The organism is Cloacibacterium rupense, from assembly GCF_014645495.1.
Lineage (GTDB): Bacteria > Bacteroidota > Bacteroidia > Flavobacteriales > Weeksellaceae > Cloacibacterium > Cloacibacterium rupense.
In genome coordinates this window covers 182,578-240,248 of the sequence record NZ_BMLV01000005.1, presented here as the reverse complement: position 1 = coordinate 240,248, position 57,671 = coordinate 182,578, and the positions used below count along the sequence as shown (strand labels likewise).

Annotated in this window: 52 protein-coding genes, 1 other RNA gene and 1 riboswitch; of the genes, 24 read left to right on the top strand and 29 right to left on the bottom strand. The window is 33.1% G+C overall.

Annotated elements, in window-relative coordinates:
- Positions 1-26 precede the first annotated feature (26 nt).
- Positions 27-1,184, bottom strand: a complete 1,158-nt coding sequence (locus IEW40_RS11730) for a GlmU family protein (RefSeq protein WP_188618291.1) — start codon at positions 1,182-1,184, stop codon at positions 27-29.
- A 156-nt stretch (positions 1,185-1,340) separates the two neighbouring features.
- Positions 1,341-1,592 carry a type B 50S ribosomal protein L31 gene (locus IEW40_RS11725; RefSeq protein WP_188618290.1) on the bottom strand — a complete coding sequence of 84 codons (252 nt, stop codon included), beginning with the start codon at positions 1,590-1,592 and terminating at the stop codon, positions 1,341-1,343.
- Positions 1,593-1,802: 210 nt separating this feature from the next.
- On the opposite strand from IEW40_RS11725, the gene IEW40_RS11720 reads away from it, so the two are divergent.
- The 5 genes from IEW40_RS11720 (at position 1,803) to IEW40_RS11700 (ending at position 4,645) form a co-directional block, all read left to right on the top strand.
- The gene (locus tag IEW40_RS11720; RefSeq protein ID WP_188618289.1) at positions 1,803-3,203 is read left to right on the top strand and encodes a hypothetical protein; all 1,401 of its coding nucleotides are present in this window, start codon (positions 1,803-1,805) and stop codon (positions 3,201-3,203) included.
- Positions 3,204-3,269: 66 nt separating this feature from the next.
- Complete coding sequence (locus IEW40_RS11715) at positions 3,270-3,482, top strand: hypothetical protein (protein ID WP_229663441.1); 213 nt, start codon at positions 3,270-3,272, stop codon at positions 3,480-3,482.
- A 10-nt stretch (positions 3,483-3,492) separates the two neighbouring features.
- Positions 3,493-3,819, top strand: coding sequence for a nucleotide pyrophosphohydrolase (locus IEW40_RS11710; RefSeq protein ID WP_188618287.1), 327 nt, complete (start codon positions 3,493-3,495; stop codon positions 3,817-3,819).
- Positions 3,819-4,055, top strand: a complete 237-nt coding sequence (locus tag IEW40_RS11705; protein ID WP_188618286.1) for a PspC family transcriptional regulator — start codon at positions 3,819-3,821, stop codon at positions 4,053-4,055. The genes IEW40_RS11710 and IEW40_RS11705 overlap by 1 nt, the downstream gene beginning before the upstream one ends.
- Positions 4,056-4,120: 65 nt before the next feature.
- Positions 4,121-4,645, top strand: coding sequence for a GNAT family N-acetyltransferase (locus tag IEW40_RS11700; protein WP_188618285.1), 525 nt, complete (start codon positions 4,121-4,123; stop codon positions 4,643-4,645).
- Positions 4,646-4,662: 17 nt separating this feature from the next.
- On the opposite strand, the gene IEW40_RS11695 is transcribed toward IEW40_RS11700, so the two are convergent.
- The 4 genes from IEW40_RS11695 to IEW40_RS11680 form a co-directional block, all read right to left on the bottom strand.
- Entirely contained in the window at positions 4,663-5,394 is a 732-nt protein-coding gene (locus IEW40_RS11695; protein ID WP_188618284.1) for an SIMPL domain-containing protein, read from the bottom strand.
- Positions 5,395-5,502: 108 nt separating this feature from the next.
- Positions 5,503-6,234, bottom strand: coding sequence for a carboxypeptidase-like regulatory domain-containing protein (locus IEW40_RS11690; protein WP_188618283.1), 732 nt, complete (start codon positions 6,232-6,234; stop codon positions 5,503-5,505).
- 38 nt (positions 6,235-6,272) lie between these two features.
- The gene (locus IEW40_RS11685; RefSeq protein WP_188618282.1) at positions 6,273-7,058 is read right to left on the bottom strand and encodes a peptidase associated/transthyretin-like domain-containing protein; all 786 of its coding nucleotides are present in this window, start codon (positions 7,056-7,058) and stop codon (positions 6,273-6,275) included.
- 12 nt (positions 7,059-7,070) lie between these two features.
- Entirely contained in the window at positions 7,071-7,847 is a 777-nt protein-coding gene (locus tag IEW40_RS11680; protein ID WP_188618281.1) for a carboxypeptidase regulatory-like domain-containing protein, read from the bottom strand.
- Between the two features lie 342 nt (positions 7,848-8,189).
- On the opposite strand from IEW40_RS11680, the gene IEW40_RS11675 reads away from it, so the two are divergent.
- The 3 genes from IEW40_RS11675 (at position 8,190) to IEW40_RS11665 (ending at position 10,254) form a co-directional block, all read left to right on the top strand.
- Positions 8,190-8,909, top strand: coding sequence for a hypothetical protein (locus tag IEW40_RS11675; protein WP_229663440.1), 720 nt, complete (start codon positions 8,190-8,192; stop codon positions 8,907-8,909).
- A 121-nt stretch (positions 8,910-9,030) separates the two neighbouring features.
- Positions 9,031-9,708 (top strand): tRNA (guanosine(46)-N7)-methyltransferase TrmB, encoded by a 678-nt coding sequence (trmB, locus tag IEW40_RS11670; protein ID WP_188618279.1) that lies wholly within the window; start codon positions 9,031-9,033, stop codon positions 9,706-9,708.
- 18 nt (positions 9,709-9,726) lie between these two features.
- The gene (locus IEW40_RS11665) at positions 9,727-10,254 is read left to right on the top strand and encodes a DUF6759 domain-containing protein (RefSeq protein ID WP_188618278.1); all 528 of its coding nucleotides are present in this window, start codon (positions 9,727-9,729) and stop codon (positions 10,252-10,254) included.
- An 86-nt stretch (positions 10,255-10,340) separates the two neighbouring features.
- Here the strand turns inward: IEW40_RS11665 and rpsB are convergent, their stop codons facing one another.
- From rpsB to IEW40_RS11645, 4 genes are all read right to left on the bottom strand, one after another.
- Positions 10,341-11,102, bottom strand: coding sequence for a 30S ribosomal protein S2 (rpsB, locus tag IEW40_RS11660; RefSeq protein WP_188618277.1), 762 nt, complete (start codon positions 11,100-11,102; stop codon positions 10,341-10,343).
- A 132-nt stretch (positions 11,103-11,234) separates the two neighbouring features.
- The gene (gene rpsI / locus IEW40_RS11655; RefSeq protein WP_188618276.1) at positions 11,235-11,621 is read right to left on the bottom strand and encodes a 30S ribosomal protein S9; all 387 of its coding nucleotides are present in this window, start codon (positions 11,619-11,621) and stop codon (positions 11,235-11,237) included.
- 2 nt (positions 11,622-11,623) lie between these two features.
- A complete protein-coding gene (gene rplM, locus IEW40_RS11650; RefSeq protein ID WP_188618275.1) occupies positions 11,624-12,079 on the bottom strand; it encodes a 50S ribosomal protein L13 in 456 nt (151 codons plus the stop codon).
- A gap of 126 nt (positions 12,080-12,205) precedes the next feature.
- Positions 12,206-12,535, bottom strand: a complete 330-nt coding sequence (locus IEW40_RS11645; protein ID WP_188618274.1) for a hypothetical protein — start codon at positions 12,533-12,535, stop codon at positions 12,206-12,208.
- 78 nt (positions 12,536-12,613) lie between these two features.
- Between IEW40_RS11645 and IEW40_RS11640 the strand changes: the two genes are divergently transcribed.
- The 7 genes from IEW40_RS11640 (at position 12,614) to IEW40_RS11610 (ending at position 21,813) form a co-directional block, all read left to right on the top strand.
- Positions 12,614-15,976, top strand: a complete 3,363-nt coding sequence (locus tag IEW40_RS11640) for a methylmalonyl-CoA mutase family protein (protein WP_188618273.1) — start codon at positions 12,614-12,616, stop codon at positions 15,974-15,976.
- 243 nt (positions 15,977-16,219) lie between these two features.
- Entirely contained in the window at positions 16,220-17,275 is a 1,056-nt protein-coding gene (locus IEW40_RS11635; protein WP_188618272.1) for a fatty acid desaturase, read from the top strand.
- An 84-nt stretch (positions 17,276-17,359) separates the two neighbouring features.
- Positions 17,360-18,409, top strand: a complete 1,050-nt coding sequence (locus IEW40_RS11630) for a hypothetical protein (protein WP_188618271.1) — start codon at positions 17,360-17,362, stop codon at positions 18,407-18,409.
- 46 nt (positions 18,410-18,455) lie between these two features.
- Positions 18,456-19,010, top strand: coding sequence for a crossover junction endodeoxyribonuclease RuvC (ruvC, locus tag IEW40_RS11625; RefSeq protein ID WP_188618270.1), 555 nt, complete (start codon positions 18,456-18,458; stop codon positions 19,008-19,010).
- A gap of 61 nt (positions 19,011-19,071) precedes the next feature.
- Positions 19,072-19,471: a transfer-messenger RNA gene (gene ssrA, locus IEW40_RS11620) on the top strand.
- Between the two features lie 72 nt (positions 19,472-19,543).
- Positions 19,544-20,434 (top strand): carbohydrate kinase family protein, encoded by an 891-nt coding sequence (locus IEW40_RS11615; protein WP_188618269.1) that lies wholly within the window; start codon positions 19,544-19,546, stop codon positions 20,432-20,434.
- Between the two features lie 8 nt (positions 20,435-20,442).
- A complete protein-coding gene (locus tag IEW40_RS11610) occupies positions 20,443-21,813 on the top strand; it encodes an alpha-amylase family glycosyl hydrolase (protein WP_188618268.1) in 1,371 nt (456 codons plus the stop codon).
- Positions 21,814-21,847: 34 nt separating this feature from the next.
- Here IEW40_RS11610 and metF read toward each other — a convergent pair whose 3' ends face one another.
- The 4 genes from metF to IEW40_RS11590 all read right to left on the bottom strand — a co-directional run bounded on the left by metF (position 21,848) and on the right by IEW40_RS11590 (position 26,933).
- Positions 21,848-22,804, bottom strand: a complete 957-nt coding sequence (gene metF, locus IEW40_RS11605; protein ID WP_188618267.1) for a methylenetetrahydrofolate reductase [NAD(P)H] — start codon at positions 22,802-22,804, stop codon at positions 21,848-21,850.
- A 110-nt stretch (positions 22,805-22,914) separates the two neighbouring features.
- A complete protein-coding gene (locus IEW40_RS11600; protein ID WP_188618266.1) occupies positions 22,915-23,085 on the bottom strand; it encodes a hypothetical protein in 171 nt (56 codons plus the stop codon).
- A gap of 107 nt (positions 23,086-23,192) precedes the next feature.
- A complete protein-coding gene (gene metH, locus IEW40_RS11595; RefSeq protein ID WP_188618265.1) occupies positions 23,193-25,847 on the bottom strand; it encodes a methionine synthase in 2,655 nt (884 codons plus the stop codon).
- A 72-nt stretch (positions 25,848-25,919) separates the two neighbouring features.
- Complete coding sequence (locus tag IEW40_RS11590; RefSeq protein WP_188618264.1) at positions 25,920-26,933, bottom strand: homocysteine S-methyltransferase family protein; 1,014 nt, start codon at positions 26,931-26,933, stop codon at positions 25,920-25,922.
- 68 nt (positions 26,934-27,001) lie between these two features.
- Positions 27,002-27,108, bottom strand: a riboswitch (SAM riboswitch).
- A gap of 149 nt (positions 27,109-27,257) precedes the next feature.
- Between IEW40_RS11590 and IEW40_RS11585 the strand changes: the two genes are divergently transcribed.
- Positions 27,258-29,867 (top strand): MGH1-like glycoside hydrolase domain-containing protein, encoded by a 2,610-nt coding sequence (locus IEW40_RS11585; RefSeq protein WP_188618263.1) that lies wholly within the window; start codon positions 27,258-27,260, stop codon positions 29,865-29,867.
- 33 nt (positions 29,868-29,900) lie between these two features.
- Here IEW40_RS11585 and IEW40_RS11580 read toward each other — a convergent pair whose 3' ends face one another.
- The 4 genes from IEW40_RS11580 to IEW40_RS11565 all read right to left on the bottom strand — a co-directional run bounded on the left by IEW40_RS11580 (position 29,901) and on the right by IEW40_RS11565 (position 35,552).
- Entirely contained in the window at positions 29,901-31,235 is a 1,335-nt protein-coding gene (locus IEW40_RS11580) for a DUF58 domain-containing protein (RefSeq protein WP_373283803.1), read from the bottom strand.
- 5 nt (positions 31,236-31,240) lie between these two features.
- Entirely contained in the window at positions 31,241-32,500 is a 1,260-nt protein-coding gene (locus IEW40_RS11575) for a DUF2851 family protein (protein WP_188618262.1), read from the bottom strand.
- 71 nt (positions 32,501-32,571) lie between these two features.
- Positions 32,572-33,711: an N-acetyl-alpha-D-glucosaminyl L-malate synthase BshA gene (gene bshA, locus IEW40_RS11570; RefSeq protein ID WP_188618261.1), complete on the bottom strand. Its 1,140-nt coding sequence runs from the start codon at positions 33,709-33,711 to the stop codon at positions 32,572-32,574.
- A 155-nt stretch (positions 33,712-33,866) separates the two neighbouring features.
- Positions 33,867-35,552: a glycoside hydrolase family 3 protein gene (locus IEW40_RS11565; RefSeq protein ID WP_188618260.1), complete on the bottom strand. Its 1,686-nt coding sequence runs from the start codon at positions 35,550-35,552 to the stop codon at positions 33,867-33,869.
- A gap of 175 nt (positions 35,553-35,727) precedes the next feature.
- On the opposite strand from IEW40_RS11565, the gene IEW40_RS11560 reads away from it, so the two are divergent.
- Positions 35,728-36,237, top strand: coding sequence for a hypothetical protein (locus tag IEW40_RS11560; protein ID WP_188618259.1), 510 nt, complete (start codon positions 35,728-35,730; stop codon positions 36,235-36,237).
- 131 nt (positions 36,238-36,368) lie between these two features.
- Positions 36,369-37,076, top strand: a complete 708-nt coding sequence (gene deoD / locus IEW40_RS11555; protein ID WP_188618258.1) for a purine-nucleoside phosphorylase — start codon at positions 36,369-36,371, stop codon at positions 37,074-37,076.
- Positions 37,077-37,130: 54 nt separating this feature from the next.
- On the opposite strand, the gene ribA is transcribed toward deoD, so the two are convergent.
- The 9 genes from ribA to IEW40_RS11510 form a co-directional block, all read right to left on the bottom strand.
- Positions 37,131-37,736 carry a GTP cyclohydrolase II gene (ribA, locus tag IEW40_RS11550; RefSeq protein WP_188618257.1) on the bottom strand — a complete coding sequence of 202 codons (606 nt, stop codon included), beginning with the start codon at positions 37,734-37,736 and terminating at the stop codon, positions 37,131-37,133.
- A 12-nt stretch (positions 37,737-37,748) separates the two neighbouring features.
- Positions 37,749-38,195 carry a hypothetical protein gene (locus IEW40_RS11545; RefSeq protein WP_188618256.1) on the bottom strand — a complete coding sequence of 149 codons (447 nt, stop codon included), beginning with the start codon at positions 38,193-38,195 and terminating at the stop codon, positions 37,749-37,751.
- Positions 38,195-38,806, bottom strand: a complete 612-nt coding sequence (locus IEW40_RS11540) for a DUF4254 domain-containing protein (protein ID WP_188618255.1) — start codon at positions 38,804-38,806, stop codon at positions 38,195-38,197. The genes IEW40_RS11545 and IEW40_RS11540 overlap by 1 nt, the downstream gene beginning before the upstream one ends.
- A 2-nt stretch (positions 38,807-38,808) precedes the next feature.
- Positions 38,809-39,006 (bottom strand): Sec-independent protein translocase subunit TatA/TatB, encoded by a 198-nt coding sequence (locus tag IEW40_RS11535; protein WP_188618254.1) that lies wholly within the window; start codon positions 39,004-39,006, stop codon positions 38,809-38,811.
- A 30-nt stretch (positions 39,007-39,036) separates the two neighbouring features.
- Entirely contained in the window at positions 39,037-40,584 is a 1,548-nt protein-coding gene (locus IEW40_RS11530; protein ID WP_229663439.1) for a peptidoglycan DD-metalloendopeptidase family protein, read from the bottom strand.
- Entirely contained in the window at positions 40,581-41,378 is a 798-nt protein-coding gene (gene lolB1, locus IEW40_RS11525; protein WP_188618253.1) for a lipoprotein insertase outer membrane protein LolB1, read from the bottom strand. Before lolB1 ends, IEW40_RS11530 begins: the two co-directional genes overlap by 4 nt.
- A 98-nt stretch (positions 41,379-41,476) precedes the next feature.
- The gene (locus IEW40_RS11520; protein ID WP_188618252.1) at positions 41,477-42,499 is read right to left on the bottom strand and encodes a sugar phosphate nucleotidyltransferase; all 1,023 of its coding nucleotides are present in this window, start codon (positions 42,497-42,499) and stop codon (positions 41,477-41,479) included.
- A 46-nt stretch (positions 42,500-42,545) separates the two neighbouring features.
- Complete coding sequence (dut, locus tag IEW40_RS11515) at positions 42,546-42,986, bottom strand: dUTP diphosphatase (RefSeq protein ID WP_188618251.1); 441 nt, start codon at positions 42,984-42,986, stop codon at positions 42,546-42,548.
- On the bottom strand, positions 42,983-44,434 hold the full coding sequence (locus IEW40_RS11510; protein WP_188618250.1) for a lipopolysaccharide biosynthesis protein: 1,452 nt from the start codon (positions 44,432-44,434) through the stop codon (positions 42,983-42,985). Before IEW40_RS11510 ends, dut begins: the two co-directional genes overlap by 4 nt.
- A gap of 169 nt (positions 44,435-44,603) precedes the next feature.
- Between IEW40_RS11510 and IEW40_RS11505 the strand changes: the two genes are divergently transcribed.
- Both IEW40_RS11505 and IEW40_RS11500 read left to right on the top strand, forming a co-directional pair.
- Positions 44,604-45,938 (top strand): dihydroorotase, encoded by a 1,335-nt coding sequence (locus IEW40_RS11505; protein WP_188618249.1) that lies wholly within the window; start codon positions 44,604-44,606, stop codon positions 45,936-45,938.
- 81 nt (positions 45,939-46,019) lie between these two features.
- Entirely contained in the window at positions 46,020-48,947 is a 2,928-nt protein-coding gene (locus tag IEW40_RS11500) for a M16 family metallopeptidase (RefSeq protein ID WP_188618248.1), read from the top strand.
- A gap of 48 nt (positions 48,948-48,995) precedes the next feature.
- Here the strand turns inward: IEW40_RS11500 and IEW40_RS11495 are convergent, their stop codons facing one another.
- Positions 48,996-49,598: a nitroreductase family protein gene (locus IEW40_RS11495; protein ID WP_188618247.1), complete on the bottom strand. Its 603-nt coding sequence runs from the start codon at positions 49,596-49,598 to the stop codon at positions 48,996-48,998.
- A gap of 80 nt (positions 49,599-49,678) precedes the next feature.
- Between IEW40_RS11495 and IEW40_RS11490 the strand changes: the two genes are divergently transcribed.
- The 4 genes from IEW40_RS11490 (at position 49,679) to IEW40_RS11475 (ending at position 56,542) form a co-directional block, all read left to right on the top strand.
- Positions 49,679-50,323 (top strand): lysoplasmalogenase family protein, encoded by a 645-nt coding sequence (locus tag IEW40_RS11490; RefSeq protein WP_188618246.1) that lies wholly within the window; start codon positions 49,679-49,681, stop codon positions 50,321-50,323.
- 69 nt (positions 50,324-50,392) lie between these two features.
- The gene (locus tag IEW40_RS11485) at positions 50,393-51,274 is read left to right on the top strand and encodes an SDR family oxidoreductase (protein ID WP_188618245.1); all 882 of its coding nucleotides are present in this window, start codon (positions 50,393-50,395) and stop codon (positions 51,272-51,274) included.
- A gap of 73 nt (positions 51,275-51,347) precedes the next feature.
- On the top strand, positions 51,348-54,182 hold the full coding sequence (locus IEW40_RS11480; RefSeq protein WP_188618244.1) for a T9SS type B sorting domain-containing protein: 2,835 nt from the start codon (positions 51,348-51,350) through the stop codon (positions 54,180-54,182).
- Positions 54,183-54,337: 155 nt separating this feature from the next.
- Complete coding sequence (locus IEW40_RS11475) at positions 54,338-56,542, top strand: M1 family metallopeptidase (protein ID WP_188618243.1); 2,205 nt, start codon at positions 54,338-54,340, stop codon at positions 56,540-56,542.
- Positions 56,543-56,593: 51 nt separating this feature from the next.
- Here IEW40_RS11475 and IEW40_RS11470 read toward each other — a convergent pair whose 3' ends face one another.
- The gene (locus IEW40_RS11470) at positions 56,594-57,577 is read right to left on the bottom strand and encodes a zinc metalloprotease (protein WP_188618242.1); all 984 of its coding nucleotides are present in this window, start codon (positions 57,575-57,577) and stop codon (positions 56,594-56,596) included.
- Between the last annotated feature and the right edge of the window lie 94 nt (positions 57,578-57,671).

Below are 57,671 nucleotides of genomic sequence, written 5' to 3'. Positions count from 1 at the left end.
TATTGTTATTGAGGATTTTTGATGTTTTACAAATTATAAATCCATTCTAAAATCTCTTTATCTTCTTCAGAAAGAAGTATATTTCTTCTTGCCATTGCTTTTTCAGCAACCTCATAGACTTTTTGCAGATTAAATTTTTCGTCTCCTTTATGCCCGCCCCAAGAAAAATGTTCTATGACATTTGGGGCAAAACCAGTTTTAAAAATATTAGCGCCAACTCCCACTACCGTTCCTGTGTTAAATTGGGTGTTAATGGCTGCTTTAGAGTGGTCTCCCATAATCATTCCGCAGAACTGAAGTCCAGTTTTTTCAAATTTATGAGTATTGTAATTCCAAAGTTTTACTTCAGCATAATTGTTTTTAAGGTTAGAAGAATTGGTGTCAGCACCCAGATTACACCATTCGCCCATTACCGAATTTCCTATAAATCCTTCGTGGGCTTTACTAGAGTAGCCGAAAAGTACACAGTTATTTACCTCGCCACCTATTTTACATTGAGGGCCAATGGTGGTAGGGCCATATACTTTAGAACCCATATTTATTTTAGCACTTTCGCAGAGGGCAAGCGGTCCGCGTACATTGCTACCTTCCATTATTTCTGCATTTTTACCGATGTAGATTTTTCCGGTTTTGGTGTTGAGTGTAGAAAATTCTATACTGGCACCTTCTTCTATAAAAAGGTCTTCTTTTTTTCCCAGAAATCCATTGGTTTCAGACAGAGGAGCTGAAGTTTTTCCTTTGCTTAATAACGCAAAATCAAAATTTATAGCTTGTTCATTTTTAGAAAATAGATCCGTATGTTTTTTGAAGAAAACTAATTCTTCGGTGATGTCTGTCATTTTCTCAATTTTCGAAAGAGAAAAATCGTTCATATCTAATCTTGCGGCTAAAACTTCGTTTTCATAGATGAGGGCTTCGCCTAATTGTAGATTTTTTATTTGTTCTAAAACTCCATCAGACGGTAAAAAGTTAGGAGTAATGAGCAAGCTTTCTGTCTTTTCGTAAGATTTATATTTCTTTTGAAGATAATTTTCTGTGATGTAAGATACTTCATTAGAATTTAGGAGTTTTTGCCATCTTTCTGAGAAAGTAAGTACGCCTGCTCTTAGTTCTGCTACAGGTCTGGTGTAAGTCAACGGAAGAAATTCTCCCCAATATTGAGCATCAGAGAATATAAGTTGCATAGAGTTTTTCGTGTTTAGAGTTTTCAATAATAACTTTATTTTTTTTGATAAAAGTTTTATTGATATTATGTTTTTCTTATATGTGTTTTACAAAAATACAAAAAAAGTCCTTCAAAATTTTGAAGGACTTTTATTTATTATGAAAAATCTACTAAATTACTTAGCGAATTTTTTATATTTATTCATAAATTTATCTACTCTACCTGCAGTATCTACTAATTTTACTTTACCTGTATAGAACGGGTGAGAAGTAGAAGAGATTTCCATTTTGATTAATGGATATTCTGTACCTTCGAATTCGATGGTGTCTTTAGTCTCAGCAGTAGATTTGCAAAGGAATACTTCGTCATTACTCATATCCTTGAATACAACTAATCTATAATTTTCTGGGTGGATTCCTGATTTCATATCTTTGTTTTCTTTTTAATTGTTAATGATAATACTAGCGTGTAATGGCACTGCTTTTATTATTCTTAAATTTTAGACTGCAAAAATAGGAATATTTTTTGAATTGACAAATAGCATTTTAAACATTTTTACGAAAGAAATTGGCTTGTTTTTCGTTTTTAAAGAGAGTTCAGGTTTTTTCATTAACTTTACGCTTATTTTTATTCATCAATGAAGACTAAATACCTACTTTTTTTTAGCTTTTGGCTAGCTCTATTTGTAATTTCTTGTAATAGAGATGATATTAATTTTGATGCACCTTCTCAAAAATTGAGATTTTCCCAAGATACTTTGGTTCTTGATACCGTTTATAACCAAGTAAGAAGCGAAACTTATGCTGTAAAAATATACAATACCGAAAATAAAGACATCAGCATACCTAGAATTTATTTAGAAGGAGGTGCTGCATCTCCTTACAGAATTAATGTAGATGGAAAACCTGGGACTGAATTTACCAATGTTCCGCTTCGTAAGAAAGACAGTTTGTATGTTTTTGTAGAAATAGCTCCTCAAGCTAATGCTACAGAAGCTATTGCAGAAGACAGAGTGCAAATAGAAACTCCTGCCGCAAATCAACATTTTACTTTGCTTTCTGTGGTTCAAGATGCAGAATTTTATGTTTCTACTTCTACTAATCCTCAGATTATCAATCAAAATACCGTTTGGAATAGCAATAAAGCCAAAATTATTTATGGCGATTTAAAAGTAGCAGACGGTAAAACTCTCACACTTTCAGAAGGTACTAAAGTGTATTTTCATAGAGATGCCAATCTGAAAATTGGGAAAAATGCTCAACTGGTAGCCAATGGAAATTTAGGAAAAGAAATCATCTTCCGAGGTGACAGAAATGATGCAAGATATGATACATTACCTAAAAACTGGGGTGGAATTCAACTAGAACAAGGAGCGACAGCTCAACTTAATTATACTAAAATTTTCGGAGGAACTAATGCGCTTTACCTTAATCAAGCTTCTGCTACTCTCAAAAATACGATAATTCATACCAATCAAGAATTCGGGATTATGGGAGTTCAAGCCACTGTAAATGCTGAAAATTTAGTAATGAACAATTGCGGACAAGCTTGTATTGGGATTTTCAAAGGTGGAAATTATAACATTTTACATTCTACGATTGCTAACTATTGGAACTTAAACGGAGCGTTGCCTGGTTTCGGAATTTATGCAACTAATGAATTTATAAATGGTGCAAGTACAGAATTAGGAGCTTTAAATTTTAATCTAAAAAATTCTATCGTTTATTCTGATAAAAGTACAGCCATGCAGTTGAAGCCTATTTCTGGACAAACTTTTACTTACCTAATAGAAAATTCTCTATTGAAATATTCTTCTCAAAATGCAGGGTTTAATTTTGATGGAAATCCATCTGTGGTGAATTCTCTTCAGAATCAAGAACCAAAATTTGAAAATTATTTCACACAAAAACTGAATTTAAGAGTAAAAGCAGATTCGCCAGCCAAAGGAAAAGGAAAGGTTTCTACAGCAGCTTTGGTTCCGCTAGATATTGTAAAAGTAAATAGAACTACCAGCCCTACTATTGGAGCGTATCAATAATTATGGTTGACTGGTAATATGTGATGTAATCATTATTATAAAAAATAAAATTTATATTTGACTACTATGGAAGGGACTTTAGAAAGAATTGAAGGTTTTCTAGGCATAATAATTATAATTGCAATTTATTTTGGAATAAGATTCTTTTTTAAAAGAATTGCAAATTATACAGAAGTGGCAGGAAAAAACTCTAATAGTTTAGAAGAATTGAAAGAAGAAATTAAAAAACTTAACACAAAAATAGAAAGTTTAGAAAATAGAATTAATAAAGATTCGTAACTCAAATATAATGGAAATCACAAATCTTCAAAAACAAGTAGATGAATGGATCAAAACCATTGGTGTTCGTTATTTTAATGAATTAACGAATATGGCGATGCTGACTGAAGAAGTAGGAGAAGTAGCAAGAATTATTGCCAGAAGATATGGTGAACAAAGCGAAAAAGAGTCTGATAAATCCAAGGATTTAGGAGAAGAGTTGGCAGATGTTTTATTTGTAACTTTGTGCTTGGCAAACCAAACTGGCGTAGATTTACAAGCCGCTTTTGATAAAAAGATGAAAGTAAAAACCGAAAGAGATTTTGATAGACATCAAAATAATGAAAAACTGAAATAATGAGAGAACCCAAATTTATCACAGATTTAAGACATAGAGTAGAGCACGAATGGTTTGGAACGCTTACTAGATTTGGGAGCAGACTAGGAATTCCTGTTTCTAAGTTACGTGTTTTTTTCATTTATTCTACGTTTGCAACCGCAGGTGTTTTTTTCTTAATTTATTTGGGGATGGCATTTACACTTTGGGTAAAAGATATTTTTATCACCAGAAGACCCAATGTTTTTGACTTGTAGGTGTTTTTTTCAAGAAATTAAAAATCAAAAAATCGTAAATAAAAAATTGTAAATCGTAAATAAAAATGCTTTGGTTTGAAGAATTGCAAACGCGCAAAAAAGTTTCTAAAATTTTTAGCCGATATGAAAAAACTTTTCCCGAAAACGAAAGGAGAAGCAAAGAGCAATTTTTAGATTTAGCAGAAAATCCTGATGCTTATGTTTTCTTGATTAATAATGAAGACGAAACTATTGGTTATTGTGTAATTTGGGAACTTGATGGGTTTTATTTTTTAGAGCATTTTGAGGTTTTAGAAGAATTTAGAAATCAGAAATTTGGAGAGCAGATTCTAGAGGCTCTTAAAGAAAAATTTGAAAAACTCATTCTAGAAACTGAACCAGATTTTTTGTCTGAAATTGCGGCTAGAAGAGTCGGTTTTTATCAAAGAAATGGCTTTGAAATCATTGATAAAGATTATACTCAGCCTTCTTATGGTGAGGGAAAATCTTCACTTCATTTATTTTTAATGAGCAATTTTTTGCCAGAGACTTTGGGACAAAATATAGAAAGCATTTACGGAGTAGTGTATCAAAAAAATGGCGAACAATAGTCCGCCAAATCAGGTTATTAATCTACCTCATATTCTAGTTTTATGGTTATGCTTGCTTCTTTTTCTTTAGATTCTGTATTGTAAGTTCCTCCGTAAGAAAAATCTTCATTCGAGTTTGGTGCGGTAATTTGAATAACGCCCATTGTAGCTTTCTTTAGGTTACCAAGAGATGAGCCTGCGTTTTCTGCAATTTTTTCGGCTCGTTCCTTGGCATCTTTGGTAGCATTGGCTATCATTTCTTGTTTTACTTCGGCTAGTTTAGTATAAAAATAATTAGGCTTAGAAGACGTAAAAACAATTCCTAGATTGATGATTTCTGTGATGTTTCTAGATAAATTTTCAATTTTTGCGACATCTTTGCTTTCCAAAGAAATAGATTGTGTGAGCTGATAACCAGCAAAAGTTTGATGGCTGCTGCCGTTAGAATCTGAAACATAATTAAATTGTTTCTGAATATCTACTGCAGAAAAAACCAATTCGTTTTTAGGAATTCCTTTAGAGATCAAATAATTTTCAATGACTTTTCTATCATTTAGAAGTTCATCATAAGCGGTTTTAAGTTCAAAATCGTTTCTTGAAAAACTTCCGTTCCAAGTGATGAGGTCTGAGGTAAATTTTTTAGTTCCCAAACCAGTTACTGAAATGGTGTTTTCAGATTTGTTTCGGTTTTTGATGGCATTGCCCAATATTCCAAGTCCGATTACGAAACCTAGTGATGCTATGGCAATGGCAATAATGTTTTTGTTCATTTTGTGAGAGGTGTTTTTTGGTTGAATTTTAAAAGATGATTAAATTTATGTAAAATAAATATTTCAAAACTCGTGCCAGATTTTAAGATTTTGTTAACATTTTTAAGATTATTTTAACTTTTTAAATGTTTTGATTTTTTCTTCTGCCAATACCTGAAACTTTGCAATATCTTCACTGTAGAAAAACCCTTTCTTTTTGATGTTTTTTAATTTCAAACTTTGCATTACGTAGCCTATGAAAGGTGCTACTTCGTCTTTTTTGAGTCCTAATTCCTCAACAAAATAACTTTCTCCTAAAATATACAAATAACCTTCGTTAATATCTACAACATCCCATCTGTCTTTTATAGCGCCTATAGAGAAGCCTTCGCCTTTTGGTTGTTTAAATTCTCCTGCATTAGGCAAAAGGATTCTAATATCTGTATTTTCTAAATTCATTTTACTTATTTCCAGATTTAGCTTAGATTTTTTCTTGTTTTCAACTTTATTATTGTCAACTTTAAGGTTTCCCGTCAATTTGTTTTTTAGTTCAACTTCTTCTATTTCAATAGCAGATTTTTGCATATAGATGGTGAGAGATTTTTGGAAATCTTCTGGTTTTATGGTATAAGAAACTCTATCAAATTTTTGCTTCACAAATCTCAAAAGGTCGTTGCTTTTGGCTGCAATCATAAAATTGCCTTCATTGTTAGTGTATGTTTTTTCATCTGTATTTATATTGATGATTAAAACGCCTGCTATTTGAGCATTTTGTTCAGAAATAACCTTCCCAAAAATATATTCCTGAGAATAGGAATTGGTGAAAATTAAAAAGAAAGTAAGAAGCAATAATTTTCTCATTGGTATTTGTTTTTTTAACCTTTAGGCTGAGCTAACTTTTATGAAACTAGATTCTTTTTATATTCATCTAAAACGCTTTCTAATTGAAGCTGAATCTTCGCCAAATTAAAGTTGTTGTAATAATTTTTAGTGAGTTGAAATCTATTATCGGCATATTTCAGAAAACCATCTATTTCTTCGATTTTTAATCCCATTTCTATAAAATATTGGTCTGTAAGATTATATCGAACTCTCATTGAAAATCCTTTAATAGTGTTTTGATTAGGATTAAATTCTGGTTTTTTATTTCCTTTAATTAGTTTTGTAATAAATCCTATAGCTTTTATAATGTCTACTTGCGCCGCATTAACATTAGGTTTTTCGAAAGCTGACGGAGTTCTAAGCGTAGGAAATGGTTTCTCTGGTTTCATTCTCATGTAAGAATCCATTTCTTGGTTTAGAGTTAGCGTTTTTGCACTTTTATTAAGAGCTTTCGAGTCTTTTGCAAGGTTTCCTGTCAATTTTGTTTTTATTTCTACTTCTTCTATTTCAATAGTAGATTTTTGCATGCTGATAGTAATTGCTTTCTGAAAATCTTCAGGTTTTATAGTGTAAGAAACTCTATCGAATTTTTGTTTTACAAATCTCAAAAGGTCATTGCTTTTGGCAGCAATCATAAAATTCCCGTCTTTATTGGTGTATGTTTCTTCGTCTGTTTTTATGTTAATGACCAAAACGCCTGCCATTTCGGTGTTTTGTTCAGAAGTCACCTTCCCGAAAATGTATTCTTGAGAATATAAATTGGTGAAAGTGGAAAGGAAAAAGAAAATTAAAAGTTGTTTCATATCGTAGGGTTATTATTTTTTTTGTTGAAGAATTTTTACAAAGCTAATGGCGGGTTCTTCTATTTGTAAGAGAAATCCTGAAACGTTTTCTGCCTTTGCATAGCGCAATGCAAATGGATTTTTAGCAAATGAATATTCAATAAAACTGTTGATATCTTCTTTAGGAATGCCCAGGTTAATAAAATATTCGTCCTCTATTTTTTGTCTTACCCAAACTATATTTTCTTGTAAATCTTGGTATTTGTATAATCTTTTTTGTCTTTTTGCTTTACCAGAAGCTACGTCATAGATAGCTTGTATGTTTAGGTTACCTGTGATGATAGGAAGTAAAATGTCTCTGGCGACTTCAGCTGGTTTTTCTCTTGGTTTTTCTGGCGGTGGAGGAAGCCCGATTGCATTTTGCAGCTCTTGGTTTCTATTTCTTTTATTTAATGATTTAGAATCTTTGTTTAAGTTGCCAGTAAGTCTGGGTTTTATCTGTACTTCTTTTATTTCTATTGGGGTTTTGGTTAATATAATTTTTAATTTTTTTTGAAAATCTACATAAAAAACAGAAATAGATGCTCGGTCATATTTTTCTTTTAAAAAACGGATTTCGTCTCCTTTTTTTGCAAGGATTTTAAAATTTCCTTCTGAGTTGGTATAGGTTTTATCATCTGTTGTAATGTTTACAACCAAAACGCTACTTAATTCTGTAGATTGTTCTGTTACTACTTTGCCAGAGAGGGTTTCTTGACCAAAAAATTTAAAAGATAGAATAAAAAATACAAGAGATAGAAGTTTGTTCATTGGCTAGTGATTTTTAGCAAATTTATTTTTAAAATTCACAGTATTTATAAATTTAACTAGACTTAACTTTTTTATGAGTTTTTATGATAGAATCACTTTAAAATTGGTTAAAAAATGACGGATAATTTTTATAAGTTGTTTATTAGACGGCGGTTTCTAACTTTTCTTAACATTTTAATCTGAAAGTTTAATAGAAGTTTAACTACAATTTTAGTTCTTGTGTCGCTTTTGCATTGAAAATCTGAGTATTTTTGCTGCATCATTATGAAGAGAATCATTTCAATTTTTTGCTTACTTTTTATAGTAAACATCAGCGCGCAGTCATTTTCAGGAACGGTTTTTATGAGGGACAAATCCTCATTTTATCTTAACCAAATCTATGTGACTAATCTTAATGAACAAAAAACCTATCTTACCAATTATAATGGTGAATTTAGAATACCTGCAAAAATAGGAGATATAATAAGATTTACTTCTATTGTTTCTGAGAGGAAAGATGTGAAAATGACCCAAGAAATTATTGATAATACTAGAAATCTTATAGAACTAGAAGTGGCTTACAAGGAAATTCAGGAAGTGGTTCTCAATAGATTTAAGCCAACAGGTAATCTAAAAAAGGATGTAAGGTCTTTAGATTCAAAAAAATCGAGTATAGAAGTAGCTAAAATTATTGGTTTGCCAGCCCCAAAAGGAGATGGTACACCTCCTATAGCTCCAGTTGCTGACTTGGCGAATGGCGGATTCAGTATAAGTCTAGAGAGTTTGTATGATGTGGTTTCTGGCGATCGAAAGAAAAAGCAGCGCCTATATCAGTATGAAAAAATGCAGTATGCTATTAATAATACAAAAGCTTATTTAGGAGAAGATTATTTTGTGAGGCTTAAAATTCCAGTAGATTTGATTGACAATTTTTTACAATTTGTTTACACTTCTGATAATCTATTGACTTATATAGAAAGTTCTAATTATGAAGCAGTGAAGGTTTCTATCGAAAAATATATCCCAATTTATCAAAAAAGACTTCGTTCGTCTCATTTACAAGATGTATTACCTAAAAAATAATTTTAATGCTTTTTTCTAAGTATAATTCATTATAAATATGAGATTTGTCTTATTTTAACATTTTTTTATGATTTGTTTTAAATTTTATTCTATATTTGTTTCCCAATTTTAAACGAAGTAAGTGGGAAAAAATAAGATAGCAAGGTTTGCAGAGAACAAATTACTACCAAATGTTATACAACCTACAAGAGAAGAAGCATTAAATAATTTTGAACTAAAAGGGAAATGGAGAGAAAAAATCTTCAAGAATGATCATCCAATAGTTCTAGAGTTAGGTTGTGGCAAAGGTGAATACACAGTAGGAATGGCAAAGGCTTTTCCTGATAAAAATTTTATAGGGGTAGATATCAAAGGAGCAAGATTTTGGTTTGGGGCCAAAGATGCCATCAATAATAATCTAGGCAATGTAGCTTTCCTGAGAACTCAGATAGAATTAATAGACTGTTTTTTCGCCGAAAATGAAGTGGATGAAATTTGGATTACTTTTCCAGATCCACAGATTAAGTACAGAAGAGGTAAACATAGGCTTACCCATCCTGATTTTCTTAATCGTTACAAAAATATTTTAAAATCATCTGCAATTGTACATCTTAAAACTGATTCAGAATTTTTGCATGGTTATACCTTAGGGTTACTACAAGGTCTTGGCTATGAAATTCTTACTGCTCATCATGATATATATGGAGCGCCAGAGTATGAACCAGACACCCTTTACTTAAGAGAAATAAAGACTTATTACGAAGAATTGTTTTCGTCAAAAGGTAAAACAATTACTTACATAAAGTTTAAATTGAAATAAAGTAAAAGAAAAGTAAATATGAAGAAAATAACTATTCTATTACTGGGATTAATCACTCTACCTGTTTTTGGACAACTAAAGGCAGATGTCGGAGATTTACCCTCGAAAGAAAATAAGGTAACCGCAGCACAAGCGGTAAGTTACATTGCCAATAATGAACAATCTACTATAGAAACTGTAGATATTAAGAAATTTAAAGTTTCAAAAGAAGACCAAGATGCTTTTGATCTTTTAATGAGTTCAAATAACAATGAGAATTCTAAGAAACCAATCACTACTGAGGTTCTGAATGAAATGCTAAAAAGTGACGAAAATGATCAGTTGAGTTTGCTTTTAGTAAAAAACAACTCTCATTGTAATATGGTTTTGAAAATTGAAGGAAAAACAGTGTACAATATTCCTGTACCTGCTAAAGGACAAAATGCCATCATGGTAGAAAAAGGAATTTATACCTTAAAAGGCAATCTCTGTGAGTTGAAGTATGAAGCTCAAAAAGATTTGAATAAAAATATTCTAGTAGCATTGACTAGAAAAAACGACAATTAATAGGTATTTAATATTTAATTTTATTACATAAAAAAGCCTTTCAAAATAATTTTGAAAGGCTTTTTATTATTTATGATTTAGAAAAATTATTCAGCGTCGAAATCTTTGTCTGCGTCAGCAGTTACTTTTTCTCCTTCTTCTTTAGATTTTTCTTTATCTGCTTTTCTTTGAGATTGACCTTCTTTGATTGCTTCAGAAACTACAGAAAGAATCATATCGATAGATTTAGAAGCATCATCATTTCCTGGGATTACGAAATCTACTTTTCTAGGATCTGAGTTAGTATCTACGATACCAAAAACAGGAATTCCTAATTTTTTAGCTTCAGTAACAGCAATGTGTTCTCTAAGGATATCTACTACAAATACAGCAGAAGGAAGTCTCACCATGTCAGCGATAGAACCTAAGTTCTTCTCTAGGTTAGCTCTCTGTCTGTCTACTTGCAATCTCTCTTTTTTAGATAAAGTTTCGAAAGTACCATCTTTCTTCATTTTATCAATAGAGTTCATTTTCTTTACAGCTTTTCTGATGGTTACAAAGTTAGTAAGCATACCACCTGGCCATCTTTCAGTAATGTAAGGCATATTAAGTTCAGATGCGTGTTTTGCAACAACTTCTTTCGCTTGTTTCTTAGTAGCTACGAAAAGAACTTTTTTACCTGCTGAAGTAATTTTTTCTAAAGCGTTACAAGCTTCATCTAATTTTACTGCAGTTTTATGTAAGTCGATAATGTGAATACCGTTTTTCTCCATAAAAATGTATGGAGCCATATTAGGGTTCCACTTTCTAGTCATGTGACCGAAGTGTACACCAGCTTCTAATAAGTCTTTAACTTGAGCTTTTGCCATTTTTTTAATTTTTTGTTAGTTTACGTTCCGCTTTTTATGCAATCAATTTATCTTTAGATGGGAGATAAATTTGGATGCTAAACATAACGGGCAATTTTTTGTAATAATTTGTAAATAAACCGAGAAAAAAGATTAACGTTTTGAGAATTGGAATCTCTTTCTTGCTTTTTTCTGTCCTGGTTTCTTTCTTTCTACCATTCTTGCGTCTCTTGTAAGCAAACCAGCCGGCTTAAGAGCCAATCTGTTTTCTTCGTTGATAGCGCATAATGCTCTAGAAACTCCTAGTCTGATTGCTTCTGCCTGACCAGTAATTCCACCACCGAAAACGTTTACAGTAACATCGTACTGTCCTACAGTTTCAGTTAATAAGAATGGTTGATTTACTTTATAAACCAACATCTCCGTATTGAAGTATTCTTTTGCGTCTCTTCCGTTTACTGTGATGTTACCAGTGCCTGGTTTCACATAAACTCTAGCTACAGAAGTTTTTCTTCTTCCAATCTTGTGAACTATAGACATAATTATTTAATTTCGTTAAGGTTAATAACTTTTGGTTGCTGTGCTTCGTGCTTGTGCTCACCACCTGCATATACATACAAGTTTTTGTAAATCACACTACCCAATCTGTTTTTTGGTAACATACCTTTTACAGATTTTTCTACCAATTTACAGTTGTTTTTTTTGTGCACTTCTTCAGCAGTTAACGATTTTTGACCACCTGGATAACCAGTATGCCAAATGTATTCTTTGTCTGCCCACTTGTTGCCAGATAAAGCAACTTGTTCTGCATTCAAAACGATTACATTATCACCACAATCTACGTGTGGAGTGTAATTCGTCTTGTGCTTACCTCTCAAAATCTTCGCAACTTTAGAAGCTAATCTTCCTAACGGTTGCCCAGCTGCATCTACCACAACCCATTCTTTTTTTGCGGTAGCTTTGTTAGCCGATACGGTTTTGTAACTTAATGTATTCACTTATTATCGTTTACGATTAAACATAATTTTCCCTTAAAAAGGTGTGCAAAGGTATGGTTTTTTTTTGGAATTGAAAAATTTTCTACAAAAATAGAGGCTTTTTTTAGTGTAAAATTCTGTTTTTCATTATTTTAGTGACTTGTTTTGTCTAAAGCTTGCCAATAAATAATAGCCTACAAACACTATAGAAAATTTAAAAACTGAGGGTAATGCCTTTTCAAAATCAAAAATGAGACTGCCTATAATTACTAAAACGAGCATCACCCCAAAAGAAATTCCTAGTTTTTTAGATAAATGCAAATTAGGATTGTCCAGATAATAGGCCATTCCCCATGCTAATCCAAACGCGAAACCGTAAAAAAGTTCTAACCAGAAACCGCCACTTTCTAGTAAAAAATGGTTAATTAAAAAACTGATTAAAGTTCCTGCAATGGTGTAGGTTAGCGCTCTTTTCATTTCTAAAAATTTTTGCAAAAGTAATTAATTTAATAATTAACTCGATTTTTTTATATTTGAGACCAATCAAAAGTAATTATGGAATCCCAAAAATATCAACCTAAAAACAAAGTAAGAGTAGTTACCGCAGCTTCATTATTTGATGGACACGATGCCGCTATTAATATTATGCGCAGAATGATTCAAGCAACTGGTTGCGAAGTCATACATCTCGGGCACGATAAATCTGCCGAAGAAGTTGTAAATACTGCCATTCAAGAAGATGCAAATGCCATTGCGCTTACTTCTTATCAAGGTGGACACAACGAGTATTTTAAATACATCTACGATTTATTAAGACAGAAAAACTCTCCACAAATCAAAATTTTTGGTGGCGGTGGTGGTGTAATTCTTCCCGAAGAAATCAAAGATTTAATGGAGTACGGAATTGATAGAATTTATTCTCCGGATGATGGTCGAGAAATGGGTCTGCAAGGAATGATTGATGATTTGGTGCAAAAATCTGATTTTGCAACTGGCCCAACTATTTCGGTTTCAGATATCGAAAATATTAAATTCGAAGATGCTAAATCAATCGCTCAACTCATTTCAGCAGTCGAAAATTTCTCTGATGAAAAACCTGAATTGGTTGCTGCTTTGAAAGAAAAATCTAAAAATTTCAACATTCCTATCATCGGAATTACAGGAACTGGTGGCGCTGGTAAATCTTCTTTAACAGACGAATTAGTCAGAAGGTTTTTGCGTTCAAATCCTGATCAAAAAATCGCCATTATTTCGGTAGACCCAAGTAAAAAGAAAACAGGAGGCGCACTTTTGGGTGATAGAATCAGAATGAATTCTATAAATGACAAACGTGTTTATATGCGTTCTATGGCAACTCGTGAGAATAATGTTTCGGTGTCGCCTTACATTCATTCTGCATTGGATGTTTTAAAAATATCAAATCCAGACATTATTATTTTAGAAACGTCGGGAATTGGACAATCGGGCAGCGAAATTACCGAAATTGCAGATGTTTCGATGTATGTAATGACTCCAGAATACGGCGCTTCTACGCAATTAGAAAAAATTGATATGTTGGATTACGCCGATTTAATCGCGCTGAATAAATCTGACAAACGCGGCGCTCTTGATGCTTTGCAAGCCGTAAGAAAACAGTACCAAAGAAATCACACTTTGTTTGAAAAACCTTTGGAAGAAATGCCCGTCTTTTCTACCAAAGCCAGTCAGTTCAACGATTGGGGAACTACGGAAGTTTATAATCAATTAATTAAAAAATTAAATTCTAAATTTTCTGAATTGAATTTGAATGAATATTCTGAACAAAACGTTTCCGAAGATTCTACCATTATTCCGCCAAAAAGAGTTCGCTATCTTTCTGAAATTGTTGACAATAATAAAAATTACGACAAAGAAGTTGAGGAACAAGCATTGGTTGCTAAGAAAATGTATTTAATTGACGGCGCAAAAGCCTTAATTACTGATGACGAACATACCACAGATAAATTAGAAAAAGTTTTCCTAAAAACCAAGAAAGATTTGTCTGAAGAAAACCGATTGTTTTTGCAAGGATGGCATCATTTCAAAGAAGAAATGAAACAAGAAACCTTCTCTTACTTGGTTCGTGGAAAAGAAATAAAAGTAGAAACCAAATACGAAAGTCTTTCTCATCTTAAAATTCCAAAAATTTCTTTGCCGAAATTTCAAGATTGGGGAGATTTAATTCGTTGGAAAGGGCAAGAAAACGTTCCAGGTGCGTTTCCTTACACTGCAGGAATTTATCCCTTCAAAAGAACTGGAGAAGATCCTACTAGAATGTTTGCAGGGGAAGGCGGACCAGAACGTACCAACCGAAGGTTTCACTACGTTTCTGCGGATATGGACGCGAAAAGACTTTCAACTGCATTTGATTCGGTGACCTTATACGGGCAAGATCCAGCACTTCCACCTGATATTTATGGAAAAATTGGAAATGCGGGAGTTTCTATCGCCACTTTAGATGATGCCAAAAAATTATATTCAGGTTTTGATTTGATTAATGCATTGACTTCGGTTTCGATGACGATAAATGGCCCTGCTCCGATGATTTTGGCGTTTTTTATGAATGCAGCGATTGACCAAAATGTAGAAAAATATATCGAAGAAAATAATCTTTGGAATAAAGTTGAGGATAAACTGAAAGCAAAATTTGATGATAAAGGTTTGAAAAGGCCAGTTTATCACGGAAATTTACCTGAAAGCAACAACGGTTTAGGTTTAAAATTATTAGGTTTGACAGGCGACGAAATTGTAGATGCAGAAACCTACGAAAAAATAAAAGCAGAAACCATTGCTACGGTTCGTGGAACGGTTCAAGCAGATATTTTAAAGGAAGATCAAGCACAAAATACGTGTATTTTTTCTACGGAATTTGCTTTGAGATTAATGGGTGACGTTCAGGAATATTTTATCAAAAATAAAGTAAGAAATTTTTACTCGGTTTCTATTTCTGGTTATCACATTGCAGAAGCTGGTGCTAATCCGATTTCGCAATTGGCGTTTACTTTGGCGAATGGTTTCACGTATGTGGAATATTATTTGAGCCGAGGAATGAACATCAATGATTTCGCACCGAATTTATCCTTCTTTTTCTCGAACGGAATTGATCCAGAATATGCTGTAATTGGACGTGTTGCAAGAAGAATTTGGGCAAAAGCAATGCGCGAAAAATACCACGCCAATGAACGTTCTCAAATGTTGAAATATCACATTCAAACTTCGGGACGTTCGCTTCACGCACAAGAAATTGATTTTAACGATATTAGAACTACTCTTCAAGCGTTGTACGCGATTTATGATAACTGCAATTCGCTTCACACTAATGCTTACGACGAGGCAATCACAACGCCAACTGAAGAATCGGTAAGAAGAGCGATGGCAATTCAGCTCATCATTAATAAAGAACTAGGTTTGGCAAAAAATGAAAATCCGTTGCAAGGTTCTTTTATTATTGAAGAATTGACGGATTTGGTTGAAGAAGCGGTGTATGCAGAATTTGACCGAATTACAGAAAGAGGCGGCGTTTTGGGAGCGATGGAAACCATGTATCAACGTTCTAAAATTCAGGAAGAATCGATGCATTACGAATGGTTGAAACACACGGGAGAATATCCAATTATCGGTGTGAATACTTTCCTTGGAAAAGACGGTTCGCCAACAGTTTTACCAGGCGAAGTGATTCGTTCTACCGAAGAAGAAAAGCAGTTGCAGATTCAAAATTTAGAAAATTTCCAAAAATCTAACGAAGATCAATCGGAAGAATGGCTGAAAAAACTACAACTTTCTGCTATTAATCAACAAAACCTTTTTGAAGTGATGATGGAAGCGGTAAAATATTGCAGTCTTGGACAAATTACCAATGCGCTTTTCGAAGTTGGGGGAAAATATAGAAGGAATATGTGATGCGAGATACGAGTTTCGTATTACGATTTAAAATCTCCAGAAATTTCTGGAGATTTTTTTTGTGTGTAATACAAATTTATTTTAAACAGCAATTTTGTTTATAGGTTATGAGTCTATCTGTAAATGCTTTTTTAATTGTAATATTTTTAAACAAAGCGAAAATTTTAATAGAGTTTAACAATTATTTTTTGTGATAAATTAAAAATACATCTATATCTTTGACGCGAAGAAAAATATTATGTTATGAATAATGAAAACGAAATTGTAGAGGACCTAAAAAATTGGAAAGAACTCATCAAACCTTATGCGACTCCCGAAGTAAAACTCGCTAGAAAAGAAGTTTGGAAAACCGTTTTACCTTTCGTTTTGCTTTTTATTGCAGCAGCAATTATTTATGAATTTACGTTTTGGGGAGCTATAGGTGTTTGCTTTTTGGCAGGTTTATTTTTGACTAGAGTTTTCATTATTCAACATGATTGTGGGCATCAATCTTTTTTCCCCGATAGAACTAAAAACGACAGAACAGGCTTTATTATGAGTCTCATGACTTGTATTCCGTACAAATATTGGGCACGTTCTCACAATCATCATCACGCTCATCAAGGTCAGTTAGACACCAGAACAATAGGCGATGTAACTTTATTGACGGTGAGAGAGTACAACGAGCTATCTACTTGGGGAAAATTGAAATACAGAATTTATCGTTCTTTACCTGTAATGTTTGTTTTAGGACCTATTTATTACATATTTATTCATAATAGATTTCCTTTTATCAAATTTAATGGTTGGGATAAAGAAAGAAAAGCACTTACTAGAACTAATCTTTATTTATTATTGTTTTTTGCGGTTTTGGGTTTGCTTCTTGGTTTGCCACATCTTGATATTTGGTATGGTTTTAAGAAATTGACGGTTTTATACGTTCCTATTTTGATGACGTTTGCATTTACTGCCATTTGGTTTTTCTATATGCAGCATCAGCATGACCCAAACTATAAAGCTTGGAAACAAGATTGGCAATTTGTTTTAGCCGCTATCAAAGGAAGTTCTTATTATAAATTACCAAAAATTTTCAACTTTTTTACAGGAAACATAGGTTATCATCATATTCATCATTTGGCGCCGAAAGTTCCTTTTTATAAATTGGAAAAATGCAGCAAAGAAAATCCTATTTTTCAGAAATATGTTACCACAATTACATTGCTAAGCAGTATGAAATACGCTTTTTATACGCTTTGGGACGAAGAAAATTACAAAATGATTACCTTCAGACAATTGAAGAAAATTCCAGTTAAAGCATAAAAAAATCAAAACCGTCTTGCTAATGTGAGGCGGTTTTTTTGTATGATTTGACTTTCTTATCTTTGAATCAGGAAAACTAAAAAAATGAAAGACGTAAAAATAGAATTCAGAAAACCGATGTATCCTGTCAATCAAGAACTGATGGATTATTTAGAAAAAAATAATCGTCTTACTAATATTCGGTTCTATTACGATGATCTTTTGCGTTTTTCAGATTATACGCCAGTTCTTGACAAAGAAGGGAAAGATACGCTTTGGCTCAGTGTTTATTATCCAGAATTCGAACACGATGAGATAGAAGCTAACCTTAATAAAATTTATACTTTACTACATTCAGACGGAGATGTAGATGTTTTGCCGTTCTTAAAAGTAGATTCTATACACTTTTGTACGTTTGGGAATTCTAAACCTTTTAGAATTAGAGTAAGAAATATCTTGAATGATAATTACACCAATTTTTACATCAAAAAAGCAGACGCTTCTAGAATTTATGGTTTGGAATTAGAAGAAATTCTATCGCCTAATCGTATAAATTTTCTTTTGTACAAAGATACTTTAATCGAAGAACATATTCTGGGAATTCCGGGAGATGTATTTATAGATCAACATTTAGAGAATTGCAACCCTTTAGAAAAAGCACAAATTGCTAAAGAATTTGTAAAGTTTAATGAGCGCTGTATGATTGGGCTTTTGGGAGATATGCGTTCTTACAATTATGTAATTATTCCTACCCACGATTTTGATCAGGTGGTTTATAGAATTCGCCCAATAGATTTTGACCAACAATGTTATGAAGGGAATCTCAAAATTTATTTGCCTCAATATTTTAAAGAAAACATAAAAATGGTAGAATTGGTGCAAGAAAAGTTGAAACCCAATTCTATAGAGCAATACAAAAAAGAAGTTCGTTCTGCGATTGCCAAAAGAGCAAGTACAGATGGAAGACTAGAACATCTAATTGCTATTATGAAAAAAGATACTATTTCTAAACCAGAAAGTGTAGAAGAATTGAAGACTTCACTATTAAAACTCACCTATAATTCTCAGTTTAAAAGATGCGAAACAATGGGAGAAATCCTAGAAACTGGGCTTAATTTTGTGATGAGAAATTATAGAAATTCAAACATCAGATAGAATAAATTTTTATAGAAATTAATTTCTTTATCTTTAAATTTGTCTCATGCAAACAGAAAAAATCATTTTAGGAATAGACCCAGGAACTGCTGTTATGGGTTTCGGAATCATTTCTGTAGAAAAAGGCAAAATGAAACTCATTGCAATAGACGAACTTATTCTAAAAAAATATCCTAACCACGAAATAAAACTCAAAAAAATATTTGACAGAACATTGGCTTTAATAGACGAATTTCATCCAGATGAAGTAGCGCTAGAAGCTCCGTTTTTTGGCAAAAATGTGCAGTCTATGCTCAAGTTAGGCAGAGCGCAAGGTGTAGCAATGGCAGCTAGCCTTCACCGCGAAGTTCCTATTACAGAATATTCTCCCAAAAAAGTGAAAATGGCAATTACTGGAAATGGTAATGCCAGCAAAGAGCAGGTAGCAGGAATGCTCCAAAATTTACTTGGGTTAAAAGAATTTCCTACCAAATATTTGGATGCATCAGATGGTTTAGCAGTAGCGGTTTGTCATCATTTTAATATGGGTAATGTAGCTTCTGACAAAAATTATACAGGATGGGCAAGTTTCTTGAAACAAAATCCTGATAGAATTAAGTAACTCAAATTTTTTAAATTAATTTTAGGAATAATTTTTGATTATATTTGCATACTCAAAAATTGGGGTTGACTGGTTTCGACAGCAAGACCAATGGGTAAGTAAGCATGCAGAGAACCGTAGCGCGATCTCTTTAATCCCTTGCTACAAAATTTAACTGGCAACGAAGAGTTTGCTCTTGCTGCTTAATCTGAAGCTTAGTAGGATTAGCGTTTTTCCCGAAGTATAGTAAGGAAACAAGATGTCTCTCGAAAGTTCTGTTCTGCGACGTTCGATTAAGAGGCATAGAAAATGCGGAAATAAGTCCCGAAAAACTTCGGTTCGGGAACGAAAACCTTAGAAGATAAGCATAATGTTGGCTGTTTGCTGTCTGCTTTATGACGAATATCAATAGCAAAATAAGCATGTAGAAAGCTTGCGTATTGCTTGTTTGGACGAGGGTTCGAATCCCTCCAACTCCACTGATAATCATATCGTTACAAATATTTTTTGTAACGATTTTTTATTTCATTAACTTTGATGAAATTCTATTTGAAATGAAGCGTGTTTTTATTATCGGAGGTACTACTTTTGATCATATTATTTCTTTGCCTGAGTTCCCTAAGCCCATTCCACAAACTATTCATCAAGCTAATTTTTATGAAACCGCAGGGTCTACTGGCACTGGAAAAGCTTTGGCTCTTACCAAATTAGAGGTGCCCAATTCTTTTTATTCTGTTTTAGGAAATGATACTTTTGGACAAAAAATAATTCAGTTTTTGGACAAAAATAAGGTAGATTTTTTTTATGATTTTGATGATAAAGGAACAGAGAGGCATATCAACCTGATGAATGAAAACGGAGAGAGGATTTCTATTTTTGTGACTCAATCTTCTGAAAATCTAGAGTTTAGCGCAGATTTAATCAATCAAAATATTCAGAATAGCGAGGTAATTGTTCTCAATATTATTTCTTATTGTAAAAATTTTGTGCCTCTTTTGCGAGACGCAAACAAGCCTATTTTTACAGATTTACATGACTATACAGACTCTAATCCTTATCACGAGCCATTTATAGAAGTTTCTGATTATATATTTTTAAGTTCAGATAATTTAGTCGATTATAAAAAAACAATGCAAAATCTAATTCAGAGAGGTAAAGAATTTGTGGTTTGTACTCACGGTAAAAATGGTTCTACCTTACTTACAAAAAATGGAGAGTGGCTAGAGGAACCTGCAATAAAAATAGATGAGATAGTAGATTCTAATGGAGCAGGAGACAACTATTTCTCAGGATTTCTTTTTGGATTTCTACAAGGGAAATCTTTGCAAGATTGTATGAAATTTGGCAGCATTTGTGGAGCAATGTGCATCAGTTCAAAAGAATTGGTTTCTGATAGCCTTAGCTCCGAAAATTTAATTCAATTATATTCAAAATATTATAAATAATTACCATTATGAAAAAAATACTTTTTCTTATTTGGGTGACCATTTTTTCTCAGAACTTGTTTTCTCAAAAAAATGAAACCCAATATATTCCGAAAGAATATGTAGAAATCACGCACCCAGAATGGAGCAAAAATGCAACCATTTACGAAGTAAATGTCCGTCAATACACTCCAGAAGGAACTTTCAAAGCATTTGAAAAACATCTGCCAAGACTCAAAAATATGGGAATTGATATTATTTGGTTGATGCCAATTCACCCAATTGGTGAGAAATACAGAAAAGGAAAATTAGGAAGTTATTACGCCGTAAAAGATTTTAAAGGAATCAATCCAGAATTTGGAAATATGCAAGATTTCAAACATTTGGTAGATGAAATACACAAATTAGGAATGTATGTGATTATAGATTGGGTAGGTAATCATTCTGCTTGGGATAATCCTTTGGCAAAAGAACACCCAGATTGGTACACCAAAAACAGAGATGGAAATTTCCAACCAACTCCGTGGTATGATTGGGATGATGTGATAGATTTTGATTACAACCATCCAGAATTTAGAAAATATATGACAGGAGCGCTCAAGTTTTGGGTAAAAGAAGCCAATATTGATGGTTATAGAGCAGATGTTGCTGGTTTTATTCCTGTAGATTTTTGGGAAAACGCCAGAAAAGAACTAGACGAAATAAAGCCTGTTTTTATGTTAGCAGAGTGGGAAAGTAGAGATTTGTACAAAAAATCTTTTGACATGACTTATTCTTGGACTTTATTTGATAAGTTGAAAGATGCAACTACCCAAAACAAAGGAATTGGCGGTTTGGTAGAATATTTGGCTCACGATGTAGGTTCAGTTCCTAGAAATGCTTATAGAATGCTGTTTACAGACAATCACGATATGAATTCTTGGAACGGAACTCCGCAGAAAAATTTCGGAAAAGGTCTAGAATTATCGATGGTTTTCTGCGGAGTGGTAAACGGAATGCCTTTGGTGTATAGCGGACAAGAAGCAGGGCTTGATAGAAGTTTGAATTTCTTTGACAAAGATTTAATAGATTTCAGTAATTTAAAATACGAAAATTTATACAAAACCTTATTTGATTTAAAGCATAAAAACCAAGCACTTTGGAACGGAAAATATGGTGGAGAAATGGTGAGGGTTGTAAATGATAAACAAGACAAAATCATATCTTTTTATCGTGAGAGTAATGGCGATGCGGTTTTACCAATTTTCAATTTTTCTAATGAAGAAATTACCGTGAAATTAGATACTAAATACTTGCAAGGCAATTACACAGAACTTTTTAGCAAAGAAAAAACGGTCTTGAAAGATTCTTACACTTTACAGTTAAAACCTTGGGAATATAAGATTTGGGTTAAAAATTAAAACAAAAAATCACCGAAATTTCGGTGATTTTTTTTTAGAAAATTTCTTTAGCTATTTTGTAAATATTATCACTTTTCCCCATAGAATAGTAATGCAAAACTGGCACCCCAAAATCCAGTAATTCTTTACTCTGTTGTATCGCCCATTCTATTCCTACCTGTCTTACTTCGGTGGTTGTTTTACATTTTTGAACTTCATTAATCAAAGCTTCAGGCAAATCAATTCTAAAAATCTGAGGTAAAATCTGCAAATGACTTTTCGTAGCAATCGGTTTAATTCCTGGGATAATCGGAACTTCTATTCCCATGGCACGAACTTGTTTTACAAAATCAAAAAACTTTTGATTGTCAAAAAACATTTGTGTTACGATATAATCTGCGCCATTTTCTACTTTTTGTTTCAGCATTTGCAAGTCATAATTCAAACTTGGAGCTTCTAGATGTTTCTCAGGATAACCAGCTACGCCAATACAAAAATCCATATTTTCGGCAACTTCTATTTCTTCGTGAAGGAATTTCCCAGAGTTCAAATCCTTAATTTGCTTCACCAAATCAGACGCAAAAGGATGTCCTTCGCTGTGCGCTTTAAAATACGGTTCATCTTTTCTAGAATCTCCACGCAAAGCCATAATATTCTGAATGCCAAGATATTGGCATTCAATCAAAGCGTATTCTGTTTCTTCTTTATTAAAACCTCCACACAAGATATGAGGCACCGTATCTACACCATATTTATGTTGAAGAGAAGCACAAATTCCTATTGTTCCGGGGCGTTTTCTGGTGATTTTTTTCTCAAAAAGTCCGTTTTCTTTTTCTATAAAAATATATTCTTCTCTAGAAGTGGTTACGTCTATAAAAGGAGGTTTAAACTCCATCAGAGGATCTATATTTTTGTACAAATCATTTATGCTAGACCCTTTTTGCGGCGGAATTACCTCAAAAGAAAATAGCGCTTTTCCGTTGGCGTTTTGTATGTGTTCTGTAATTTTCATTTGTCCTTGCGAGGAACGAAGCAATCCGTTCCTATTTCTTATATTTTTATTATTTTAAATTTATTTTGGGCGTGTTTTGTAAAAAATCCAAGGCTAAATCCGAGTGTTTTTTACAAAACCGCGCTTTCCGTTACAATCTTTTTTTGCCAAAACTTTTCCCAAGCAAAAAAAGGATTTCCACTGCAATCGCTCACGCGAAATGATAGTGCTATAAATTTATGTTTTTTATATTGCGCTCCTACGGAGCGCCCTTTTCTACGCTTTATTTTTTCTACAAACATTTTGTTCCTACGGAACAATTTTTATCATATGAAAAATCAACTTTTTTGTTTTTTTGAAAAACTGAAATTTCTTCAATAAAATCTTTTGCTGCTTTTGCTGTTAAAAATTAATCCGCCAAATTCGGGCTCAGCCATTTTCTCGCGAACTCTAAATCTATATTTTTTCTTTCGGCGTAATCTTTCAATTGGTCTTCTGCAATTTTCCCTACCCCAAAATATTTCGCTTTAGGATTGGCAAAATAATACCCAGAAACCGAAGCAGTAGGAAACATTGCCAAACTGTCCGTCAATTCTAAACCAATATTTTCTTTCACTTTTAGTAAATCCCAAATTGTGGTTTTTTCCAAATGATCCGGACAAGCAGGATAACCAGGAGCAGGACGAATTCCTACATATTTTTCTGCAATTAAATCGTCGTTTTCTAAATTTTCATCGTTAGAATATGCCCAAATTTCCGTTCTTACTTTTTTGTGCAAAAATTCTGCAAAAGCTTCTGCGAATCTATCTGCTATAGCTTTTACCATAATGGCATTGTAATCATCGTGTTCTGCTTCATATTGTTGGGCCAATTCATCAGTTCCAAAACCTGTTGTCACCGCAAAAACACCGATGTAATCTTGCTTTCCTGAAGTTTTAGGCGCAATAAAATCGCTCAAAGCTAAATATTCTTTACCTTCCGATTTTTTGTGTTGTTGACGAAGCGTTCTGAAAGTGAATGTTTCTTCACCATTTTTCAGTTCAATATCATCTTGCTCATTAGAATTTGCAGGAAAAATCCCGAAAATTGCTTTTGCGGTCAAAAGTTTTTCATCTACAATTTTTTGAAGCATTTTTTGAGCATCCGCAAAAAGTTCAGTTGCTTGTTCGCCTACCACTTCATCTTTTAAAATTTGTGGATATTTACCAAATAAATCCCAACTTCTAAAAAACGGGCTCCAATCGATATAAGGAATTAATTCTTCTAAATTTTGATTTTCAATTATTTGAACACCTAAATTTTTCGGTTTTACAATTTCTTCGTTTTCCCAATCAATCTTAAATTTCTTATTTCTCGCTTCTTCAATCGAAATATATTCTTTATCAACTTGTCTATTCAAAAATTTCTCACGGAAATCTGCATAATCGGTTTTCAATTCCGAAACGTATTCTGCATTTCTATTGCTCAACAAAGAACTCACTACTCCAACTGCTCTGGAAGCATCGTTTACGTGAATTACCGCATTTTTATATTTTGGATCAATTTTTACCGCAGTGTGCGCTTTAGAAGTTGTTGCACCACCAATCATCAACGGAAAATCTAAATTTCTGCGTTCTAATTCATTGGCAATATGCACCATTTCGTCTAAACTTGGCGTAATTAAACCACTCAAACCAATCACATCTACTTTTTCATCAATCGCAGTTTGAATAATTTTTTCGGCAGGAACCATCACTCCTAAATCTACAATTTCGTAATTGTTACAACCCAAAACCACGCTCACAATATTTTTACCAATATCGTGAACATCGCCTTTTACAGTTGCCATTAATACTTTTCCGTTAGCTTTTTGAGCAGAATCTTTTTCAGCTTCAATGAAAGGTTGAAGATAAGCAACCGCTTTTTTCATCACTCTCGCAGATTTTACTACCTGTGGTAAAAACATTTTTCCGCTTCCAAATAAATCTCCAACAACGCTCATTCCTGTCATTAAGTTTCCTTCAATAACATCTAAAGGTTTTGCAGAGACTTTTCGAGCTTCTTCTACATCTTCTTCTATAAAACGGTCAATTCCTTTCACCAAAGAATGCGTAATTCTATCTTGCAAAGGCAGATTTCTCCATTCTAGATTTTCTACAATTTCTTTTTTTACAGACTTATGTTTTTCGGAATAATCTAGTAATCTTTCGGTAGCATCGTCTCTTCTGTCAAGCATTACATCTTCTACCAATTCTAATAATTCTTTCGGAATCTCGTCATAAACTTCTAGCATTGCAGGATTTACGATTCCCATATTCATTCCGTTTTTAATGGCGTGATACAAGAAAACCGAGTGCATTGCTTCTCTCACCGAATCATTTCCTCTAAATGAAAAAGAAACATTAGAAACGCCACCCGAAACCGAAACGTAAGGCAAGTTTTCTCGAACCCATTTTGTTGCATTGATGAAATCTAAAGCGTTTCTACGGTGTTCTTCCATACCTGTAGCAACTGGGAAAATATTCAAATCGAAAATAATATCTTCGGCAGGAAATTTTACAATTTCTGTCAAAATTTGGTAACTTCTTTTACAAATTTCGATTCTACGTTCGTAATTATCAGCTTGTCCGATTTCGTCGAAAGCCATTACAATTACCGCAGCTCCGTATCTTTTTATCGCTTTTGCTTGTCTGATAAATTCTTCTTCTCCACCTTTTAAACTGATGGAATTGACCACGCATTTTCCTTGAACTACTTGTAAACCAGCTTCCAAAATTTCCCATTTTGAAGAATCTATCATAATCGGAATTCTGGCAATATCGGGTTCGGAAGCAATGAGATTAAGGAATTTAACCATACAGTATTTTCCATCAAGCAATCCATCATCGAAGTTAACATCCAAAATTTGTGCGCCACCTTCTACTTGATGTCTTGCAATATCCAATGCTTCGGAAAATTTTTCTTCTTTAATCAATCGAAGAAATTTCTTAGAGCCTGCAACATTGGTTCGCTCTCCAACATTAATAAAATTGGATTCTGGAGTTATAATTAAAGGTTCTAGACCTGAAAGTTTTAAATATTTCATATTTTTAATGAGGTAATTTGCTAATGAGGTAATTTTGGAATGTTTTGAGTGAATTATCACATTATCTCATCCTCAAATAACCAAATTGATTTTTCTTGGTTGATAATTTTTCACCAATTCTGCAATTGCTTTTATGTGGTCTGGTGTAGTTCCGCAACAACCACCAATAATGTTAATCAATCCTTTTTCTGCATATTCTCTGATTTGTTCTGCCATAACTTCTGGCGTTTCATCATAATGTCCAAAAGCATTTGGTAAACCTGCATTAGGATAAGCAGAGACAAAAAATTCTGATTGATTAGAAATCGTTTCTAAATACGGTGTTAATTGTTTTGCACCCAAAGCACAATTAAAACCAACGCTCAACAAATTAAGATGCGAAACAGAAACCAAAAATGCTTCCGCAGTTTGTCCGCTCAATGTTCTTCCAGAAGCATCTGTAATGGTTCCAGAAACCATAATTGGGATTTTTATATTTCTTTCTTCCTGAATTTCATCAATGGCAAAAAGTGCGGCTTTTGCATTTAAAGTATCAAAAATAGTTTCTACCAAAAGTAAATCTGCACCACCATCTAGCAATGCTTCGCATTGTTGTTTGTAGGCAATTCTTAATTCATCGAAAGTAATCGCACGATAACCAGGATCATTAACATCTGGCGAAAGAGAAGCTGTCTTGTTAGTTGGACCAATAGAACCTGCAACAAATCTCGGTTTTTCAGGATTTAGAGCGGTAAACTCATCGCAAACTTTTCTCGCAATTTTAGCAGATTCATAGTTGAGGTCATAGACCAATTCTTCCATATGATAATCTGCCATTGCAATGGTAGTTGCAGAAAATGTGTTGGTTTCTATAATGTCTGCACCAGCTTCTAGATATTTTTTGTGAACTTCTGCTATAGCGCGTGGTTGTGTAAGAGAAAGCAAATCATTATTACCTTTTACAGGAGATTTCCAATCTTTAAATCTTTCGCCACGGTAATCTTCCTCCTCAAATTTGTAACGCTGAAGCATGGTTCCCATAGCTCCGTCTAACACAAGAATTCTTTTATTAAGAGCTTCGTAAAGCTGTTGAGTTCTAGAGTTCATTTTATTAATATATTTTTTGAAATGTTAAAAAGAAATTCTGTGTAGAAATTTCAACTTTTAGAATAACAGGGTTATCTATCCAAAAATTAGGTAGAATGCAGCACCTTTCTTATTCTAAAACAAGAGGTTGCTAAAGTTTCATAGGGTCTATTCCCTCCACTTTTCTTGATAACATTTCGAGATTTTTATAAGAACAATTTTTTGCAAAACTATTGCATTTTTTCCACATTTGAAAATTGGTTTTTTAAAATTAATGGAGACGAAATACTCATTTTTTTATTTTTTTCTACCTTCGTATTTAGATTTAATGAAAAATAGAAGATTATGGAAGCAGAAAAATTAAGATTACAAGATATAAATTACAGAAATTGGGGACCTTACGTTAGCAATAGACAATGGGGAAATGTAAGAGAAGACTATAGTGCTGATGGTAATACTTGGGAAGCTACAGGTCATGATGATGCTGAGGCTAGAGCTTACAGATGGGCAGAAGAAGGTATCGCTGGGATTTCAGATGAAGACCAACAATTGTGTTTCGCTTTTTCTTTTTGGAACAAAAAGGATAAAATGGTTAAAGAAAGATTCTTTGGGCTAAGCAATTACCAAGGAAATCACGGAGAAGACATCAAAGAAGTTTTTTACTATTTAGACAATACGCCTACGCATAGTTATATGAAAATGGTGTATAAATATCCACAGAATCCTTTTCCTTATGAAGATTTAATCAACACCAATGCCCAGAGAAGTAATAAAGAGCAAGAATATGAGCTTATAGACACCGGCGTTTTTGATAAAGATGAGTATTTTGATATTTTTATAGAATATGCCAAAATTCATCACGATGATATTTTAATTCGAGTTTCGGTTACCAATAGAAATTCTGTAAAAGCACCATTGGTCATTCTTCCTACACTTTGGTACAGAAATAACTGGAGCTGGGGATACAATTTTTATAAACCGTATTTAACTACAAACCACAGAGGCCAGATTGATGTAGAGCACAATAGATTAGATGTAAAAAAATTATATTCTAGAGAAAAAGACGTCAAGATTCTTTTTTGCGAAAATGAGACCAATACCGAAAAACTCTATGGAAAAAAATCTGGTAGTAAATACTTTAAAGATGGCATTAATAACCATGTAATACATAAAAAAAACACTGTAAATCCGAAAAAATTTGGAACCAAGGCTGCATTTCTCATCGATACTGAATTAGAAGCAGGAGAAACTAAGACATTTGATTTCAGACTGTCTCCTCATAAAATGGAAAATGCTTTTTTTGATTTTGATGAGGTTTTTGAATTGAGAAAGAAAGAAGCAGATGAATTTTATACAGAAATTCAAAAAGATATTACTGATGAAGACGAAAAAAACGTGCAAAGACAAGCTTTTGCTGGTTTACTTTGGAACAAACAGTTTTATCATTATAATGTAGGAAAATGGTTAAAAGGCGACCCAAATTTTCCTGTTCAAAGAAATTTTGACCATTTTGTGAGAAATACAGAATGGAAACACATGCACAATAAAGACATCATTTCTATGCCAGATAAATGGGAATATCCATGGTTTGCAACTTGGGATTTGGCTTTTCATTGTGTAAGTTTTAGTATTCTAGACCCTGATTTTGCTAAAAATCAATTGCAATTATTGACCAAAGAATGGTATATGCATCCAAACGGTCAATTACCAGCCTATGAATGGGATTTTTCTGATGTTAATCCTCCGGTTCACGCTTGGAGTACCTTTCGAGTTTTTAAAATTGATGAAAAAATTAAAGGAAAACCAGATTTAGCATTTTTAGAAAGTGTTTTTCAAAAATTGTTACTGAATTTTACTTGGTGGGTCAACAGAAAAGATAAAAATGGGAATAATGTTTTTGGTGGAGGTTTCCTTGGTTTAGATAACATTGGCGCATTCGACCGAAATACACAGTTTCAAAATGGTGAATATCTAGAACAAGCAGACGGAACTTCTTGGATGGCCATGTTTGCTCTTAATATGATGAGAATTGCCATGGAATTGGCACTTTACAATCCCGTTTACGAAGACATGGCGATTAAGTTTTTTGAGCATTATCTCTATATAGCAGAAGCGATGGAGAATTTAGGTGAGGATAAAAGCGGACTTTGGAATGAAGAAGACGGATTCTTTTATGATGTTTTACAGTTGAATGACGGTACAGGTATTTCTTTGAAATTAAGAAGTATTGTAGGTCTTATTCCTCTTTTTGCGGTAGAAGTCATAGAGCACGAAATGCTAGAAAAATTACCAAAATTTAAGAAAAGAATGGACTGGATTCTTAAAAATAAAAAAGAATTGGCAAATCTAGTTTCTCATTGGGAAATGGAAGGTAAAGGTAGAAAGCACCTCATGAGTATCTTAAGAAAAACCAGATTGAAAAAAATATTAAATAGAATGCTAGACGAAAAAGAATTTTTAAGTGAATTCGGGATTCGTTCTATGTCTAAAATTTATGAAGAAACTCCTTTTCAATTAGAAATTAATGGCGAAAATCACGTGGTGCACTACACACCAGCAGAAAGTGACAGTAGAATGTTTGGTGGTAATAGCAATTGGCGAGGCCCAATTTGGTTCCCAATCAATTTCTTGATTGTAGAAAGTTTACAACGTTTCTATTTTTATTATGATAACAGTCTAAAAGTAGAGTTTCCTACGGGGAGTAATCAGTATAAAAATTTAAATGAAGTAGCTGAAAATCTTAGCAGAAGGCTATCTAACATTTTCCTTAAAAACAAAGAAGGAAAAAGAGCTTTTAACGGAAATGTAAATAAATTTAATGAAGACGAACATTTCAAAAATTACATCATGTTCTACGAATATTTCCATGGTGACAACGGTCGAGGAGTTGGTGCTTCTCACCAAACTGGCTGGACTTCTACAGTCGCAAAACTCATTAATCCTAGAATGAAATAATAGAATTACGTATCTAAAAACGAAGCGAGAGGTTTACAAAATTCCTCTCGCTTTTATTTCTAAATATTTGTTGATGACTTCGATATTCAAATTTTCTGGAAGAGTATAAATAGAATAAATACCGTGTTTTCTGAGTTCTTGAATGATGAGTTTTTTCTCCATTTCAAATTTCTCAGCAATTATCTCATCATACACTTCTTGCATATTGTCAGGATTTTTCCCTACCAATTGCGCCACTTCAGAATTTTTAAAAAAAACCACTACCAAAAGGTGATTTTTGGCAATTCCTCTCAAGTATTTCATTTGACGATTTACAGCGTCTAAAGTTTCAAAATTGGTAAAAAGCAATATCAAACTTCTTTGGTTAATACTGAATTTCACATCTTGATACAATCTGCTGAAATCGCTTTCGTAGAAATTGGTTTTGATGTTATAAAGAGCTTCTGCTATTTTTTTGAGCTGTCCACTTTTGTTTTCAGCAGCGATTTTATTTTCTGTTTTTTTAGAAAAAGTCATCATCCCTGCTTTGTCTGATTTTTTGAGAATAATATGACTAAGCGCCATCGCAGAATTTATAGAATAATCCAGCAAACTCAGTCCATTGAAAGGCATTTGCATCGTTCTGCCTTTATCAATAATCATATAAATTCTTTGTGATTTTTCGTCTTGAAATTGGTTGACCATCAGTTGATTTCGTTTAGAAGTGGCCTTCCAATTAATGGTTCTTACATCATCACCGGGAACATATTCTTTAATTTGTTCAAATTCCATGGTATGTCCCAATCTTCGGATTTTTTTAATTCCGCCCATCATAAATTCATTATTCAGCGCCATCAATTCATACTTTCTAAGATGAATGAATGAGGGATAACAAGCCAGATTTTCATCTTTTTGAAAAATCAATTTTCTGGAAATCAAGCCAATGGGCGAACTTACAAACACATTCAAACTTCCAAAAGAATACTCGCCGCGTTCTTTCGGCTCTAGATGATATTGAAAAAAAGTATTTTTACCAGATTCTATTAATTTTTCAATCAAAAAATCGCGTTTTTGAAACTGAAAAGGAATTTCGTCGATAATTTTTGTTTTAATATTAAAGCTGTAAAGGTTTTTAATATCAATTTTCACGAAATTTTCATCACCGTTTGAGAATTTTTCAGGTAAAATTCTTTGTGCTTTTATCGGATTTCTATTGATAAAAAGCAACAAAATATCTACAAAACTGAGAAGTAATAAAATCATCAGCATTCCAAAAGCCAAATTCATCAAAATAGGAAAGAAAAATGCCAAAATATAAACCACCGCAACTGCAAATGCGGCATAAAAAACTCTGTTGTTGAGGTATAAACTCCTGAAAATTTTCTTCAAAATGGTTAAGATTTAAGGATTTGGAAACCGATACTGCAATTTAGACAATTTTTTTCAGAACAAAAATGTTTATGATGAAAAAGAAATGCTTGTGTTTCTAACGCAGAATTCAGTTTTGCGCCTCGTTTTTTCCATTGAGAAATAACCGAATTTTTTTCGGGTTTTAGATTTTTATAAAATTCTAAAACTTGTTCTGTTTTTTCAGGATTTAAGTTTTTATAATAAGTGTAAATTATTGGTAAAACTGCATTAATAAGGAGTATTTCTACGAAATCATCAGATAAAAATTTCTCGGTTTTCTCTTCTGAACTTTTCTCGAAAGTATAATGGTTTTCCCAAAATTCTGAAGTTTTTATGTTTTCAAAATAGGATTTTAATTCTTTGATATTTTTAGAATTAATGATTTTTGAAAATAAATTAGGCTGAAGATGATACAAATTGGCCAATTGCGAAAGTCGAATGGTTGGAAATGAAGGTGGCATTAACCTTAAAAATTTAACAGGAAAAACTTGATCAGAAATGTGAAATTTGGTTTTTATAAATTCAAATTCTTTTTTCCATTTTTTGTTGATTTCGGTTTCATTTTCTAGTAAATTTCCTTTCCCGAAGAGCAAACTTTCTAATTGAAATTGATTTTGCGAAATTTTTTGAATAGTTTTAAAATCAATATTTTCTGTAATGTTTTGATAAATTTCAGCATTTACTTTCAATCCAAAACTATAGGCCAGTTTTTGAAACAAAACCGATTCGTAGTTATTCTTAGATTTGGCGAGTAGATTTTCAATTTCTATAGATTTTTCATCTAGTTTTTTAAGCAAAGTTTCTTCAGAAAAAAGAAAAGGAATTTTATTGGGCTCAAAAATACTTTCACAAGGGATGAATTCAAAATGATTTTCTAAAGATTGGTATTTTGCTAAAATTTTATCATCAATATAATCTTTCAGTTCCAATGTGGGAATTCCAGCATTTTTAAGCTCCAAAACATCTACATCATTGAAATAGACAGCATGTAGAATCACAGATTGATAATCTTTTTGCGTGTTGTGATGATGAAAATACCAATCCGAAGATTTCACGTGAATTTCTATATTTCCCGCTAATGTGATGTTTTTAGTTTTAATTTTTGCCAATGAAAAATCAGGGCCAGAATTCTTATTAAACTTGCCAAAATCTAGAATTTCCAAAGGATTACCTTCAGAATCTTTAAAGTCAAATTTTGAAAATATTTTATATTTCCACAAATATTGGAGTAAATTTTCGTTCATGGTTAGTTAGTTTTTTATTTCACGCAATGATATTGATTTTTAAAGCCTTATCAACTTCGAAATTGAAATTTTCAACTTATTGCATGGAATTTTTCTAGCGTTTCTTCATACATTTTTTCATAGATAGGAAGTATATTAACCAAGTCAAATTCTAAAGCTCTGGCCTTTGCATTTTTCTTGATTTGAGCCAACAATTTATTGTCTGAAAGCAATTTTATGGCATAACTCGCCATGGCTTCTACATTGCCAACTTCGGCCAAAAATCCGGTTTCACCTTGTACATTTACTTCCGGAATTCCGCCTGCATTACTCGAAATAACGGGAGTTTCTGCGGCCATAGCTTCTAAGGCTGCCAAACCAAAACTTTCTTGTTCGGAAGGTAACAAAAAGACATCTGCAAACTTTAAAATTTGGTATAAGTTGTCAACTTTTCCCAGTAATTTTATTTTATTGATGAGTTCTGGGTTTTTATTGATGAACTCGTGAACTAATTCTACATCTGGACCATCACCTAAAATTAGAAGTTTAGATTTTACTGATTTTTCTACTTTTTTGAAAATATCTAAAACATCTTGAATTCTCTTTACTGGTCGTAGATTGGAAACGTGTATTAGAATTTTTTCGTCAGGTGCAGCAAAATGATGTCTTTCGCAACAAGGCAAGTCTTCAAATTCTTTGTTGTCTATAAAATTGGTGATGACTTCTATTTCTTTTGTAATTTGAAAAAATTTTAAAGTATCACGCTTCAAACTTTCTGAAACGGTAGTTATTTTATCAGAATGATTGATAGAAAACTCTACGGCGTGTTTGTAACTTGGGTGTTGCCCCACTAAAGTAATATCTGTTCCGTGAAGTGTGGTAACTAACGGAATATCAGCGTTTTCTTCTTTTAACATTTGTTTAGCAAAAAACGCAGCATAAGCATAAGGAATGGCGTAATGTGCGTGTAAAATATCTAATTTATACAATTTCACCACTTGATAAATGGTGGATGAAAGTGCAATGTCAAACGGTTGGTGTTTAAATAAAGGATACGTTTGTACATTTACCTTATGAAAGAAAATGTTAGGGTCTGTCATGTCTAATCTTGCGGGCAATTCAGAAGATATGAAGTGTACTTCATACCCTTTTTTGGCAAGAGACATTCCGAGTTCGGTGGCTACAATTCCGCTACCACCGTATGTTGGGTAACAAAGGATTCCTATTTTCATATTATTGCGAGTGAAACGAAGTTATTCGTTTCTGTTTTTAAATTATAATTTTTATGGTTTGTTTGTCATGCTGAAGCATCTCTACAAAATTATTTAGATTTCTTCGGAATGACAAAGATGGCGTTTTAAATATAAGTTTTTCTTTTGTTGTTAAATTATTTCTCAATTCCGCTCCCTGCTTTTAAATTTTCATTGACAATTACAGGCAATTTTCCAGAAATTTTTGTTTTTCCTAAAAGCGCTTTTGCAGACGCTTTCATCGATAAATCATTGTTTTCATAACTTGCCAAAACCGTAGAAATTTTAGTGATATCAATATCTTTCAAAGCGTAAGGCGAACCAAAAACATTTAAAATTACGTTTTGTTTTTTGCTTAATTCTGTTAAAATATTTTTACTTTCTAGAGAAATTTTATAAGGTTTATACGCTGTAGAATTGTCCTTATGAAGCCCAACAATTACTGTAGAATTTTCAGGAATTAGAGAAATTTCTTCTTTTGAAATTAAGTTAAGGGTTGTTCCGAAATTTAAATTTTCTACAAAAGTCTGGAATGGAGCTTCTTCTAATGGAAGGTAATAATAGGTTTTACTACAACTTAAAGGCAAAAGATTTTTTTCGTCTTTCAACAAAGTAATTGCATTGGCATATAATTTTTCTGAAATTTCGGCGTGCGATGCGTTGTTTAAATCTTCTTTAATGTTTTGAGGATTAATAGGTTTTAAATCTTGAAGTCCAAGTAAAAATTTGGTTTTCAAAATTTTCTTTACACTTTCTGCCAAACGATTTTCGGAGATTTCACCTTTTTCTATTGCTGATTTTATCAACGCTTTTCCGTTCGGAACGTCTTGTGAAAAAAGCATGATGTCATTTCCCGCTTTGAAAGCCCTCAAATCTAATTCACCCGCAGGAAACTTCTTCGCAACTGCATTCATATTCAAAGCATCGGTAATTATTAAACCGTTGTAATGATAAGTGTTTTTGAGTAAATTGGTGATGATTTCATAAGAAACAGAAGCAGGAACTCCTGATTTTTTTTCAAGAGTAGGAACATATAAATGCGCCACCATAACCCCGCCAATTTTTTTATCCAAAAGTTCTTTAAATGGCGCTAATTCTACATTATTTAACCTTGCTAAATTATGAGAAACTACGGGTAAATCTAAATGGGAATCTGTATTGGTGTCTCCATGTCCTGGGAAATGTTTCATAGAAGCGAGAACGCCATTGTCTTGCAAACCTTGTGCATAAGCTAAAGCTTTAGCAATAACATTATTGACATCTGAGCCAAAACTTCTGTTGCCAATAATAGGATTTTCAGGATTGGTATTCACATCTACAACTGGCGCAAAATCCCAATAAATGCCCATTTTTTTGCAATCTTGGGCTATTTTAGATGTCATTTCATAGATTAATGAATTGTCTTGAATAGCGCCTAAAGTCATGGCCCAAGGAAATTTATGAGCCGCTGGAAACCTCTGGAAAAGTCCCCATTCTCCATCGATGCCAATCATCATTTTAACTCTAGACATCGCTTGAAATTCATTGAGTAGAGTGATGTGTTTTTCGGGATCATCTTGCATTAGAATCAATCCTCCAATTTTTTCTTTTTCAACCAGATTTCTAATTTTCTGAATTTCTTCTTCGCCTCGGTTATTGTACAAAGCTACAATGTATAGCTGTCCAATTTTTTCGTCTAAAGACAATTGCTGATAGATAGAATCTGCATATTTTTCGGCTTTTTGGTTGAGCTTTTTGTTTCCATTTTTCGGGAAATACTGTGCTGAAACGTTAGCGAAAAATAAGATGAGGATGTAAGAAAATATATTTTTGATGAATTTCATAAAAGCAATGTTATTCAACAAAAATACAAATATGTTTTTGTGATTGCTAATGTATCTCAATTATTTCTAAAAATTTTGTTTTATGGGTTATTAAAAAAATATCAAAAACAATTATTAAATAAAAATTGGCACGTAAGTTGGAATAGAAAAGTATAACCTTACAAAATTTAACAATATGAAAAAATATTTTACTTTAATGATTCTTGCTGTTTTAGGAGGATTGTTTATGATGAGTTGCGAAAGAACAGATACTGTACTTGTAGAAGATAATGATACGTATCCTGTAATGAAAGATGTGACTGGTACTTTTACCAGTGGAAATAATTACACCTTAAACCAATCTATAAGTATTGCAAATTCTGATGTGGTTTTGGTTTATAGAAATTATAATTCTAATAGTGGTTCTTCACCAGTTTGGCAGTTGGTTCCCAAAACATATTTCTTGAGTGGAGCAAGAGAGCTAGATTACAATTTTTTGTTTGATGCTAGTAGGGTAGAAATATATACAGAAGCTAATTTCGATCAAGCAACGATGTCATCTGATGAAAAAAATGCATATCTCAACAATCAGACTTTTAGAATTGTTTTGGTCCCAGCTTCTAGGACTAGCAAAACTGCAAATAAAGTAAATTACGAAGATTATAATGCTGTAGTTAAATACTACAATCTAAAAGAGCCAAAATAGAACTCCTTAAAAACCCATTATAAAATGAAATTCCCAACAAAGTTATTCTTGTCGGGAATTTTTATTTTGAAAAGTATTTCTAATAGGAGTTTAAAAGTTCTTATCTTTGTTATCCTTTAATTTTTAAAAATATGAGCGTACACATTAGTGCTAAAAAAGGAGAAATTGCAAAAGTGGTTCTCCAGCCAGGAGATCCTTTAAGAGCGAAATATATCGCCGAAAATTTTTTGACCGATGTAAAATTGGTGAGCCAAACCAGAGGAATTTTTTATTTTACAGGATTGTACAAAGGCAAAGAAATTACTGTTGGAGCTAGTGGAATGGGAGTGCCAAGTATTGGGATTTATTCTTATGAATTGTTTACAGAGTATGATGTAGATACCATTATTAGAATAGGAACTTGTGGTGCATATACTACAGATTTGAAATTATTTGATTTGCTAAATGTAGAAAATTCTGCAAGCGAAAGTACTTATGCTCAGTTTGCATGGGGAATTGAGGGAGAATTAATTCCGCATCAAGGAAATGCTTTCGAGGTGATTAATGAAACTGCTTCGTCACTTTCCATCAATGCAAAAGCTACGAATATCCATACTAGTGATATTTTTTACAGAAAAGATGCAGGAATTCCTGCTGTTGCAGAAAAATATAATTGTTTGGCTGTAGAAATGGAAGCTTTTGCTCTTTTTGCAAATGCTAAGCATTTAGGTAAAAACGCTGCTACTATTCTCACCGTTTCTGATATAATTCCTACGCATGAGCAAATTTCTGCTGATGAAAGAGAACGTGCTCTGAAACCAATGATAGAATTAGCTCTAGAATCAGCTATAAAACTGTAGTCGTTTTCTATAAATGACATGAACAAAACGCTTTGAAAAAATCAAAGCGTTTTGTTATTTTGAATCTTTTTCGTCGTCTTCTAAGAGATGTCCGAAATAGTTTTTCTTGGTTTTTAGATACTCTTTGCTATTTTCGTTGGCTTTTATCTGTAGAGGGATTCTTAGGTTAAGGTGAATTTCGCTGTTTTCTACAAATTTTATTTTCTCAGGATTATTGGTCAGAAGATTAATTTCTTTTACGCCCAAAATTTTAAGAATATCAATAGCTACATTGAAGTCTCTATCATCAGCAGGAAGCCCCAGTTGTAGATTTGCTTCTACTGTATCTAATCCTTTTTCTTGCAAAGCGTAAGCTTTTAGTTTATTTATGATTCCTATATTTCTACCTTCTTGGCGGAGATATACAATAATTCCCCCATTTTCGTGAGTGTATTTGAGAGCAGAATCTAATTGCTGGCCACATTCACATTTTCTAGAATGAAAAACTTCACCAGTAATACATTCAGAATGGAAACGTACATTCACAGGCTCAGAAAAGTCTGTATTTTCTGCGACTAAAGCCATATGCGGCATCCAGTCATTATCATTTTCAGAAAAAGCAATCATTCGGAAGTTGCCATAATCTGTAGGTACATTGGCTTCCGCTTGAATTTTTACCATTTTTTTGATGTGTTATTCTGTGATTTTTTCAGACTCTATTAGAGAAACACTTGTTTTTACCTTTGCCATAAATCTATTAAGTAGTTCTTTTTCATCTTCTGGTAGTACGTCTTTAGTCTTTTGTATGTTAACAAAGGTTTTTTTATACAATTCATAGGCATCATTTTTACTGATAAAATCTTTTTGCTTGATGGCATATAAGTAATCAGTGATATGAAGTTTCAGTTTGTATATTTCAGCATTCATGGTTTTATTACTAAAAATAGGGAATTCTGATAATAAATTTGAAAGTTCTGATGTGTAATTGATTGTATTAATAGATTCAGAAGTTTTACTAGAAATAGTATAAACAGATTGATTGCTAGTTAAGCTATTAGACAAAGGAGATAAGTTTAATTTTTCTACAGAACAAGATGTCCATAGAATAGAAATAACGATTAAACTTATATATTTCCTCATTAATTTTTTGATTTTTGATAAAGTACAGGGTTAAGGCTTTCGTCATTGTACATTTTCATTTGTTTGTACGTTTTAATCTTAACATTTCCTTTTTCTATTTCTTCTAATAAAAAATCTATCCCTTGGCTTAGGTCATTTTTTTGTTCCAAGAGTACATTTAGTTTTTCTGTACATTTTGCTCTATGCTCATCAGAAGCAGATTCTCTGGTAGCTTCTTGGTTCATATGGTAAACTTTTAAAACTAATATAGAAAGTCTATCAATAGCCCAAGCTACGGTTTCTGTATTGATTTTAGCATCAGGTTTAGGAGTGATATTTTGGTATTTTTGGAGAAACCAACTGTCTATATACTCTACTAAATCTGTTCTCTGCTGATTAGACGCATCTATTCTTCTTTTAAGTTTAAGCGCATCTACAGGATCTATATTTTCATCTCTTATGATGTCTTCTAGATGCCATTGCACAGTGTCAATCCAATTCTTAGCATACAAAAGTTGTTCCAAACTACCTTTTTCGTAAGGATTATTTATAGGGAAATCTATGTCGTCATTATTATGATAATCTTCAACAGATTTGCTGAAGATATCCCAAGCTGTAGATGTAAAAGACATAATTAGTTGTTTTCAGATTTGTTAGGATCTTCTGGTTTTTTGTCTTCTTCTTTTACAGCGTCTTTAAATTCTTTAATTCCGCTTCCAACTCCTCTCATGAGTTCAGGAATTTTTTTACCTCCGAATAATAGAACTAATATAATGGCTACAATAAGGATATGTTGCCAAGACAAATTTAGTATAACAAGTGATGAAATCATTTTAAAATTTTTTTACAAATGTACATAAAATTAATATGAAACCCAACCAAGAGGATCAACAGGTGTTTGACCATTCCAAATCTGGAAATCAAGGGCATAAACTCCCTCTAAATCTGAGCCTACACCGCCAATAATAGTGCCAGCTGAAACTTGTTGGTTTTTTGCAATATTAACTGATTCTAAGTTCCCATAAATAGTGAAATAGTCACCGTGTTTTACCAAAACCGTTTTTGCGCCACCAGTTACCATTACATTAATCACAACTCCAGGGAAAACACATCTTGCTTTAGTGCCAGCAGGAACTTTTACTTTTATACCGTTGTTTTCAATATCCATTTTTTCAAAAACCGGATGCTTTTGTCTTCCAAATCTTTCAATTATAGAACCACTGGCCACAGGAAAAGACATTTTACCTTTGTTTGCAGCAAAATTACTGCCTGCAACTACACTGCCCACTCCGAAGTTTTTCATGGTCTTTTCTTCAATCGCATCTTTTTCCTTTTCAGTTTTTTCTGCTAAAGCTTTAGAAGCGTTTCTGGCAATATCTGCTTTTTCTTTTGCAGCATTTGCTTTGTCTTCAGATTCTTTTTTCTCTTTTTCGGCTTTTGCTATTTTAGCAGCATCATTTCTTGCGATAGCTTCTTTTTCAGCATCCGCTTTTTTACGGGCTAGTTCTGCCAATTTTCTTTCTTCTTCTTCAGCTTTCTTCTTTTCTGCTAAAAGTCTTGCAGCTTCAGCTTTTCTGGCTTCTTCTAATTTTGCTTTTTCTTTTTCTGCCGCTATTTTTGCTAATCTTATACGCTCAGCTTCAGCTTTTTTCTCTGCTTCTTCTCTTGCTTTTGCTGCTTTTATTTCTTCATTAATAAGGCTTCTGATTGCAGATTCTATTTTTTTGTTTTCTGCTTGTTTTGCTCTAAGGTCAGCAGAGAGTTTAGCTTCGTTTTTCTTAAATTCTTGGAGTAGAATTTCTTTATCTTTTCTTTCTTTTTCTATTACTGCTAAATCTTGTTTTTGTCTGTTAAGAAGAGCGTCTTTTTCTTTTACAGACTTCTGTTTTAGGTTGATAGAAGTTTTTATTTGGGTTGCTTTATCTGTGATTTCCGCAGCTTTCTTGTCTTGATATTCTCCGTATTGTTTAATGTATTGCACTCTTCTAAGAGCTTCTCCAAGATTTTTAGAAGAAAGTACAAAGGTAACTTTGTTTTGTACGCCTTTATTTTTATAAGCTTTTACCAATATATCTGCGTAATCTTTTCTAAGAACTTTTAGTTCACGGTTGAATTTATTGATTTCTAGCTGACGTTTGTAGATGTCATCTTCTATATATCTCTTTTCTTTTTGGGTATTGTTTACCACTTTTTCTCTTAATGCAATTTTTTGGTTTACCCCAGCTAGATAAGCCAAGGAAAGTTTGGTTTCACCTTTTGCTTTTGCTAGTTCTGCGTTAATGTTAGCAATCTGTTTTTTCAGTTCGGCATTTTGTCTTTGGAGTTGCTCTTTTCTATTTTCTGGTTGTTGAGAAAAGGCAAAGCCGAACATTAATAATCCTAAAAATAAACTCAGTTTTCTATGCATCATTTAATTATGGTCTTTGTGTAATTAGCAGGAATGGAAAAAGGGGTTTCCATCTTCAAAAATTCAAATTTCGTATTTTCTATGAAAATTTGGTCTGTTTTTTGCCCTTTTATAATTATTTTAACATTTTTTGGGAGTTTTTGTGAGCCGATGTTTTCGAAATTTTCATAATTAATTTCTAACGTGTTTTTTGATATTAAATCTTCTAAATATATTTTCTTTAAGTCTAATTCGGGATTGTAATTAAGGCTTATTTTGTATTCACTTTTTTTGCCATTGACCTCGAAAATTTGGTTTTTAATAGAATTTAAGAAAAAGCCCTTTTCAGAAGTGATGAGTTCATAATCATTTTCATTAACTGGAATAAATGTTTTTCCAAGTAATAAATTCTGTAGGGAGTTATAGTCTATAAAGTTGATTTTTAATAACTTATTTATGTATCCGAAGTCAGAGTCTATATACGTTTTATTGAGTTTTTCGTAGCCTTTTATTCCAGAAGGGGTGGCTATTCCTCTTGCCATGGTGATAAATAAGGCTTGTAGATTTACCCAAACTTTTTGATTGTTTTCTATATAAAAAGTAGCGTCTAAGGTTGGGATAAACTGTCCAGTTTCTGCATTTACTTTGCTACTGATTTTTAAACTTTCGAATTGGTCTTTTTGTAATATTTTGTCAAAAAAAGCTTTGTTAGAATTTACAATAGGTTTTTCTACAGTTGTATTCGGCTGGACTGCAGTTCTACTTTTGCAAGAAAATAATGCCAATGCTGCGAATATGCTAAGGATAAAATTTTTCATTTTTTTAATCATTGTTTCGATAAAACATTACAATTATAACGCCAAAACACACAAAATGTTTTGTGTGTTTTTGGTATCAATATATTTATGATTAATCTCTATTGGTCTTTAGAATGAAAATCCAAAACAGAGTAATCTCCTAACGAAATTTCTCTAGAAACACCGTAATAATGTGCATTATTACCAATCATAGAATTGCTAAGGTTACCGTGATTAATTACAGTTTTTTCTTGGATTAAAGAGTTTTCTATATTCGAATTTACTATGCAAGTTCCGTTTCCTAGGGAAACATAAGGGCCAATTTTAGAGTTTTTAATTTCTACATTTTCACCAATAAAACATGGCGGAATGATGAGGCTATTTTCAATTTTAGCAGAAGCGGGAGGTGTTTCCATTTCTACTTTTTCGTAGGCAAGGATTTTTCCGTTGGTTTCTACAGTTGCATTTTTGTTTCCACAATCCATCCAATCGTCTACTTTACCAAGAGAAAATTTAGCACCTTTCTGTCTAAGGTTTTCTAAAGCGGTAGTTAGTTGATATTCACCACTTACTTTAATGTTATTGCTCATGATGAAATTAATTTCATCCATTAATTTTTCGGCAGATTTGAAATAATAAATTCCAATAATAGCCAAATCAGAGACGAAAGTTTTTGGTTTTTCTACAAAATCAGTAATAAAACCATAATCATCTAATTTTACCACCCCAAAAGCGGAAGGGTCTTCTACTTTTTTTACCCAAATTACACCATCTGATACTTTGTCTAACACAAAATCTGCGCGGAAAAGCGTGTCAGCAAATGCAATTACTACATCACCCTGCATAGAATTTTCTGCACATTTTATTGCATGAGCAGTTCCTAGAGGTTCGTCTTGCGTGTATATGCTTCCTTTTGCGCCAAGTTTTTCAGCGATTTCTAATAAAGACTGCTCTACCTCTTCACCGAAATCTCCGATGATGAATGCAATTTCGTCTATTTTTTCACCAGCTACTTTTGCAATATCTTCTACTAACCTTTGTACAATTGGTTTACCAGCAATAGGAATTAAAGGTTTAGGAACAGTTAGGGTATGAGGTCTAAGTCTGGAACCGCGTCCAGCCATGGGAACAATAATTTTCATTGATGAATAATTTTTGAGTTTTTTATGTTTTTTCTTTTATGTTTTCCTATTTTTTAGAAACTCCAGAACTTCCGAAACCGCCTTCTCCACGATTGGTTTCGTCTAGATTTTCTACTGCTTCCCATGTTGCTGTCTCGTGTTTTGCGATTACCATTTGTGCAATTCTATCGCCATCATTTATGGTAAAATCTTGGGAGGATAAATTTACTAAAATTACTCCAATTTCACCACGATAATCTGCATCTATTGTCCCAGGAGTGTTGAGAACGGTAATTCCGTTTTTGAAAGCGAGTCCACTTCTTGGTCTTATTTGAGCTTCGTAACCTTTTGGTAATGAAATTAATAATCCTGTTTTTACTAGTGTTCTTTCTAAAGGTTTCAGTGTGATTGGTTCATCGATATTGGCGTATAAATCCATTCCTGCAGAAAGTTCGGTCTGGTATTTTGGTAAATCGTGTTTTGATTTATTGATTACTTTTATGGTCATCTTTTTAAAATTCTTTTGATTATAGTTTGTTCTTTGAAGGCTACAAAACCAATGAATAATAGTAAAAATAAATTTCCTACAAAATAATTGGTTCTAAAATAATAAAACGAAAGCATTGATAGTGACACCGAAATCATAAGATAAACTATCACTTTTGCTGTATTGTAAGGAATAGGATATTTAATTCTTCCCCAAATGTATGAAATCACCATCATGCTGGTAAAAGTTACCAAAGCTGCAGTTGCACTTGCCCAATATCCAAATTTTGGAATAAAAAGTACATTAATTACTGTAGTGATTATAGCACCAATTATAGAAATGTATAAACCAACTTTAGTCTGGTCTGAAAGTTTGTACCAGATAGAAAGATTAAGGTAAATGCCTAAAAATAAAGCACCTAACATGACCATCGGAATAATTTCTATGCCTTCATAATAAAGAGGGTTTCTTAAATATTTCTCAGAAATCCACTGTAGATTCACCATCAATCCCATAAAAATCAAGCAATTGCAAATCACAAAAACGTCCATTAAAACGGCGTATGTTTTATGATTGTTTTTGTCTTTAAAACTACTGAAAAAATAGGGTTCTATTCCTAACTGGTAGGCTTGTCTGAAAACGGTAATAAACGTAGCAATTTTATAAACAGCTCCATATACTCCGATTTGATGTCTTGCTTCTTCGTCTGGAAGCAGATATTTAAGGAACTGTCTATCAAGCGTTTGGTTTACAATGCCTGCCAAGCCTGCTATCATTACTGGCCATGAATAATTCATAATTCTTTTCCAAAGATTGAAATTGAATTTATTAATGCTAAAATTGACAAATTCTTTTCCTACAATAGCTAAAGTCACAATACTTTGAACCAAATTTGCGATGAAAACATAGCCAACTCCAATTTCCGGATTGTATTTAATTCCTAAAATTCCGTTCGGGAATTTTGGTAACCATTTGATGAAAAACACCACCAAAAAAAAGTAAACCAATGAACCTACTACTTTAGAAAGCATATATTGAATTGGCCTTCCCTCTAGCCTCAAAACCGCAGATGGGATGGTAGAAAAAGCATCAAACGATAAAATAAATAGAAAAATAACCAAAAAATTGACTTGATCTGGTGTTTCAAAAGCGTTGGCCAACTGCTGACGAAAAACGTATCCTAAAATCAAATAGATAAAACCAACCGTAAGAACACTTAAGGCAGTAGTAGAGATTAAGGTCTTTTTGTCAATATCTTCTTCTTGCGCAAATCGGAAGAAAGAAGTTTCCATTCCGTGGGTTAAAAAAACCGTAATTACCCCTGCGATTGAGTACCAATCTACAAAAGGTGATGATGCAGCTGGTCCGAAAGCTCGTGTAACAATAGGTGCAATGAGGAAAGGGAAAATCCTTACCAAGACAGAACTTAAGCCATATATAGCGGTTTGTCCGAATAGTTTTTTATACAATTTTTAATGATTTTAGAATGCAAAAATAACTATAAGATTTGGGATTTACGATTTGGGATTTATGATTTTTAAAAAAATCAATGAAGTAAAGCGTTTCAAAGTAATTAAAATTAGAAATTACTTTGGCTTAAGGAAAAACTTCGATTAAATTTGTAGAAATCTAAAAAAAATGAAAATCTTAATTAAAAATGCTCAAGTTGTAAATGAAGGAAAAATTTTTCAGTCTGATGTCTTGATTGAAAATGATTTGATTGCAAAAATTTCTGAAAATATTCCCGAAGAAAATTTGGATAAAATAATTGATGCCGAAGGAAAATTTCTTATTCCTGGTGTTATTGATGACCAAGTGCATTTTCGTGAGCCTGGTTTAACGCACAAAGGCAATATAGAAAGCGAATCTAAAGCTGCAATTGCAGGCGGAACAACCAGTTTTATAGAACAACCAAACACCGTTCCGAATGCTGTAACGCAAGAACTTTTAGAAGGAAAATATAAAATAGCTTCCGAGAAATCTTACGCCAATTATTCTTTTTCGATGGGCGGAACCAATGATAATCTAGAAGAACTTCTGAAAACTAACCCGAGAAATGTTGCTGCCATTAAACTTTTTCTTGGTTCTTCCACCGGAAATATGTTGGTAGATAATCCTCAAACTTTAGAAAATATTTTCAGCAAAGTAAAAATGCCCATTTGTGTGCATTGCGAGGACGAAACCACCATCAGAAAGAACACAGAAATTTACAAAGAAAAATACGGAGAAGATATTCCTGTGAAGTTTCATCATCTTATCAGAAGCGAGGAAGCGTGTTATCTTTCGAGTTCAAAAGCAGTAGAATTGGCAAAAAAAACGGGAGCAAGATTGCACATTTATCATCTTTCTACTTCCAAAGAAACTGAACTTTTCAGAAATGATATTCCTTTAAAAGACAAAAAAATCACCGCAGAAGTTTGCGTTCATCACCTTCATTTTACCAATGAAGATTACGAAACCAGAGGTTCTTTAATCAAATGGAACCCAGCAGTAAAAACCGAAAAAGATAAAGACGGACTTTGGGAAGCTTTATTGGATGATAGAATAGATGTAATCGCCACAGACCACGCTCCTCATACTTTGGATGAAAAGTCTAATAAATATTTACAATGCCCTTCTGGTGGACCTTTGGTTCAGCATTCTCTGAATGTGATGCTGGAATATTATCAAAAAGGCAAAATTTCTTTAGAAAAAATTGTAGAAAAAATGTGTCACAATCCTGCGATTTTATTTGAAATTGAAAAACGAGGTTTTGTGAAAGAAGGCTATAAAGCAGATTTGGTTTTGGTTGATTTGAAAAAAGAATACACTGTTTCTAAAGAAAATATTCTGTACAAATGCGGTTGGAGTCCATTAGAAGGTGAGACTTTTCAATCACAAATTACGCATACTTTCATCAATGGAAATTTGGCTTACGAAAACGGTAAATTTTCAGAAGAAAAATTTGGAGAAAGATTGCTTTTTGAGAGATAAATGTTAAATTTTTCAAAAAAATGAATTCATCAGAAACAATCTTAGAAAAAATTCGTCTAATAACTATAAAAATTAATTTATATGATTAAAAAACTCACTTTTGCATTAGTAGCAATAGCAATTTCTGTAGCTACCTATGCGCAATCTAAATTTGAGTGGAAAGAAGCTTCAGGTAACGGTTACAAATACAAATACGTAACCAACGATCCTACACAGGCTAGATTCTACACCCTGAAAAATGGTTTAACTGTAATTTTGAGTCCAACCAAAAAAGACCCCAGAATTCAGGCTTATGTTGCCATAAAAGCGGGGAGCAAGACAGATCCTGCAACCAATACAGGTTTGGCGCATTATTTAGAGCATATGCTTTTTAAAGGAACTGATAAATTTGGTTCTTTAGATTGGGCAAAAGAAAAACCAGAATTAGACAAAATAGATGCATTGTACGAACAATACAATAAGTCTAAAGACGAAGCGCAAAGAAAAGCAATCTACAAAAAAATTGACTCTATTTCTGGAGTGGCAAGTAAATTTGCTATTGCCAATGAATATGATAAAATGATGGCTGCTATGGGAGCTCAAGGAACTAATGCTTTTACCAGTTTTGAGCAAACGGTATATACAGATGATGTTCCTAGTTCTGCTTTAGATAAATATTTAGCAGTGCAGTCTGAGCGTTTCAGAAATCCAATTCTTAGAATTTTTCATACTGAATTAGAAGCGGTATACGAAGAAAAAAACAGAAGCCTAGATAGTGATGGTTCACTCGTTTTCGAAACATTGCTTTCTAACTTGTTCCAAAAACATAATTACGGTCAGCAAACTACGATTGGGACTGTAGAACATCTTAAAAATCCTTCTTTAGTAGAAATTAGAAAATATTTTAACAATTATTATGTGCCTAATAATATGGGCGTTATCTTGTCTGGAGATTTCAATCCAGATGAAGTAATTGCTAAAATTGATAAGGCTTTTTCTTATATGAAAGAAAAACCTGTCTCTAAATATACTTTTTCACCAGAAGCTCCTATTGCAGCTCCTATTGTAAAAGAAGTAGTAGGGCCTGATGCAGAAAGCGTTACCATCGGTTTTAGACTACCAGGGAATAAAGATAAAGATGTACTTTTAGCAGATTTAGTAGGGCAAGTTTTAACCAACGGAAAAGCAGGGCTTTTAGACTTGAATTTGGTTAAAAAACAAAAATTGTTGAGAGCAAGCGCTTTCACCTATCCTTTAATAGATTATGGAATTTTATATCTTTCTGCTGCACCTACCAATGGACAGACTTTAGATGAGGTAAAATCTTTGGTTTTAGCAGAAATAGACAATCTTAAAAAAGGAAATTTTGATGATGATTTAATTCCTGCAATTGTAAATAACATCAAAAAATATAAAATCCAAAGCACAGAAAACTACGGAAATAGAGCTAGTGATTTGATGGATGCTTTTACCTCAGAATTAGATTGGAAAACTCAAGTAGCGTATGTAAATGATTTGTCTAAAATCAAAAAAGAAGATGTAATAGCTTTTGCTAATAAATATTTAGGTGACAATTATGTGGCGGTTCTAAAAAGAAAAGGCGAAAGAAAAGACCTTGTGAAAATAGAAAAACCTGCCATTACACCTGTAGAAACCAATGCAGATAAGCAATCTCCGTTTGTGAAAATGGTAAATGATATGCCTGCAACACCAGCTAAACCGGTATTTTTAGATTACGGTAAAGATATTTTGAAATCAAAATTGGGGAAAGCAGAAGTTCTTTATGTTCCAAACAAAGACAATTCTATTTACAGATTAAGATTTAGATACAAGACAGGAACGCTTAATGATTTGAAACTTCCTTTGGCAGCTCAGTACATTCAGTTTTTAGGAACGGATAAAAAATCTGCTGAACAAATTTCTAAAGAATTCTACAAAATAGCTTCAAGTTTCAATATTTCAGCAGGCGAAGAATATACTACGGTAATGATTGAAGGCTTACAAGAAAACTTCGAAAATGCAGTAAAATTATATGAAGATTTAGTACTAAATGCAAAAGCAGATGATAAAGCTCTAGTTGCTCTTAAAGCAAGAATTGCAAAGTCTAGAAAAGATGCTAAACTAAATAAAGGAGCTATTATGCAAGGTTTAACAAGCTATGCTCTTTATGGTGCCAAAAATAAATTTAATAATGTGCTTTCAGATGCAGATTTAGCTGCTGTTACGTCTCAGGAATTGGTAGATAGAGTAAAAAATCTTAATAATTATGAGCAAACAGTAATTTATTATGGTCCAGCATCTATTACCGAACTTACTTCTAAGTTAGCTCCACTTCATAAAGTTCCTGCAACATTTGTTAAAGCAGCAGAACCAAAAGTTTTCAAACAAGTTGCACAGAGCAAAAACCAGGTGCTTTTTACCAATTATGAGATGGTACAAGCGGAAACCAGATGGGTAAGAAATACAGAAACTTACGACCCGAAAAATACAACTTTAGTTAATGTTTTTAATAACTATTTCGGTGGAGGAATGGGCAGTTTGGTATTCCAAACCATCAGAGAAAGTAAAGCTTTGGCTTACAGTACTTACGGAGTTTACGCTTCTCCTTCTAAAAAAGAAGATGATTATTACATGCTAGCTTATGTTGGTAGTCAGGCAGATAAATTTAATGAAGCAGTAGGTGCTATGAATGAATTGTTAACCACAATGCCGAAATTGCCAGTAAATCTAGATTTGGCAAAAGGTCAGGTTAAAAAAGATTTAGAAACGGAGCGTATTACACAAGACGGAATTATTTTTAATTATTTAGGAGCACAACAGTTAGGTCTAAAAGAAGATATCAGAAAACAGGTATATTCTTCTGTAGATAAAGTAACTCTAGATGAATTAAACCAATTCCACCAATCTCATTTCTCTGGAAAACCATACACGTATTGTTTGGTAGCTTCAGACAAAAAAGTTTCTATGGACGACCTAAAGAAATTAGGTGAAGTAAAAACGATTTCTCTAGAAGAATTATTTGGTTACTAATTTTTTAGGTAAATAAAATAAGGAAGACCGCAGATTTTGCGGTCTTTTTTATTTGATTTCAGTAATAATTTTCTCCATCGCTACTCTTCTTTTCGGGTTAAATTTTGGTTGGTTGCTGTCTTCAACATCTCTTTTTCCTATACAAACTGCAAAAGTGGTGAAATGATTTTCTAGACCTAAAATTTCTGTATATTTTTCATTTTCAATACCTTCCATTGGGGTGGCGTCTATCTCCATCGATGTACAAGCGGTAAGAAATACACCCAGAGAAATATAGATTTGGTTTTTCATCCAAGATTTTATTTCTTCTTCTGGTCTAGGTTTTAGATAGGTTTTGTAGTAATTTACAGCGCCTTCTGGTAGATTTTCTGAGATTTGTTTCTCGAAAAATTCTAAATTATTCACAACGTTAAAAACCACCAAATGACTGCATTGAAGCACTCTCTCTGTATTATGGCGAGAGACCTCTGCCAATTGAGCTTTTAATTCTTGGTTTTCTACAAAAATAAATTTCCAAGGCTGGCTGTTGATGGAAGAAGGTGAAAGCTGAAGGATTTGTTTCAGTTGTTCTATTTTTTCTGAACTTATTTTTTCAGTAGGGTTGTATTTTTTAGTGGTGTATCTCTGCTGCATTAATTCTATAAAACTCATATTTCAAATATTTTGACGACAAATTTATTCATTTATTCTTTAAAAATATTTTTAATAAGTACATTAGCGAAAAAACAAAAATGAATTCATCTATTAAAATAAAATTTCTTTATTCATTACTTAGCCTATTGTTTTTGGCTGATTTACTTTTTATTTATCTAGATAAAACCAATTTTAGATTCATTTCTAAAAATTTATTAATGCCTGTTTTGCTATTCATTTATTTTTCGGAAGCGAAATTTCACCAAATTAAGTTAGACCTTTTTTTTATTTTAGGACTCATTTTTAGTTTTTTAGGAGATTTCTTTTTATTGCTTACATCAGGTTTTTTATTAGGGTTAGGAAGTTTTTTATTGGCACATATTTTCTATATCATAAGTTTCAAAAAAAGAGATTTGAGTAGAGTTTCAGTTGGGGTAGTTGTAGTGCTATTGTTATATTTGGTATCATTACTTTCGTTTTTGTTTCCTCATCTTAATGAAATGAAAATTCCAGTCATTATTTATGGAATTATCATTTCTATGATGCTTTATTTCAGTATTAAAACTCAAGAAAAATTACTGATAGTTGGAGCGTTGTTTTTTGTGATTTCAGATAGTGTTTTGTCTGTTAATCTATTTGTGAACTCTTCTTTGTTGCTTAATCTATTGGTCATGATTACTTATGTTTTGGCTCAAGTTTTATTGGTAAAAGGAATTTTGAAAACTTCAAAAACTTATTCATAACATTCAATTAATTTCTTGAAACTATTAAATAATGATTATTTTTAAAACCTAATTTAAATTAAATTTAAAATGAATTTATATACTCAACCAATGCTTCGTGAAGACGCATTAAAAGATAAGGTAATCATTGTAACAGGTGGCGGAAGCGGTCTTGGAAAAGCTATGACCAAATATTTTCTTCAATCGGGAGCTAAAGTAGTCATCACTTCCAGAAATTTAGAAAAATTACAAGCAACTGCAGCAGAATTAGAAGAACAAACTGGCGGAAAAGTACTTTGTGTTTCTTGTGATGTAAGAAATTGGGAGGAGGTAGAAGCCATGAAAGATGCTGCTATTAAAGAATTTGGGAGAATAGATATTTTACTAAATAATGCAGCAGGAAATTTTATTTCACCTACCGAAAGATTAACGCATTCAGCCTTTGATTCTATTTTGGATATAGTATTGAAAGGAACTAAAAACTGTACTCTTTCTGTTGGAAAATATTGGATTGAAAACAAAATTCCTGGTACGGTACTTAATATTGTTACCACCTACGCTTGGACGGGCTCTGCGTATGTAGTTCCTTCGGCGTGTGCTAAAGCAGGAGTACTTGCAATGACTAGAAGTTTAGCGGTAGAATGGGCGAAATACAATATTAGATTTAATGCCATTGCACCTGGACCATTTCCTACAAAAGGAGCTTGGGAAAGATTATTGCCCGGAGATTTGGCAGAGAAATTCGATATGAGAAAAAAAGTTCCACTCAGAAGAGTAGGAGAGCATCAGGAATTAGCCAATTTAGCGGCATATTTGGTTTCTGATTTTTCGGCTTATGTAAACGGAGAAGTGGTTACAATAGATGGTGGAGAATGGTTACAAGGAGCTGGCGAATTTAATATGCTTGAACAAATTCCGCAAGAAATGTGGGATATGTTAGAAATGATGATAAAAGCAAAGAAAAATTCTTAGTACATTTGATCCCGAAAATATTTTCGGGATTTTTAATTTAAAAAGACTATTTTTATAGTCTCAAAATAAGACAATGAAATTGATTCGTAGAGAGCTAGGATTTTTTTTACTCATATTTTTGTTGTTTCTAAGTAGATTTTCTGCGCAATCTTGTGGCGGGTCTTTTGGAGCGCCTATTTTTACGGAAGATTTCGGTAGTGTAACTACACCATTACAAGTGGTTTCTCCTGCATTGGTTCCACCAGCATTCACCAATTATATTTATTCTCCTAAAATACCACCTGATGATGGATTTTATACGATTACCAATTCTACAGAATATCTTAGTTGGGGTTGGCAGAAATCCCTAGATCATACTAATGATGCCTCTGGAACTTATGGCAATATGCTTTTGGTGAATGCCAGTTATACACCAGGTGAATTTTATAGAAGAAGGGTTTCTAATTTGTGTTCTAATCAAGTTTATCGATTTTCTGCTTGGATTTTAAATATTCATAGAGCTGGCGCAAATGTCAAAAAACCAAATGTCACATTTCAGATTAGAAGTACAAGTGGCACTATTTTAGGAAGCGTTTCTACAGGTGATTTAAGAGAAGAAAATGGCGAGTTTTGGCGAAATTTTTATTTAGATTTTAAATCTGATCCAGCTTCTTCAGAAGTAGATGTGGTTTTAATCAATAATGCGGAGGGAGGAAATGGCAATGACCTTGCAATAGATGATATTAGTTTTAGTCCGTGCGGTCCAGCTACCTCTGTTTCTACTTCGATTGATGTTTTTACAACAGGTGTTTGTGACAATTCTCTGGGATTTCAACTAACAGCACAAATAAGTGCTGGCACTTATACTAACCCTAACTATATTTGGCAAAAAAGTATAAACGGAGGAAATACTTGGATAGATCTTACATCTGCAACTACCAATCCTACTATCAATATTGCTGCTGGTTCATATCAAAATAATGATTTGTACAGATTTATTGTAGGTGAATCTACCAATATTAATACAGTAACTTGTAGAGTGTATTCTTCTAATTATAAGGCTATTGTTTTGGGTTATCCTGCTGCGCCGTTGCCTAAAATTTTTAATTTTTGTCAGAATTCTACTGGGAATTCTATTTCAATTTCTGGCAAAGAAATTTTATGGTACACTTCTGCCATCGGAGGAATTCCAGATACTTTACCACCAGTTGTAGATACTTCTGTAGTTGGTTCTAAAGATTATTGGGTTACAGAAACAGTAAACGGTTGCGAAAGTTCGCGAACTAAAATTACAGTAAATATTATTTCCATACCTACAGCGCCATTAGTCAGTAATTATCAATATTGTCAAAATTCTACAGCAAATCAACTCACCGCTAATGGAAGCAATTTATTATGGTATTCTTCTTCAACTGGCGGAACGGGGTCTTCTACAGCACCTACGCCAGATACGTCTCAGGTTGGTACATTTTCTTTTTGGGTTTCTCAGAATAATGGAACTTGCGAAAGTGCAAGAGCAGAAATTAAAGTTACGGTTTTAGCTAATCCAAATGCACCTCAGGTTTCAGATATTCAGTATTGTCATAACGCATCGGCGTCACCTTTAACAGCTATAGGAAATAATTTACTTTGGTATAATTCTTCAACTGGTGGAACAGGAAGTGCTACAGCGCCAACTCCAGATACAACTCAAGTAGGAAATTTTTCTTATTGGGTTTCTCAATCGGTCAATGGTTGTGAAAGTCCTAGAGCAAAAATCACTGTGACGATTTTTCCAATTCCTGCGGCTCCACAAGTTGTTGATGTTCAATTCTGTCAAAATTCTACTGCATCAGCATTAACCGCTACAGGGAGGAATTTGCAATGGTACACTTCTCAAGTTGGAGGTACTGGTAGCCCTAATGCTCCTATTCCTAGTACTACTCAAATTGGAGATTTTTATTATTGGGTTTCTCAAAATGTTAATGGTTGCGAAAGTCCACGAGCACAAATCAAAGTTTCTATTTTAGCGAACCCAAATCCTCCTTTGGTTACCAATTATCAAATTTGTCAGAATTATACCGCTTCAGCGTTATCAGCTATAGGAAATAATCTACTTTGGTATTCATCTCAAATTGGTGGAGCAGGAACATCTGTAGCGCCGATTCCTAGCACAGTACAAGCAGGTAATTTTTCTTTTTGGGTTTCTCAGAATAATGGAACTTGTGAAAGTGCAAGAGCAGAAATTGTGGTAACTGTATTGCCAGCGCCACATTCAGATGTTTTAGAAAACAAATCCATTTGTGATGGTGGTACTGTAACTTTAGACGCGGGAGGTGGGTTTTCAGCTTATGAATGGAATACTATACCACCTCAATATTCTCAAAAAATTACCTTAACATCTGCAGGGAAATATACCGTGAAACTTACAAGCAGTAATGGTTGTACAGCAGAACAAACCGTGGAAGTCGTAAATGGAGTCACTCCAAATATTACCAATATAAAAAGTGGAGAAAACTTTTTGGAGATTTCAGCAGAAGGAGGTAATCCACCGTATTTTTATTCTTTAGATAATGTAAATTGGCAAACCAGTAATATTTTCACCAATTTAAAAGCTGGGATTTATCAAATTTTTGTAAAATCTCAAACCAATTCTTGTACTGCTGTTGCACAATCTGCCGTTTTATTTATTCCAAATGTAATTACACCTAATCAAGATAGTTTCAATGATGTTTGGAAGGTAGGAAATATAGAATATTTCAAAAATGCTAAGTTGGCAATCTATGATAGGTATGGCAAAAAAGTGTTTTATACAGAAGACATTTCTAAATTCAATTGGGATGGTTTTTATTTAGGAAGAACGCTTCCTTCTGATACATATTGGTATGTTATAGAAATACAAAATAATTACACCAGAACTGGATGGATTCTCTTAAAAACTCGTAATTAAAATTTTCTTAGATTTAGAAATTAGTGAGGTTCTAGAATTTAAAATTTATTTAAAAACTTGAAATTTATCGAATTATATATAAATAATTTGAATTTTCTTTTTGATATTTGTAACAGTTAAGTATAAATATAATACCAATTCAAAAAGAACTTTCAATGAATTTTAAATTTCCCAAACTGATTACGGCAATGGCTGTTTTCGCGTTTACCTCTGGGGTTTATGCACAAGAGGCTCCAAAGTATGATTACAACGAAGCTTTTAAGCCATTTTTTTATCCTTCTACAGGTACAGAAACTAGGTCTGCAAGTGGGCAACCAGGGCATAAATACTGGCAAAATTCTGCTGATTATGTACTTAATGTATCTCTTAATGATGCTAAAAACGAAATCACAGGAACGTCTGAAATCACTTACACCAATAACAGTCCAGACCAATTAGGTTTTCTTTGGTTACAACTAGACCAAAATCTTTTTGCTAAAGATTCTAGAGGGAATGCAATAATCCCAATGTATGGAAGCAGAAATGGTGCGCACGGTGAAGAATTAGATGGGGGTTACAAAATAAAATCTGTAAAAATTGATGGTGCAGAGGTGAAATATACTATCTCTGATACCAGAATGCAGATAGACCTTCCGAAAGGGCTTAAATCTAACGGAGGAATTGCTAAAATCAAAATCGAATATTCTTTTGTTTCACCAAAATATGGCTCAGACAGAATGGGAGTTTTAGATACTAAAAATGGTAAAATTTTTACCATTGCACAATGGTATCCTAGAATGTGTGTTTATGATGATGTCTTAGGGTGGAACACAATGCCTTATTTAGGAGCGTCTGAGTTTTATTTAGAATACGGAAATATCACTGCCAATATTACAGTGCCAGCCAATCACTATGTGGTAGCTTCTGGCGAACTTCTGAATGCTGGCGAAGTCTATTCTAAGGAGCAAAATAAGCTTTGGGAACAAGCTAAAAATAGTGATAAAACGGTAATGATTCGTCCAGAATCTGCTCTAGGGAAAAACACGGCTTCAGGTACAAAAACTTGGAAATTTAAAATTAATCAAGCTAGAGATTTTTCTTGGGCTTCATCTTCAGCCTTTATTATAGATGCTGCTAGGATTAATTTACCAAGTGGCAAAAAATCGCTTGCAATTTCTGCATATCCTATAGAAAGTGCAGGCCAAGAAGCTTGGGGAAGGTCTACAGAATATACCAAAGCATCTATAGAGCATTATTCTAAAAAATGGTATGAATACACCTATCCTGCAGCAACTAATGTTGCAGGCAATGAAGGAGGAATGGAGTATCCAGGAATCGTATTTTGTAATTACCAATCTGCAGGAGAGGAACTTTGGGGAGTTACAGACCACGAATTTGGACATAATTGGTTTCCGATGGTGGTAGGTTCTAATGAAAGGCTTTTTGCTTGGATGGATGAAGGGTTCAATACTTTTATCAATGAATTATCCACAGAAGCTTTCAATGATGGAGAATATTATAATAAGAAAAATATTTCTTGGCTTTCTTCTATGTTTTTTAATGATAATAGTGAGCCGGTAATGTCTGGCCCAGATAATATGAAGGAGGGTAGCATAGGGGTTTTAGCTTATATGAAACCAGGTTTGGGACTTTATGTGTTGAGGGAAAGTGTTTTAGGTCCAGAAAAATTTGACAAAGCTTTTAGAACTTACATCGAAAGATGGGCATTTAAGCATCCTACACCTTGGGATTTTTTTCATACTATGGAAAATGTTTCTGGTGAAGAACTCAATTGGTTTTGGAGAGGTTGGTTCTTTAATAAATGGAAAGTAGACCAAGCGGTAAAAGGAGTAAAATATATAGATGGAAATTTTGCAAAAGGCGCTAATGTTACCATAGAAAATATTGGTCAACTGCCTATGCCTACTACTGTTCAGATGAAATTTAAAGATGGCTCTACACAAGTCGTGAAAATTCCTGTGGAAGTTTGGAAACGTAATAAATCTTGGACTTTCCATGTGAATTCAACTAAAGAAATAGATTCGGTAACGATAGACCCTGAAAATAAAATTCCTGATGTGGATTTAAAAAATAATTCTTGGAAATCTTCTGAGCAATCTACTGCCGTTACAGAAAAGGTTAATTTACAAGATTATGTTGGGGTGTATGGAAGTAAACAATTGCCAATTAAAATTAATTTCAAAGTAGAAAACAATAAATTGGTGGGCCAGGCAGATGGTCAAAAAACAATAGAATTTGAATATGATGGAAATGATAAATTTGTTTATGAAGCAGCAGGGCTAGAGTTACAGTTTAGTAAGGACAAGAAAACAATGACTCTTTCGCAAGTTGGTCAAAAATTTGATTTTACTAAAGAATAAATATAAAAAAACTCCGAGAAATCTCTCGGAGTTTTTGTTTGTTAAAAAATTTTATAAGTTTCTTAATCCTTTTCTAGCACCAGTTGCAGTTAAAACAGCTTGCATTCTGTCTTTTTGGCCAGCAGAAAACATAAACATTGCAGCGTCATCTACATAATCCATATAATTCATAAACATTACAGATCTAGATACGCCACCGCAAGTATTCATCAATGGATAAGTTGGTTTTCCATAGTTTGCACCAGTTTGGGTAGGTGTATCAGCTACTAAGTCACTTCCGCATGTAGCATCGCCCCAAATGTGTCTTAAATTAAGATAATGCCCAACTTCATGAGTTGCAGTTCTTCCTAAATTATAAGGTGAGGTGGCACCTGTTTGTCCAAAATAAGGAGCAGCAATTACTACACCATCATTCCAAAGACCAGATGACTCAGGGAAAGTAGCGTATCCTAAAATGCCCCCCATGCTTCCTACAACCCATATGTTAAAATATTGAGTTGGGTCTGTTGCATTTATACCTCCTGTAGAAGTCTTTTTCATGGCGTCATTTGTTCCCCATTTTGTTTTGGTAGTTGATTTTCTTACAGTTTTAATTAAGTGAAATCTTACTTTAGTATCACCTGCTTTAACACTAGAAAATTCTGAAGGAATTTTAGAAGCATCGGTATTTGTTCCACCATAATCGGCATTTAGGATTGCAATTTGTTCTGCAATTCTAGCATCAGAAACATTTTCAGCTGCAGTTTTGTATATTACATTAACAACTACAGGTATATCTATGCTTCCATCTGCGTTTACTCTGCCTGCCTTTCTCGCTTGAATGAATTTTTCTGTACCGTTTTCAATTGCAATATATCTGGCTTTTGCGTCAGCATCTTTTGCAAGAAGGTTTGATCTGATTTCTTCAGATGGACAAGATTTTCTAGATGCTACACCTGTAAAAGCATCGTCATTTAGAGTTTCAGTTGATTCTGATGTGGTGTTACACGCCATTAACATTCCTAGCGTGAATGCACCCAGTAAAAATTTTTTCATAGCAAATTTAATTTTTAATTAACACATTTTTCTTTAGTGAGGCGAATATAAAAACTTTTAATTTATTGTGCAATATTAAATTTTTAATTTTTTT

Bases quoted from the DNA above. Each gene is read 5' to 3' on its own strand.
- IEW40_RS11730 (WP_188618291.1), bottom strand. From the start codon at position 1,184: ATGCAACTTATATTCTCTGATGCTCAATATTGGGGAGAATTTCTTCCG.
- IEW40_RS11725 (WP_188618290.1), bottom strand. From the start codon at position 1,592: ATGAAATCAGGAATCCACCCAGAAAATTATAGATTAGTTGTATTCAAG.
- IEW40_RS11720 (WP_188618289.1), top strand. From the start codon at position 1,803: ATGAAGACTAAATACCTACTTTTTTTTAGCTTTTGGCTAGCTCTATTT.
- IEW40_RS11715 (WP_229663441.1), top strand. From the start codon at position 3,270: ATGGAAGGGACTTTAGAAAGAATTGAAGGTTTTCTAGGCATAATAATT.
- IEW40_RS11710 (WP_188618287.1), top strand. From the start codon at position 3,493: ATGGAAATCACAAATCTTCAAAAACAAGTAGATGAATGGATCAAAACC.
- IEW40_RS11705 (WP_188618286.1), top strand. From the start codon at position 3,819: ATGAGAGAACCCAAATTTATCACAGATTTAAGACATAGAGTAGAGCAC.
- IEW40_RS11700 (WP_188618285.1), top strand. From the start codon at position 4,121: ATGCTTTGGTTTGAAGAATTGCAAACGCGCAAAAAAGTTTCTAAAATT.
- IEW40_RS11695 (WP_188618284.1), bottom strand. From the start codon at position 5,394: ATGAACAAAAACATTATTGCCATTGCCATAGCATCACTAGGTTTCGTA.
- IEW40_RS11690 (WP_188618283.1), bottom strand. From the start codon at position 6,234: ATGAGAAAATTATTGCTTCTTACTTTCTTTTTAATTTTCACCAATTCC.
- IEW40_RS11685 (WP_188618282.1), bottom strand. From the start codon at position 7,058: ATGAAACAACTTTTAATTTTCTTTTTCCTTTCCACTTTCACCAATTTA.
- IEW40_RS11680 (WP_188618281.1), bottom strand. From the start codon at position 7,847: ATGAACAAACTTCTATCTCTTGTATTTTTTATTCTATCTTTTAAATTT.
- IEW40_RS11675 (WP_229663440.1), top strand. From the start codon at position 8,190: ATGAGGGACAAATCCTCATTTTATCTTAACCAAATCTATGTGACTAAT.
- IEW40_RS11665 (WP_188618278.1), top strand. From the start codon at position 9,727: ATGAAGAAAATAACTATTCTATTACTGGGATTAATCACTCTACCTGTT.
- rpsB (WP_188618277.1), bottom strand. From the start codon at position 11,102: ATGGCAAAAGCTCAAGTTAAAGACTTATTAGAAGCTGGTGTACACTTC.
- rpsI (WP_188618276.1), bottom strand. From the start codon at position 11,621: ATGTCTATAGTTCACAAGATTGGAAGAAGAAAAACTTCTGTAGCTAGA.
- IEW40_RS11645 (WP_188618274.1), bottom strand. From the start codon at position 12,535: ATGAAAAGAGCGCTAACCTACACCATTGCAGGAACTTTAATCAGTTTT.
- IEW40_RS11640 (WP_188618273.1), top strand. From the start codon at position 12,614: ATGGAATCCCAAAAATATCAACCTAAAAACAAAGTAAGAGTAGTTACC.
- IEW40_RS11635 (WP_188618272.1), top strand. From the start codon at position 16,220: ATGAATAATGAAAACGAAATTGTAGAGGACCTAAAAAATTGGAAAGAA.
- IEW40_RS11630 (WP_188618271.1), top strand. From the start codon at position 17,360: ATGAAAGACGTAAAAATAGAATTCAGAAAACCGATGTATCCTGTCAAT.
- ruvC (WP_188618270.1), top strand. From the start codon at position 18,456: ATGCAAACAGAAAAAATCATTTTAGGAATAGACCCAGGAACTGCTGTT.
- IEW40_RS11615 (WP_188618269.1), top strand. From the start codon at position 19,544: ATGAAGCGTGTTTTTATTATCGGAGGTACTACTTTTGATCATATTATT.
- IEW40_RS11610 (WP_188618268.1), top strand. From the start codon at position 20,443: ATGAAAAAAATACTTTTTCTTATTTGGGTGACCATTTTTTCTCAGAAC.
- metF (WP_188618267.1), bottom strand. From the start codon at position 22,804: ATGAAAATTACAGAACACATACAAAACGCCAACGGAAAAGCGCTATTT.
- IEW40_RS11600 (WP_188618266.1), bottom strand. From the start codon at position 23,085: ATGTTTGTAGAAAAAATAAAGCGTAGAAAAGGGCGCTCCGTAGGAGCG.
- metH (WP_188618265.1), bottom strand. From the start codon at position 25,847: ATGAAATATTTAAAACTTTCAGGTCTAGAACCTTTAATTATAACTCCA.
- IEW40_RS11590 (WP_188618264.1), bottom strand. From the start codon at position 26,933: ATGAACTCTAGAACTCAACAGCTTTACGAAGCTCTTAATAAAAGAATT.
- IEW40_RS11585 (WP_188618263.1), top strand. From the start codon at position 27,258: ATGGAAGCAGAAAAATTAAGATTACAAGATATAAATTACAGAAATTGG.
- IEW40_RS11575 (WP_188618262.1), bottom strand. From the start codon at position 32,500: ATGAACGAAAATTTACTCCAATATTTGTGGAAATATAAAATATTTTCA.
- bshA (WP_188618261.1), bottom strand. From the start codon at position 33,711: ATGAAAATAGGAATCCTTTGTTACCCAACATACGGTGGTAGCGGAATT.
- IEW40_RS11565 (WP_188618260.1), bottom strand. From the start codon at position 35,552: ATGAAATTCATCAAAAATATATTTTCTTACATCCTCATCTTATTTTTC.
- IEW40_RS11560 (WP_188618259.1), top strand. From the start codon at position 35,728: ATGAAAAAATATTTTACTTTAATGATTCTTGCTGTTTTAGGAGGATTG.
- deoD (WP_188618258.1), top strand. From the start codon at position 36,369: ATGAGCGTACACATTAGTGCTAAAAAAGGAGAAATTGCAAAAGTGGTT.
- ribA (WP_188618257.1), bottom strand. From the start codon at position 37,736: ATGGTAAAAATTCAAGCGGAAGCCAATGTACCTACAGATTATGGCAAC.
- IEW40_RS11545 (WP_188618256.1), bottom strand. From the start codon at position 38,195: ATGAGGAAATATATAAGTTTAATCGTTATTTCTATTCTATGGACATCT.
- IEW40_RS11540 (WP_188618255.1), bottom strand. From the start codon at position 38,806: ATGTCTTTTACATCTACAGCTTGGGATATCTTCAGCAAATCTGTTGAA.
- IEW40_RS11535 (WP_188618254.1), bottom strand. From the start codon at position 39,006: ATGATTTCATCACTTGTTATACTAAATTTGTCTTGGCAACATATCCTT.
- IEW40_RS11530 (WP_229663439.1), bottom strand. From the start codon at position 40,584: ATGATGCATAGAAAACTGAGTTTATTTTTAGGATTATTAATGTTCGGC.
- lolB1 (WP_188618253.1), bottom strand. From the start codon at position 41,378: ATGAAAAATTTTATCCTTAGCATATTCGCAGCATTGGCATTATTTTCT.
- IEW40_RS11520 (WP_188618252.1), bottom strand. From the start codon at position 42,499: ATGAAAATTATTGTTCCCATGGCTGGACGCGGTTCCAGACTTAGACCT.
- dut (WP_188618251.1), bottom strand. From the start codon at position 42,986: ATGACCATAAAAGTAATCAATAAATCAAAACACGATTTACCAAAATAC.
- IEW40_RS11505 (WP_188618249.1), top strand. From the start codon at position 44,604: ATGAAAATCTTAATTAAAAATGCTCAAGTTGTAAATGAAGGAAAAATT.
- IEW40_RS11500 (WP_188618248.1), top strand. From the start codon at position 46,020: ATGATTAAAAAACTCACTTTTGCATTAGTAGCAATAGCAATTTCTGTA.
- IEW40_RS11495 (WP_188618247.1), bottom strand. From the start codon at position 49,598: ATGAGTTTTATAGAATTAATGCAGCAGAGATACACCACTAAAAAATAC.
- IEW40_RS11490 (WP_188618246.1), top strand. From the start codon at position 49,679: ATGAATTCATCTATTAAAATAAAATTTCTTTATTCATTACTTAGCCTA.
- IEW40_RS11485 (WP_188618245.1), top strand. From the start codon at position 50,393: ATGAATTTATATACTCAACCAATGCTTCGTGAAGACGCATTAAAAGAT.
- IEW40_RS11480 (WP_188618244.1), top strand. From the start codon at position 51,348: ATGAAATTGATTCGTAGAGAGCTAGGATTTTTTTTACTCATATTTTTG.
- IEW40_RS11475 (WP_188618243.1), top strand. From the start codon at position 54,338: ATGAATTTTAAATTTCCCAAACTGATTACGGCAATGGCTGTTTTCGCG.
- IEW40_RS11470 (WP_188618242.1), bottom strand. From the start codon at position 57,577: ATGAAAAAATTTTTACTGGGTGCATTCACGCTAGGAATGTTAATGGCG.